Source organism: Achromobacter veterisilvae, from assembly GCF_900496975.1.
In the GTDB taxonomy this organism is placed as follows: Bacteria; Pseudomonadota; Gammaproteobacteria; order Burkholderiales; family Burkholderiaceae_B; genus Achromobacter; species Achromobacter veterisilvae.
In genome coordinates, this window is sequence record NZ_UFQC01000006.1 from 170,554 (window position 1) to 227,003 (window position 56,450).

Annotated in this window: 51 protein-coding genes and 1 tRNA gene (2 of these 52 only partly in view); 31 read left to right on the forward strand and 21 right to left on the reverse strand. The window is 65.9% G+C overall.

Going from position 1 to position 56,450, the window contains the following annotated elements:
- Positions 1-286 carry the start of a CaiB/BaiF CoA transferase family protein gene (locus tag AVE30378_RS07365; RefSeq protein WP_129240122.1) on the reverse strand. It extends 908 nt beyond the left edge of the window, so 286 of the gene's 1,194 nt are visible here — the first part of the coding sequence; the start codon lies at positions 284-286; the stop codon falls past the left edge of the window.
- Positions 287-306: 20 nt separating this feature from the next.
- Positions 307-1,302, reverse strand: coding sequence for a Bug family tripartite tricarboxylate transporter substrate binding protein (locus tag AVE30378_RS07370; protein WP_129240123.1), 996 nt, complete (start codon positions 1,300-1,302; stop codon positions 307-309).
- Positions 1,303-1,409: 107 nt separating this feature from the next.
- On the opposite strand from AVE30378_RS07370, the gene AVE30378_RS07375 reads away from it, so the two are divergent.
- Positions 1,410-2,192: an IclR family transcriptional regulator gene (locus AVE30378_RS07375; protein ID WP_129240124.1), complete on the forward strand. Its 783-nt coding sequence runs from the start codon at positions 1,410-1,412 to the stop codon at positions 2,190-2,192.
- A gap of 63 nt (positions 2,193-2,255) precedes the next feature.
- On the opposite strand, the gene AVE30378_RS07380 is transcribed toward AVE30378_RS07375, so the two are convergent.
- The 3 genes from AVE30378_RS07380 to AVE30378_RS07390 are packed head-to-tail and all read right to left on the reverse strand — an operon-like array spanning position 2,256 to position 5,208.
- On the reverse strand, positions 2,256-3,425 hold the full coding sequence (locus AVE30378_RS07380) for a CaiB/BaiF CoA transferase family protein (protein WP_165360114.1): 1,170 nt from the start codon (positions 3,423-3,425) through the stop codon (positions 2,256-2,258).
- A gap of 14 nt (positions 3,426-3,439) precedes the next feature.
- Complete coding sequence (locus AVE30378_RS07385) at positions 3,440-4,411, reverse strand: tripartite tricarboxylate transporter substrate binding protein (RefSeq protein WP_129240126.1); 972 nt, start codon at positions 4,409-4,411, stop codon at positions 3,440-3,442.
- Between the two features lie 26 nt (positions 4,412-4,437).
- Positions 4,438-5,208: an enoyl-CoA hydratase-related protein gene (locus AVE30378_RS07390; protein ID WP_129240127.1), complete on the reverse strand. Its 771-nt coding sequence runs from the start codon at positions 5,206-5,208 to the stop codon at positions 4,438-4,440.
- 91 nt (positions 5,209-5,299) lie between these two features.
- Here AVE30378_RS07390 and AVE30378_RS07395 point away from each other — a divergent pair, with 91 nt between their 5' ends.
- Positions 5,300-6,238 carry a LysR family transcriptional regulator gene (locus AVE30378_RS07395; protein WP_129240128.1) on the forward strand — a complete coding sequence of 313 codons (939 nt, stop codon included), beginning with the start codon at positions 5,300-5,302 and terminating at the stop codon, positions 6,236-6,238.
- A 241-nt stretch (positions 6,239-6,479) separates the two neighbouring features.
- Positions 6,480-8,630: a TonB-dependent siderophore receptor gene (locus AVE30378_RS07400; protein ID WP_129240129.1), complete on the forward strand. Its 2,151-nt coding sequence runs from the start codon at positions 6,480-6,482 to the stop codon at positions 8,628-8,630.
- On the opposite strand, the gene AVE30378_RS07405 is transcribed toward AVE30378_RS07400, so the two are convergent.
- From AVE30378_RS07405 to AVE30378_RS07440, 8 genes are all read right to left on the reverse strand, one after another.
- Positions 8,631-9,149 carry a sigma-70 family RNA polymerase sigma factor gene (locus AVE30378_RS07405; RefSeq protein ID WP_129240130.1) on the reverse strand — a complete coding sequence of 173 codons (519 nt, stop codon included), beginning with the start codon at positions 9,147-9,149 and terminating at the stop codon, positions 8,631-8,633. It abuts the gene before it with no gap.
- 36 nt (positions 9,150-9,185) lie between these two features.
- Positions 9,186-11,594, reverse strand: coding sequence for a TonB-dependent siderophore receptor (locus AVE30378_RS07410; RefSeq protein WP_129240131.1), 2,409 nt, complete (start codon positions 11,592-11,594; stop codon positions 9,186-9,188).
- Positions 11,595-11,717: 123 nt separating this feature from the next.
- The gene (locus AVE30378_RS07415) at positions 11,718-12,716 is read right to left on the reverse strand and encodes a FecR domain-containing protein (protein ID WP_129240132.1); all 999 of its coding nucleotides are present in this window, start codon (positions 12,714-12,716) and stop codon (positions 11,718-11,720) included.
- Complete coding sequence (locus AVE30378_RS07420) at positions 12,713-13,228, reverse strand: sigma-70 family RNA polymerase sigma factor (protein ID WP_129240133.1); 516 nt, start codon at positions 13,226-13,228, stop codon at positions 12,713-12,715. The genes AVE30378_RS07415 and AVE30378_RS07420 overlap by 4 nt, the downstream gene beginning before the upstream one ends.
- Before the next feature lie 216 nt (positions 13,229-13,444).
- Complete coding sequence (locus AVE30378_RS07425) at positions 13,445-14,671, reverse strand: type II toxin-antitoxin system HipA family toxin (RefSeq protein WP_129240134.1); 1,227 nt, start codon at positions 14,669-14,671, stop codon at positions 13,445-13,447.
- On the reverse strand, positions 14,671-15,084 hold the full coding sequence (locus AVE30378_RS07430) for a helix-turn-helix domain-containing protein (RefSeq protein ID WP_129240135.1): 414 nt from the start codon (positions 15,082-15,084) through the stop codon (positions 14,671-14,673). The genes AVE30378_RS07425 and AVE30378_RS07430 overlap by 1 nt, the downstream gene beginning before the upstream one ends.
- A gap of 252 nt (positions 15,085-15,336) precedes the next feature.
- A complete protein-coding gene (locus AVE30378_RS07435; protein ID WP_425265778.1) occupies positions 15,337-16,392 on the reverse strand; it encodes a DUF72 domain-containing protein in 1,056 nt (351 codons plus the stop codon).
- A gap of 146 nt (positions 16,393-16,538) precedes the next feature.
- Positions 16,539-17,324 carry an IclR family transcriptional regulator gene (locus AVE30378_RS07440; protein ID WP_129240137.1) on the reverse strand — a complete coding sequence of 262 codons (786 nt, stop codon included), beginning with the start codon at positions 17,322-17,324 and terminating at the stop codon, positions 16,539-16,541.
- A 202-nt stretch (positions 17,325-17,526) separates the two neighbouring features.
- Here AVE30378_RS07440 and AVE30378_RS07445 point away from each other — a divergent pair, with 202 nt between their 5' ends.
- The 10 genes from AVE30378_RS07445 to AVE30378_RS07490 all read left to right on the forward strand — a co-directional run bounded on the left by AVE30378_RS07445 (position 17,527) and on the right by AVE30378_RS07490 (position 32,473).
- Positions 17,527-18,669 carry an ABC transporter substrate-binding protein gene (locus AVE30378_RS07445; protein WP_165360115.1) on the forward strand — a complete coding sequence of 381 codons (1,143 nt, stop codon included), beginning with the start codon at positions 17,527-17,529 and terminating at the stop codon, positions 18,667-18,669.
- 28 nt (positions 18,670-18,697) lie between these two features.
- Positions 18,698-19,573: a branched-chain amino acid ABC transporter permease gene (locus tag AVE30378_RS07450; RefSeq protein ID WP_129240139.1), complete on the forward strand. Its 876-nt coding sequence runs from the start codon at positions 18,698-18,700 to the stop codon at positions 19,571-19,573.
- Between the two features lie 2 nt (positions 19,574-19,575).
- Positions 19,576-20,556, forward strand: coding sequence for a branched-chain amino acid ABC transporter permease (locus AVE30378_RS07455; protein ID WP_129240140.1), 981 nt, complete (start codon positions 19,576-19,578; stop codon positions 20,554-20,556).
- Positions 20,553-21,332, forward strand: coding sequence for an ABC transporter ATP-binding protein (locus tag AVE30378_RS07460; RefSeq protein WP_129240141.1), 780 nt, complete (start codon positions 20,553-20,555; stop codon positions 21,330-21,332). The genes AVE30378_RS07455 and AVE30378_RS07460 overlap by 4 nt, the downstream gene beginning before the upstream one ends.
- Positions 21,319-22,014, forward strand: coding sequence for an ABC transporter ATP-binding protein (locus AVE30378_RS07465; RefSeq protein WP_129240142.1), 696 nt, complete (start codon positions 21,319-21,321; stop codon positions 22,012-22,014). Before AVE30378_RS07460 ends, AVE30378_RS07465 begins: the two co-directional genes overlap by 14 nt.
- An 18-nt stretch (positions 22,015-22,032) precedes the next feature.
- On the forward strand, positions 22,033-23,361 hold the full coding sequence (locus tag AVE30378_RS07470) for an aspartate aminotransferase family protein (protein WP_129240143.1): 1,329 nt from the start codon (positions 22,033-22,035) through the stop codon (positions 23,359-23,361).
- Positions 23,358-25,376: a hydantoinase/oxoprolinase family protein gene (locus tag AVE30378_RS07475; RefSeq protein ID WP_129240144.1), complete on the forward strand. Its 2,019-nt coding sequence runs from the start codon at positions 23,358-23,360 to the stop codon at positions 25,374-25,376. Before AVE30378_RS07470 ends, AVE30378_RS07475 begins: the two co-directional genes overlap by 4 nt.
- 15 nt (positions 25,377-25,391) lie before the next feature.
- Positions 25,392-27,032 (forward strand): hydantoinase B/oxoprolinase family protein, encoded by a 1,641-nt coding sequence (locus tag AVE30378_RS07480; RefSeq protein WP_129240145.1) that lies wholly within the window; start codon positions 25,392-25,394, stop codon positions 27,030-27,032.
- A gap of 175 nt (positions 27,033-27,207) precedes the next feature.
- Positions 27,208-28,170: a bifunctional GNAT family N-acetyltransferase/nucleoside diphosphate kinase regulator gene (locus AVE30378_RS07485; protein WP_129240146.1), complete on the forward strand. Its 963-nt coding sequence runs from the start codon at positions 27,208-27,210 to the stop codon at positions 28,168-28,170.
- A gap of 1,216 nt (positions 28,171-29,386) precedes the next feature.
- Positions 29,387-32,473, forward strand: a complete 3,087-nt coding sequence (locus tag AVE30378_RS07490) for an autotransporter outer membrane beta-barrel domain-containing protein (protein ID WP_129240147.1) — start codon at positions 29,387-29,389, stop codon at positions 32,471-32,473.
- Positions 32,474-32,517: 44 nt separating this feature from the next.
- On the opposite strand, the gene AVE30378_RS07495 is transcribed toward AVE30378_RS07490, so the two are convergent.
- Positions 32,518-32,591: transfer RNA gene (locus AVE30378_RS07495), tRNA-Gly, on the reverse strand.
- Positions 32,592-32,763: 172 nt separating this feature from the next.
- On the opposite strand from AVE30378_RS07495, the gene trmB reads away from it, so the two are divergent.
- From trmB to lysM, 5 genes are all read left to right on the forward strand, one after another.
- Positions 32,764-33,552 carry a tRNA (guanosine(46)-N7)-methyltransferase TrmB gene (gene trmB / locus AVE30378_RS07500; protein ID WP_129240148.1) on the forward strand — a complete coding sequence of 263 codons (789 nt, stop codon included), beginning with the start codon at positions 32,764-32,766 and terminating at the stop codon, positions 33,550-33,552.
- Positions 33,552-34,490, forward strand: a complete 939-nt coding sequence (gene pip, locus AVE30378_RS07505; RefSeq protein ID WP_129240149.1) for a prolyl aminopeptidase — start codon at positions 33,552-33,554, stop codon at positions 34,488-34,490. The genes trmB and pip overlap by 1 nt, the downstream gene beginning before the upstream one ends.
- A 17-nt stretch (positions 34,491-34,507) precedes the next feature.
- A complete protein-coding gene (gene thiS / locus AVE30378_RS07510; protein WP_129240150.1) occupies positions 34,508-34,708 on the forward strand; it encodes a sulfur carrier protein ThiS in 201 nt (66 codons plus the stop codon).
- A gap of 291 nt (positions 34,709-34,999) precedes the next feature.
- Positions 35,000-35,317, forward strand: a complete 318-nt coding sequence (locus tag AVE30378_RS07515) for a hypothetical protein (protein WP_129240151.1) — start codon at positions 35,000-35,002, stop codon at positions 35,315-35,317.
- 43 nt (positions 35,318-35,360) lie between these two features.
- Positions 35,361-35,807, forward strand: coding sequence for a peptidoglycan-binding protein LysM (gene lysM, locus AVE30378_RS07520; protein WP_129240152.1), 447 nt, complete (start codon positions 35,361-35,363; stop codon positions 35,805-35,807).
- A 171-nt stretch (positions 35,808-35,978) separates the two neighbouring features.
- On the opposite strand, the gene ffh is transcribed toward lysM, so the two are convergent.
- A complete protein-coding gene (ffh, locus tag AVE30378_RS07525; protein ID WP_129240153.1) occupies positions 35,979-37,379 on the reverse strand; it encodes a signal recognition particle protein in 1,401 nt (466 codons plus the stop codon).
- A 106-nt stretch (positions 37,380-37,485) separates the two neighbouring features.
- Between ffh and AVE30378_RS07530 the strand changes: the two genes are divergently transcribed.
- The 4 genes from AVE30378_RS07530 to AVE30378_RS07545 all read left to right on the forward strand — a co-directional run bounded on the left by AVE30378_RS07530 (position 37,486) and on the right by AVE30378_RS07545 (position 40,006).
- Positions 37,486-38,328 (forward strand): cytochrome C assembly family protein, encoded by an 843-nt coding sequence (locus tag AVE30378_RS07530; protein ID WP_129240154.1) that lies wholly within the window; start codon positions 37,486-37,488, stop codon positions 38,326-38,328.
- 1 nt (position 38,329) lies between these two features.
- Positions 38,330-38,593 carry a PP0621 family protein gene (locus AVE30378_RS07535; RefSeq protein WP_129240155.1) on the forward strand — a complete coding sequence of 88 codons (264 nt, stop codon included), beginning with the start codon at positions 38,330-38,332 and terminating at the stop codon, positions 38,591-38,593.
- 196 nt (positions 38,594-38,789) lie between these two features.
- Positions 38,790-39,368: a 1,6-anhydro-N-acetylmuramyl-L-alanine amidase AmpD gene (gene ampD, locus AVE30378_RS07540; RefSeq protein WP_129240156.1), complete on the forward strand. Its 579-nt coding sequence runs from the start codon at positions 38,790-38,792 to the stop codon at positions 39,366-39,368.
- Between the two features lie 17 nt (positions 39,369-39,385).
- Positions 39,386-40,006, forward strand: coding sequence for a glutathione S-transferase family protein (locus AVE30378_RS07545; RefSeq protein WP_129240157.1), 621 nt, complete (start codon positions 39,386-39,388; stop codon positions 40,004-40,006).
- A gap of 22 nt (positions 40,007-40,028) precedes the next feature.
- Here AVE30378_RS07545 and AVE30378_RS07550 read toward each other — a convergent pair whose 3' ends face one another.
- On the reverse strand, positions 40,029-40,847 hold the full coding sequence (locus AVE30378_RS07550; RefSeq protein ID WP_129240158.1) for an IclR family transcriptional regulator: 819 nt from the start codon (positions 40,845-40,847) through the stop codon (positions 40,029-40,031).
- Positions 40,848-41,138: 291 nt separating this feature from the next.
- Here AVE30378_RS07550 and AVE30378_RS07555 point away from each other — a divergent pair, with 291 nt between their 5' ends.
- The 4 genes from AVE30378_RS07555 to AVE30378_RS07570 are packed head-to-tail and all read left to right on the forward strand — an operon-like array spanning position 41,139 to position 45,289.
- A complete protein-coding gene (locus tag AVE30378_RS07555; protein ID WP_129240159.1) occupies positions 41,139-42,143 on the forward strand; it encodes a 2-dehydro-3-deoxygalactonokinase in 1,005 nt (334 codons plus the stop codon).
- A 9-nt stretch (positions 42,144-42,152) separates the two neighbouring features.
- Positions 42,153-42,806 carry a 2-dehydro-3-deoxy-6-phosphogalactonate aldolase gene (locus tag AVE30378_RS07560; protein ID WP_129240160.1) on the forward strand — a complete coding sequence of 218 codons (654 nt, stop codon included), beginning with the start codon at positions 42,153-42,155 and terminating at the stop codon, positions 42,804-42,806.
- Positions 42,803-43,951: a galactonate dehydratase gene (dgoD, locus tag AVE30378_RS07565; protein ID WP_129240161.1), complete on the forward strand. Its 1,149-nt coding sequence runs from the start codon at positions 42,803-42,805 to the stop codon at positions 43,949-43,951. The genes AVE30378_RS07560 and dgoD overlap by 4 nt, the downstream gene beginning before the upstream one ends.
- A 27-nt stretch (positions 43,952-43,978) precedes the next feature.
- Positions 43,979-45,289 (forward strand): MFS transporter, encoded by a 1,311-nt coding sequence (locus AVE30378_RS07570; protein WP_129240162.1) that lies wholly within the window; start codon positions 43,979-43,981, stop codon positions 45,287-45,289.
- A 130-nt stretch (positions 45,290-45,419) separates the two neighbouring features.
- Here the strand turns inward: AVE30378_RS07570 and AVE30378_RS07575 are convergent, their stop codons facing one another.
- The 5 genes from AVE30378_RS07575 to AVE30378_RS07595 form a co-directional block, all read right to left on the reverse strand.
- Complete coding sequence (locus AVE30378_RS07575) at positions 45,420-46,595, reverse strand: amidohydrolase (RefSeq protein WP_129240163.1); 1,176 nt, start codon at positions 46,593-46,595, stop codon at positions 45,420-45,422.
- 55 nt (positions 46,596-46,650) lie between these two features.
- A complete protein-coding gene (locus tag AVE30378_RS07580) occupies positions 46,651-47,883 on the reverse strand; it encodes an MFS transporter (protein ID WP_129240164.1) in 1,233 nt (410 codons plus the stop codon).
- 318 nt (positions 47,884-48,201) lie between these two features.
- Positions 48,202-49,401 carry an MFS transporter gene (locus tag AVE30378_RS07585; protein WP_129240165.1) on the reverse strand — a complete coding sequence of 400 codons (1,200 nt, stop codon included), beginning with the start codon at positions 49,399-49,401 and terminating at the stop codon, positions 48,202-48,204.
- 161 nt (positions 49,402-49,562) lie between these two features.
- Complete coding sequence (locus tag AVE30378_RS07590; RefSeq protein WP_129240166.1) at positions 49,563-50,336, reverse strand: IclR family transcriptional regulator; 774 nt, start codon at positions 50,334-50,336, stop codon at positions 49,563-49,565.
- Positions 50,326-51,123, reverse strand: a complete 798-nt coding sequence (locus tag AVE30378_RS07595; protein ID WP_129240167.1) for an IclR family transcriptional regulator — start codon at positions 51,121-51,123, stop codon at positions 50,326-50,328. The genes AVE30378_RS07590 and AVE30378_RS07595 overlap by 11 nt, the downstream gene beginning before the upstream one ends.
- A gap of 202 nt (positions 51,124-51,325) precedes the next feature.
- Here AVE30378_RS07595 and AVE30378_RS07600 point away from each other — a divergent pair, with 202 nt between their 5' ends.
- The 5 genes from AVE30378_RS07600 to AVE30378_RS07620 all read left to right on the forward strand — a co-directional run.
- Complete coding sequence (locus AVE30378_RS07600) at positions 51,326-52,492, forward strand: acyl-CoA dehydrogenase family protein (protein ID WP_129240168.1); 1,167 nt, start codon at positions 51,326-51,328, stop codon at positions 52,490-52,492.
- 63 nt (positions 52,493-52,555) lie between these two features.
- Positions 52,556-53,539 carry a Bug family tripartite tricarboxylate transporter substrate binding protein gene (locus tag AVE30378_RS07605; protein WP_129240169.1) on the forward strand — a complete coding sequence of 328 codons (984 nt, stop codon included), beginning with the start codon at positions 52,556-52,558 and terminating at the stop codon, positions 53,537-53,539.
- Between the two features lie 20 nt (positions 53,540-53,559).
- Positions 53,560-54,528, forward strand: coding sequence for a Bug family tripartite tricarboxylate transporter substrate binding protein (locus tag AVE30378_RS07610; protein WP_129240170.1), 969 nt, complete (start codon positions 53,560-53,562; stop codon positions 54,526-54,528).
- Between the two features lie 3 nt (positions 54,529-54,531).
- Positions 54,532-55,695, forward strand: coding sequence for an acyl-CoA dehydrogenase family protein (locus tag AVE30378_RS07615; protein ID WP_129240171.1), 1,164 nt, complete (start codon positions 54,532-54,534; stop codon positions 55,693-55,695).
- Between the two features lie 17 nt (positions 55,696-55,712).
- On the forward strand, positions 55,713-56,450 hold the 5' portion of the coding sequence (locus tag AVE30378_RS07620) for an acrylyl-CoA reductase family protein (RefSeq protein WP_129240172.1). The gene runs 258 nt beyond the window's last position; 738 of the gene's 996 nt are visible here — the first part of the coding sequence; it begins with the start codon at positions 55,713-55,715; the stop codon falls past the right edge of the window.

The window sequence follows — 56,450 nt, forward strand, 5'->3', positions numbered from 1 at the left end:
CATCGACCCGCTCGAGCAGCTTGAACAGGACTTCGCGCCCGGCCGGCGCCGAGAGATCCACGGCCAGGTCCTGCTTGTTGCGGTTCAGGCCGACGTAGTAAGGCGCGTCGCCATCGACGAACGGCGGTCCGTATCCCCGCGTGTCATCGCCGTCGTAGGATTCCAGCTTGATGACTTCGGCGCCGTGATCGCCGAGCATCTGGGCGGCGAACGGGCCGGCCAGCACGCGCGACACATCCAGGACCACGACCCCGCTCAGGGCCGACTTGCTGATTGCGCAGGACATCTTCTTTGCAGCCTCGCCGTTCATTCGTTGCTGGCGCCGGAAGCCTTGACGATGGGCGCCCAACGCTCGACTTCCGACTTCATGAACGTGCCAAAGGATTCGGGCGTGCCCGGTTGCAGGATGACGCCCAGACCCTTCATGCGCTCCTGGAAGTCGGCGCGCGCCAGCACCTTCTGCAAGGCTTGGTCCAGCACGCGGATCACCTCCGGCGGCGTCTGGGCGGGCGCGATCAATCCGTACCAGGACGACACGTCGAAATCCGGGAAGCCCGACTCGGCCATGGTGGGCAACTGGGGCGCCGAGGCAATGCGTTCCTTGGTCGTCACCGCCAGCGCGCGCATGCGATCGGTCTGCACGAAGGGCCACACGGTCGGCACGTTGTCGAACATATAAGAGACCTGGCCCGCCATGACCGCCACGCCCGCCGGCGCGCTGCCGCGGTACGGCACGTGGGTGACGTCGATGCCGGCGGCGCGCTTGAACATCTCGCCGGCGATATGGATGGAGGTGCCGTTGCCCGACGAACCGAAAGTCAGCGTGTCGGGATGGGCTTTCGCATAGGCCACCAGTTCCTGCACGCTGTGCACGGGCAGTTTCGGGTTCACCACCAGCACGCTGGGGATTTTCCCGACCAGGCCCACGGGCGCGAAGTCGGTGGCGAGATTGAAGCCCGGCTTGTCGTAGAGGGTCTGGTTGATGGCGCTGGTGACGGCGACCATCAGCAGGGTGTAGCCGTCCGGCTTGGCGCGGGCGACCTGCGAGGCGGCGATATTGCTGCCCGCGCCCGGCTTGTTTTCCACCACGACCGATTGCTTCAGCTCCGCGCCGATCTCCGTGGCGATCATGCGCGCCATGGCGTCGGTGGGCCCGCCGGCGGCGAAGCCCACTTGCAGCGTCACGGCGCGCTCGGGATAGGCCGCGCGGGCATGGCCGGCGAATCCGCAAACGCCCAGCGCAATCGCCAGTCCGGTGTTCAATGCTGGCCGCCGCAGCCAGTGCTTCCACGATCCCTGCATGGTTGTCTCCGTTGTCCGATCAGGTGGAATCGGATAGTACGGAAAATGCACAACATTCATATAGAATGTGTGCATATATCGCACACTAATGCCTACCACCCCCAGACATGCAGACCGACCCGCCCTCTTCCACTCCCCGCACTTTGCTCAAGGGACTTAACGTGCTCAGCCTGCTGAGGGCCTCGGCGCCGGCCGGGCTGGGCGCGACCGAGGTCGCGGCCCGCACGGGCCTGGACCGGGTCAATGTGCAGCGCCTGTTTCTCGCGCTCGAGGCCAGCGGCTGGGTGCGCCGGAACAAGGCGGGCAAGCGCTTCTTCGCCGGCGACGACGCCGACCGAATGCAAGCCAGCCTGTGGACGCCGCCCGACGTAAGCCAGGACCTGATCGTCGCCGCCATCGAAGGCATGCGCAGGCTGGCCCGGCAACTGGGCGACGCGGTGTTCCTCATCGGCCGCGACGGCACCGAATCCGTCGGCATACACCGCGAGATCGGCGACTATCCGATGCAGATCCTGGCCAGCCATGCGGGCAAGCGGCATCCGCTGGGCGTAGGGTCGGCGGGGATGGCGCTGCTATCCGCCCTGCCCGATGCCGAGGCCCGGGCGGTCGTGAAGGCCAATTCGCCGCGGCTGGAAGAGTACGGCGGCATCAGCGCCGAAATGATCGACCGCCTGCGCCTCAATACCCGCCAGCGCGGCTACGCGGTCATGCAGAACTACGCTGTGAGCGGCGCCCTGGGAGTCGGCTGCGCGCTGACGCGCGCCGACGGCACGCCGGTGCTGGCCATGAGCGTGAGCGCCATCACGGATCGCATGCCCATCGCGCGGCAGGCCGAAACCGCGCGCCTGCTGCGGCGCGAACTGGACGGCCTGAAGAGCTTTCTGGATTGAGGGCAGCAATCGCGCCGGGCCGAAACGAGACAGGCCGTATTCCGCTAGAGGCCCCGAGTCCGGCTATCGCATCTGTCCGGCCCGTTGGGCCAATTCGCGCAGGATCTCTTCGGTATGCTGGCCCAGCCGCGGCGCGGCCGCGCCTGCCTGTGGCGGTGTCTTGGACCAGCGCGCGGCCGGCGCCAGGCCACGGTACTCGTTGCCGTCCTGGTCCCGGTAGCGGCGCACCACGCCCTGCCCGGACGCCTCCAGCCGCGAGATCAGCGTGTCCAGGTCCGGCGACTGCGCCGCGGGAATGTCCGCATCCTTGAGCAACGCCAGCCAGGCATCGGTGGTCCGCAAGGCCATCTGCTCGTCGACGAAGGCATATACCTCGTCGATATGGCGCGTGCGGCTGGCCATGCTGCGAAAGCGCGGGTCCTCTTCCCACAGGCGGCCCGCCCCCGCCAGCCTCAGAAAGGCCTCCCAATGCCTGTCGGTGTAGACGATGGTGCTGATCCAGCCATCCAGCGTCTTGTACGGCCGGCGGTAGCGCGACAGCAGGCGCGGATTGCCCGCCGGCCCGAGCGGCGGCTCGAACGAGGCCGCGCCCAGATGGTCAGCAAGCACGAACGACGCCATGGTCTCGTACATGGGAATTTCGACGTACTGCCCCGTCCCGCCGCGTTCGCGTTGCAGCATCGCGGCCAGCACGGCCTGCGCGGCGAACAGGCCCATGGTCTTGTCGGCCAGATTCAGCGGCAGGTAACTGGGCGGGCCGCCGCCGGCGCGCGCCACCAGATCGGGCAGCGCCACCATGCCCTGGATCAAATCGTCGTAGGCCGGCCGCCCCGCATCCGGCCCGTCCTCGGCGAAGCCGGACAGGAATACGTACACCAGCCCAGGGTTGCAGCCACTGAGCGCGGCCCAGTCCAGGCCCAGCTTTTTCAGCGCCCTGGCCCGCATATTGGTGATGAACACATCCGCCGATTCCACCGCCTGGCGCAGAATGGCGGCCGAGTCCGGCGCCTTCAGGTCCAGGCACAGGCTGCGCTTGCCCCGGTTCAGGTTCAGGAACACCGGCCCCATGCCCGGCTCGCGCGCCGGTCCCATTTCGCGCATGATGTCGCCCTCGGGCGACTCCAGCTTGATCACGTCGGCGCCGTACTCGGCCAGCATCTGCGTGGCGTAAGGCCCCATGATGACGCTGGTCAGGTCCAGCACCCGCACGCCAGCCAACGGAAGCTTGCCCATGCTCGCGTCTCCGCTCACTGCACCACGATATGCGCGTCGCGCACGATATCGCCCCATTTGCGGATCTCGGCGCTCACGTACTCGCGGAACGCGGCCGCGTCCATGTCGCCCGGCGTGGTGCCCTGCTCCGCCAACAGCTTGATGAAGGCCGGCTCGCTCATGGATTCGCGCGCCAGCGCGTTCAGCCGCTCGACCAGCGCCGGCGGCGTGCCGGCGGGCGCATAGAAGCCGATCCAGATTTCGGTCTCGTAACCGGGCACGCCCTGCTCGGCGATGGTGGGCACGTCAGGCAGCATCGGGTTGCGCTCTCGCGTGGACACGGCAATGGCGCGCAGCTTGCCGCTCTGCACATATTTGATGGCGGTCAGCGCATCGACGAAGGAGGCCTGGATCTGCCCGCCCAGCAGATCGTTCAGCGCCAGCGCGGTGCCCTGGTAGGGCACGTGCAGCAACGGAGCGCCGCTGCGGCTGGCCAGCAGTTCACCGGACAAGTGGGTCGTGCCGCCCACTCCCGCCGAACCGTAGCTCAGGCTGCCGGAACGCTTGGCGTAGGCCAGCAGTTCCGGCAAAGTCTTCGCGGGCACGGCGGGGTTCACCACCAGCACGTTGGGGGTGCGCGCCAGCATCGCGATCGGCGCGAAGTCCTTCTCGGTATCGTAGGGCAACTGTTTGGTGATCGCGGGATTGACCACATGCGCGGTGGTCGTGACCAGCAGGGTGTAGCCGTCGGCGGACGCGCGCGCCACTTTTTCTCCGCCGATGACGCCGCCCGCGCCCGTGCGGTTGTCCACCACCACCGGTTGCTTGAGCTGGCCTTGCATCGTCTTGGCCAACTGCCGCGCCAGCACGTCGGTCATGCCGCCCGCCGCGAACGGCACCACCAGCGTGACCGGCTGGCTCGGATAGGGCGCGGCCGACGCCGCCGCCGCGGCCAACAGCGCGCACGCGCCCGTCAGCCAATTCTTGATGCGTGATTTCCGTTTCATTGTCTGTCTCCTCGAGGGCGGCGCTCTCAGGCGCGTTTGCGATGCTGCAGGAAGGCTTCCATATACCGCTTGGGTTCATCGGTGTCGTAGGCCGACACCAGCGCGTCGATCCCGATCGAGATGGCCTCGGCCAGCGGCATGCGCTCCCAATCGCGGATCAGTTTCTTCTGGATCCGCATGGCCTGCGGCCCGCCTTCCAGCAATTCCTTCTGCCAGGCCGCCGCGCGCAGCGCCAGTTCGCCCTCGGCCGCAACGTCCGTGATCAGGCCCCAGTCGCAGGCCTGCCGGGCGGGTATCATCCGCCCGCTGAGCAGCAGATCGCGGGTGCGGGTCCAGCCGATCATGCCTGGCAGCATCGCGCCATGGATCACGGACGGCACGCCCAGCTTGACCTCCGGCATGCCGAACTTCGCATCCGCGCCGGCGACCTTGATGTCGCATACCGCCGCCACCTCCATGCCCGCGCCCAGGCAATAACCGGAGATCACCGACATCGTCGGGAACGGCAGGTCTCGCAGTTGCTCGCACAACGCGTGCACGCCGCGAATGTACGCGTCGATGTCGGCCTTGCCCGCGTCCTTCAGGAACTTGATGTCCGCGCCGCCGAGGAACGCGGCCGCCCCGCCCTGCACGATCAGCAGGCGGATGCTTTCGTCCCGCGCCAGGGCGCGCAGCGTCTCGGTGTAGACCACCGCGGCTTCGGAGGTCAGCAAATTGAGCCGGCCGTTGTCAAAGGTGATGGCGACCACGCCGTCGGCGCGGCGGTCGATATGGCACTGGGGAGTCTGGGTCTGCATGCATGCCTCGCTGGGTAGATGCGAGGCATCATAGGTTTGGCCGCATTAATGAGACAATGGAATTCTTAGACTTTACTAAGTCCATCGTGGAATGAATATCACCTTCCGCCAACTCCGCATCTTCCTGGAACTGTTCGAGACCGGCAGCTTCACGGCGGCCGCGGCAAGGCTGCACGTCACCCAGTCGGCCGCCAGCAAGATGATCGCCGAGCTGGAATCGCAGTTGAATCTGGTGCTGTTCGACCGCAGCACCCGCCGCGTTACGCCGAACGACGCGGCTCGGGAGTTTCACGCCTTCGCGGTGGACGTCGTGGCGACCATGCAGACGGCCACGCGCAGCGTCGAAGAGCTGATCTCGCTTGAGCGCGGCAAGGTCAGCATCGCGGCGTCGCCGCTGATGATCTATGGCCTGCTCGCCGACGTGATCGCCGATTACCGGACCCGCTACCCCGGCATCCAATTCGAGCTGCACGAGCTTTCCACGGACCAGACGGTCGAAAGCGTCCGGGCGGGCACCGTCGATTTCGGCCTGGGCGCGATCGACATGCGCATCCCGGGCATCCAGTCGGAAGTGGTGTTGGAAGACGGCATGCGCGTGGTGATCGACGCCGCCCATCCCCTGAACCGCCGCGCCTCGGTGGCGCTGAAGGAACTGGCGGCGTGGAACCATATCTCGCTGCGCAATTTCTATAGCGTGCGCCGCAGCCTGGACCTCATTCTGGCCAGCCAGGGCGTCACGCTGCCCAGCGCGATCGAGGCCGGCACGCTGACCGCGGCGCTGGGCCTGGTGCGCCGCGGCGCCGGCGTGCTGATCGTGCCGGGCTACGCGGCAACCATCGCCGAGCAATGGGGCATGCGCACACTTTCCCTCCGCGGCGTCTCGCCCACGGTGCACCAGATCTCGCTGATCCAGCGCAGCCAGGCCCGTCCGTCGGTGTCCACGCGGCATTTCCTGGACGTGCTCCTGACGCGGCTGGCGCAGCGGGGCGCCGCCAAAACAGCGCTTTCGCGCGCGACGAGACCTGGCTGACCAGCCCTGAACGGTTCGACATATCGGCCGGCCTGCGACTGATGCCTGGCCGGCAGGCAGCCACCCCCGCGGAACACAGGCATTCGCGGCGCGGGATTAAACGGCGCCGACGCTCGTTCGTCTAGAAATAAGAGCATGAATCGCAAGGCAAGCGCCTTGCGTCCAATCATTGCCGTCGCGGCGTGGCGTCGTCACGCCAATAACAAGGGGCTCCTTCCAGTCCCGTCTACGCGCACAAACCATGAAGACTCCTCGCAATACTCCGCGCGCGCTCGCGCGCCGCCCTCTTTGCTATCCGCTGATCGTAGGCCTGGCCATCGCCGCGCCCGTCCACGCCCAACAATCGGCCGGTGGCGCCGCCGTGCCCACGCTGCCGTCCATCAACGTCCTGGGCGACCAAACGGACGCCGCCACCGGGCCGGTCAACGGCTACGTGGCCCGCGAGACCCTGACGGGCAGCAAGACCCCGACCAACCTGCTGGAGATTCCGCAATCGGTCTCGGTGGTCGGCGCGCAGGAAATGCAGGACCGCGGCGTGCAGACGGTGTCGCAGGCCATCCAGTACGTGCCTGGCGTGCAGATCAGCAACTTCGGCGGCGCCGAAGTCCGCAACGACTGGATCGTATTGCGCGGCTTCGACGCCAAGATCACCGGAGATTACCGCGATGGCCTGAGCCAACTGCCTTACGACCAGATCCGCGCCCGCACCGATCCCTACGCGCTGGAACGCGTGGAGGTCATCCGCGGGCCGTCGTCGGTGCTGTATGGCCAGGTGGCGCCGGGCGGGCTGGTCAATCGCGTGACCAAGCGCCCCACCGCCGACGCCTTCGGCGAAATCGTGCTGCAAGGCGGAAATTTCGACCGCCGCCAGGCAGCCTTCGACGTGGGCGGCCCCATCGACAATGACGGCAAGTACCTGTACCGCCTGACGGGCATCTTGCGCGACGCAGGCACGCAGGTCAAATACGACAGCGACCATCGTTACCCGGACGATCTGGGCTACATCGCGCCCGCCTTCACGTGGCGGCCCAACGCCGACACCTCGTTCACGCTGCTGACGAGCTACCAACACGACCAGACCGACGGAGAATCCCGCCCCGTGTTCCCCACCCACGTGCCGGTGGGCGACTACGGTTTCAACAAATACGACCGCAAGCAATACGCCATCGGCTACCTGCTCGAGCACCGCGTCAACAATGCGTTTACGCTGCGCCAGAACGCCCGCTACCAGCATGGCAAGCTGGATCAACGCGACCTGTACAACCTGCGCCTGCTGGCCGACGGCCACACCATCAGCCGGTACGCCCTGGTGTCCAAGGAAAGCATGGACGGCGTGGCGATCGACAATCAGGCCGAATACCGGTTCAACCTGGGCCGCGTGTCGCACACGCTGCTGGCGGGGCTGGATTACCGGTTCCAGGACGGCCAGCAGTGGTATCGCCAGGGCCTGGCGCCCAACCTGGACCTGGAAAATCCCGTCTACGACCAGGACATTCCGTATCCGCCCGCGGCCAATACCATCATCGACCAGAAGGACGTGAGCCGCCAGTTGGGCGTCTATCTGCAGGACCAGATCAAGGTGGACAAAGTCGTCGTGACGCTAGGCGCGCGCCAGGACTGGGCGCGCAGCAACAGCGACAACCGCTTGACCAACGTCACGACCCGGCAACAGGACACGGCGTTCACGGGCCGGCTGGGCCTGGCCTATCTGTTCGACTCGGGCATCACGCCGTATGTCAGCTATTCCACGTCGTTCCTGCCGCAAATCGGGGCCGGCCTGGACAGCACGCCGTTCAAGCCCACCAAGGGCGAACAGTACGAGTTCGGCATCAAGTACCAGCCGCCCGGCTCCAACAGCATGGTGGCGCTGTCGGTGTTCGACCTTACACAGCGCAATGCGCTGACGCCCGACCCGCGCAACACCAATTTCAGCGTGCAGACCGGCGAGATCGGTTCGCGCGGGATCGAACTGGAAGGCAAGGCAAACGTCATGCGCGGCCTGGACCTGATCGCGTCCTATACGCTGAACGACGTCAAGGTGAACAAGAGCAACAACCCAGCCGAAGAAGGCAACACGCCCATCGTCACGCCGCGCCACATGGCGTCCGCGTGGGTGAACTACACGCTGCCCGACACCGTGCTGCAAGGCATGGGCATGGGGGTGGGCGTGCGCTACGTGGGCAAGACCTACGCGGACGTTTCCAACACCATTGAAAACGGCTCGTCGTTCATGGTGGATGCCGGTCTGCACTACCAACTGCGTAACTGGCGCTTTGCGGTCGACGCGACGAACCTGTTCAACAAGGAAACCATCGTGTGCCGCAACAACACCGTGAACTGCCGCTACGGCCTGGAACGGACCGTCATGGCCACGGTGGCCTACCGCTGGTAACTAGGGCAGCAGATACTCGCGGCATGAACTCAGCGCCACGTCGGCATCGCGGATCATGAAATTGACGAGCGTGGCCGACACCCCGAGCTCGCGCGCCACGTCGCGCTGCGTGCACCCTTCTAGACGGTGCAATTCGAAGGCCCGGCGCGTGCGCGCCGACATGTTCTGCAGCGCGTCCGCGGCCAGGGCCATCGCCTGATGGCTGACGGCAGCCTCTTCGGCCAGCGACGCGGAGACGGCATGCTGGCCGTCCTCTTGTCCCGCGAACAGTCGGGACTCCAGCGCGCGGCGACGGTGGTAGTCGATCGAAAGATGGCGCACCGTCTGGAACAGGTACGCCACCGGTTCGCGCACGTCCCGCGGCGGCGGGCCTTCCAGCAGCTTCAGATATGTGTCCTGCACCACGTCGTCAGCCAGGTCGCGGCACCCGAGTATGCGCGTCGCCGTGTGCAGCAACTTGCGCCGGTGGGCCAGGTACAGGGCCGCCAGCTCGTCCCTGATGGCAGGGGGGCTCGACATGATGTGACTCCTCTCGCACGCCGCCGCCCGGCGGGATCAATAGCGGTACGCGACGGCGGCGAGCACCGTGCGTTCGACGCCATATCGGCAATTGACGCGGTCGTTGCGGCAGACCACGGTTTCTTTATTCAGCAGGTTCATGGCGTCGACGGAAAAGCGCCACGCGCCGGTCTCGTAGGCCAGGGAGGCATCCGCCACGGCGGCGCCGCGATTCTTCATCGTGTTGGCCACGTCGACATACGTCGGACCGATATAGCGCACGCCCACGCCGGCGTTCCAGCCGGACAGCGGGCCTGCCGAGAAACGATGGCCAAGCCAGATGGCCGCCATGTGCCGCGGCGTGACGATCGGCATCTTGCGCGCCCCGCCGTCATTGCTGGACACGTTGGTCACCGCGTTGTACGTGTAGGCGGCCACGAGGTCCCAGCCATCGCCCTGGCTGAGCTTGGCCTCGATCTCCAGCCCGCGCGAACGCAGGCGGCCCGACTGCACGCTAAAGCCGGCGTGCGCGGGGTCCGGGTCCGCCGTCAGCGCATTGCGCTGGTTCAGGTTGAATAGCGCAATGGTGTAGAGGCTGTTGGAATCCGGCGGCTGATACTTGACGCCCACCTCGACCTGGTCGGACTCGGCCGGCGTGAACGGCGACCCGTCGAAGGCCGTGCCGGCTTGCGGCACGAATGCGGTGGCATAGCTGGCATACGGCGCCACGCCCGAGGCGAACGCATACGACAGGCCGGCGCGCCAGGTCGTGGCCTGGTCCTGTCCGCGGCTGTCGGCGCCCGCGAGGCGGTCTTCGGTCCGATCGGTGTAGCGGTCATGACGAGCGCCCAACGTCAGCGTCCACGGCCCCGCCTGGATCTGGTCCTGCGCATACAGTCCCCACTGCGTGCTGACCTGCCGGACGTCCAACATCGTCTTGTCCGGACCCAGCGCCGCGATGGGCTGGCCGTACACGGGATCGTAGATATCCAGCGAAGGCGCCATCGCCTGCCGATAGTCCTGCGTGCCCGACAGCCGCCGGAAATCCAGGCCGGCCAGCACCGTGTGTTTCAGGCCTGCGCCCTCCAGCACGCCTTCCATCTGTGTGTCTACGGCCGCGCCGTGGGCGCGTTCGCTGGCCTGCAATTGCAGGCGCGACAAGCTGCGGCCGTCGGCGGCCAGCGCCAGCGGATACAGATTGCGCAGCGTCATGCGGCCCTGCTGATAGCGCGCGTTCTGCCGCAACGACCACGCGTCGCTCAGCCGATGCTCCAGCAGATACCCGACGCTGTAGAAGTCGCGGTCATTGCGGTCGTAGGAATAGTCGCCCACCAGCGTGCGCGTGGGATAGTACGCGCGCGATTCGCCATCGTTGCGATCGCGCTGGTAGTGCGTCAGCAGCGTCAGCGACGTGTCGGCGTTGCGCCACCGGAAGGCCGGCGCCACATAGGCCAGGTCGTCGCGGTAGCGGTGGTCGTCGTCGTATCGATCCTGCGTACCGGCTTCGCGAGCCGTCGCGGTCAGGCGGTAGCTGACGCTGGCGACCTCGTTGACCGGGCCGCCCAGGTCCACGAACGCCTGCCGGCTGTCGAAGGATCCGGCTTGAACGGCCACCTCGCGCAGCACGGTCGCGGTGGGACGCTTGGTCACGCGGTTGACGATGCCGCCCGGCGCCACCTGCCCGTACAGCGCCGACGATGGGCCGCGCACGGCCTCGATGCTTTCCAGCGCATAGGCCGGCATGTGCGCGCGGATCTGGTCGTACGGCATCTGGCTCAGGCCGTCGCGATAGTCCCCCGTCAGCTTGGCATCGAAGCCGCGCAGCACCAGCCAGTCGTTGCGGATTTCGTTGCTGCCGAAATTATTGATCTGCACGCCTGGCGTGTACTGCAACGCCTGCGGAACGGTGCGCGCATAGCGTGCCTGCATTTCCTGGCCGGTCACGACCGACACGGATTGCGGCACGCGCACAAGGGGCGTGCTGGTCTTGGTCCCGGCCGAAGCGGACAGCGCCACGAAACCATCCCCGCCCGCGGCCGCCCCCCACACCAGCGTCGGCGGCATCCATAAGGCCGCTGGCGTCGCGCCCATGCTTCTGACCCGGAAGCTGGCCGGAGAATCCTGATAGGCCTCCAGCCCATAGCCCCCCAGCACCTGCGCGAACGCCTGCTCGACCGTGTAGCGGCCATTCAGGCCGTCGCTTTCCAGGCCGCGCGTCAGCGTGGGCTCGAACACCAGCATGACGCCCGCCTGGCTGGCAATCCGCTGCAAGACCGTCACCAGCGGCCCCGCGGGCACGTCATAGCGCAGGCTCGCGCTGTCGCGCGGCGCCGGGCCGTCCTGCGCGCGGGCCGCCTGGCCGATCAGCGCGGCGAACGCCAACAGCAGTATGGCGGCGAGCGCCCGCCCGCCTGCCCCGGTACGGGACAGGGCGATGCGCGTGTCGCCGCCTGTATGCCTGGCCATGATGCCGTTTCGTCGCCTTGGATTTCGGTCCTGTTCAATAAAGAGGACACGCGAAAAACCAGAACCGGAAAGGTTTGCTCGAAATATTTCTGGGCGCATCGCGGCGGCAGCCGCGGCCAGCGATCAGCCCGGCGCCGAAACCACGACCCAGTACGGCGTCCGCTGGACGATCCGGACGTCGAGCAGCCGGCCCACGGCGGCCAACACGCGGTCGGTGTCGGCCAGAGGAAACAAGCCAGATATCCGCAGCCGGCCCGCGCGCTCGTCGCACGAGATGACACCCGGCCGATAACGGCTGAGTTCGGCCAGGAATTCCGCCAGCGGCATGTTGTCTGCCGCCAGTTCGCCCCGCAGCCATGCCATGTCGGCCTCGCCGACCGGCCCGGCAGCCTGGGCCCGCCCAGCGGAAACCTGCGCGGTCTGCCCCTTGGCCAGCACCAGCCCGGCGCCGCCTTGGCCCACGGGCTTGATTTCCACGGCCCCGTCGAACAGCGCGACATGCGTGGCGTCCGTCCCCTGGCGCACCGAAAAACGCGTGCCCAGCGCATGCACGCGCCCGAACTCGGTCTCGACCCGCAACGGCATGGAGGCGTACTGCGCCGCGTGGCCCGTCGCAACCAGGATTTCACCTCGCCGCAGCCGGATCAGCCGTTCGCCGCCCTCGAATCGCACGTCGATGCCGGTATCCGTGTTCAGCGTGATGCGCGTGCCGTCCGGCAGGTCGACGTCGCGCCGCTCGCCGACAGCCGTCGTGAAATCCGGCGAAAGGCGCAACCAGCGGTTTCGATCGGCAGCCCAGATCGCGGGCCCGATACAGGCGGCCAGGAATCCGGCCGAGAGCAGCACGCGGCGCCTGCCCTGCTGCCGGCGTTCGAGGGACAAGGCCTCGTAGGCCGGTTTGCCGGCCAGCTCGCGCATCCGGGCGTCGGCGCGCGCCAGATGGGCCCAGGCCCGCTCGTGGTCCGGGTCCGCCACGCACCAATCGCGCCACGCGCGCCTGTCTTCGTCGGTGGCGGCGCCCGACATGAACAGCACGTACCAGCGCGACGCCTCTTCCGCCACGCGCGGCGCCAGCGGCAAGCCGCCCGCGTACATGGCCGTGCCGTCCGCCTTCCGAGTCAAGCGGAATGCTCCTGGGCAAAGAAGCACGCCTGCACCGCGCGCACCATGTAGTTGCCCACGGTTCGCGTGGTCACGCCCAGGCGGGCGGCGATGTCCTCGTACTTCATGCCCTCCAACTGGGCCAGCAGAAAGGCCTCGCGCGCCTTGGCCGGCAAGGTGTCCAGCGCTCGGTCGATCGCGCACAGCGCTTCCAGCACCAGCTTGCGGTCTTCGGGACTGGGCATCCGCGCCTCGGGCAAGGCCGCCAGCATTTCCAGGTAGGCGCGTTCGATCGCCTCGCGCCGATAATGGTTGGCCATCAGGCGCCGGGCGATGGTGGCCAGGAACGCCCGCGGCTCCAGCAACAACGGCACCTCCCGGGACGCCAGCACCCGCAGGAACGTATCCTGCGCCAGATCGGCGGCAACGTCCTCGCCGCCCATCCGATGGCGCAGCCATCCCGCCAGCCACGAATGATGCTCAGCGTAGAGCGTCTCTGCTCGACGGTGCAAGACCGCGTCGCTGCTGGACATGGGATGGATCTCCAAAATTGCTGCTGCCGGACTTTGCCCTCAATAACGGCAATGATAACTATTATCTATTGAGTTTAGTAGTCGCTTCTTTTTGCCGGCCTGAAGCCCAGGCCCGTCCATGCGGAGGCGGATTTCAACGGCCGCCGGCAGGAACCAGCAGGGAAATCTCGTGAAATTCCAGGGTATTGAGGTGCCGCGGAATCACATGTACGAGTCTTATGCGAATGCAGGCTCAAAATCCACCAGGTCAGTGCCTTGCATGCCGAGCCCTTTGGCCACGACACGCCAGCTAGCCACTGCCTGAGCTACCTCCGTCCAGATTGCAGCCGCTTCCTCAGCATTCAATCTGAAGTATGGCGCTCTTTCCATCAGCATGTCCCGGCTATCGATCGGTCCGGAATCCTCCGTCAACCATGTCTTACTCTCACGGCGATCACCTGGCATCGGATTGAGGTCGAATGCTGGCGACAAACGCCAGCCATGGTTGCGCGCGTCATAGAGGAACCCGGTATTCCGCAAATGGTCATCGGTGTTGCAGATCAGAAAATTGAAGACCAGGCGGCGCCACAACTGGTGGATGTCGGCAATCGGATCGGCACCTTCCTGCAACAGGGCATCTACCAGTTCCGTATAGGCATGCACTGTGTCTCGGCCATCAGACTGCAGCATCGTCGCGGCCGATACATAGGGAATACGGCCGCCGTCATCAGTACGGTCGAACCGCCGGATGATGGCGACTGCCGTCCCACTGATCAACTCCACACGCACCGCTGCCGCCTTGATGCCTGCCTTGGCGGCAAGATGCATGGCCAGCACTTCGCCTCGGATGACGTCGCGCTTGTCCGCCTGGCTGGGAAACTTGCCCAATGCCAGGCGGCCATCCGTATCTCGGACGGTCGACTTCGGCCGAGCACCGCCCAGCGAGGTGCCTTGCCCGAGCAGATATTGCAGGTCCCGCGCGGTCTCCGTGCCAGCCTCCAACGCTCGGGCCGCTTGCACGACCTTATCCAGCTCCACCAACGGCGGCACATGCCTACGCGTTCCGCCTGAGCGTAAATAGACTTTGGCCTGGGGATCGAAAAGTCGCAGCGCGCCAACACGAGCCTCGTCATCCACCCACATCAAGAAGTCGACAGGCTCCAGCGCGGGCGTCTCGCGGTCTTGCTGCCGCAACCTCGCATGCGCACGCCGAATCACGCGTTCGCCCCACGAGTCTGGCGCAGTGTCCTCCAGCGCGCGAAAAAATACCTCTTGAGGGTGCTGCACACTCAAGACAGGCAGCAGATCAGGCGACAGCGTGAAAAACCTCGAATCCCGCAACCAACGCTCTTCGTAGCTGAACGCGCTGCGCTTGCCGCTGCCCAGATACAGCCGCCCGACAACCTGGCCAGCCGAACCCAGATGCACTTCCAGGTCCTGACGCTTTGAGGGCTTGGGCGCCATCAGAAGCCCTCCAATTCATCGGCATCATCAGACGTACCTTCTTGGGCAGCAGGGGAACGACCGACTCGCGGCTTGCTGCCGCGAACCGTACGTACTCGTTGTGGCAGTTGTTCCCGCACCAGCTCCATCCCCAGCACATCATTCTCTGTGGCCATCACCTGTAGCACGTCGTCAAGACGGCCAAGCACGTGCAAGGCGCGCAGGAAGGTATGCAAGGCGGTGCCGGGATAACCATCTTCCATGCGCCTGACTGTACTCAGCGACGTGCCGACACGCTGTGCCAGGTCTTCCTGGCTTAAGCGGCGCACACGGCGCGCGGTGGAGATGTCCTGACCAAGGCGTTGTAACGCGCGTTCCACAGGCCGCGGCATGGCAACCCGTAGGCTGGAATTTCTCTGCTCGGAAGTCGGCATGTTCGCATCTGCTCAGATATGGTGAAAAATCGCCATTAGGCGGTCATATTTGACCACATCGGTGCGACACGATCAATTGGCAGATTCTCGAATAAATAATCATATATGAGCGATTAATTTGTATTAATGCTCATATTTGAATTTATAAGATGAACTTCGAACGCCCGAGGCGTTTTTCCAGTATCGGGGAGCACTCAGCGAATCGATTCCGCATCAGCCGGGCGCCCATAGGTGCTTCGACCACCCTTTCATCTACGCCGCAATGGCCTGGGCCAGCTTCTGGATGGACAGCGGCGCGCAGCCCTCGGCATCGTTGCTGATCGTCACGTAGGCCGGCTGGCCCGCGCCCGTGATCCCGCGGATCGTACGCGCCAGCACCGTGCGGGTAGGGAGATCCTCGCTGAGGATGGCATTGAACGGATCGTGCTTTTTCTGCGCGTCGGCATAACCATACGCGCCGAAAACGCGGTTCAGGTTCCACCGGCAGACCAGCGGCCCCGGCCATAGCGCGCGCAGCATCGGCAGTTGCTCTTCGATCGGCGGCATCTTGCCATGCAGGCCCAGGCAGAAAGTGGCCCCATGCGCCTTGAGCGTGTCGACCAGCGCCTGGCCCAGGAGTTCAGGGTCCCGCACTTCCACCGCGACGATCACGGCGCCATGCGCGGACAACGCCTCCCGGACAGCCGCCAGCATGCGGCCCAGCTTCTCGAACAGCGATGCGGGGCGGCTCAGCCACCCCCAAGGCAGAGGACTCAACTGGAACACCAGAACGCCGAGCTTGACGCCCAGGCCTTCGAGAGCCGGCCGCACGAATTCCTGGATGGCCAGCGACGGATCGAGGAAAACCGGATTGACCGCGCGCGCCCTGCCTTCTTCGCCACGCGCCTGGGCGTCGGTAATGCTGGCGGGACATTTGACGACGAAACGGAAGTCGTCATCGACCTGCCCCGCATAGGCGGCATACTGGCTTGCCGTCAACGGCCGCCAGAAAGTGCGGTCCACACAGACCGTGCGCAAAAGCGGATGCTGATGGTAGGCGCCGAGACCATGCTTGGACAGCGTGCTCGAATCGTATTCGCCATCCCAGACCAGCCCTTCCCAGCCCGGATATGACCAGGTAGAGACGCCAAAGCGCAACTGCGCCGGAAGCTGCTGCGCGAGCGCGCGCCACTCCTGCGCCGCAGGCGCGGGAAGCACCTTGGCCATGCTCCGGAGGAGAGAAAAATCCGGATTCGCACGAGAGGCCGCCTGGTTCGGGGAATTGGCCGGAGGCTGGGGAAGCGCCTCTCCGAAAAGATCGTCTTGCATACTTGTCATACTGGCACGGAGGTAGGCTAAAGGGTACTTGAATAACGCCGGCCTTGATTGCCGGCGCAATGCGTGCCGCACCCTGGCCGACGGACGCCCCCGCCATTGAGCAAGCCCTGCTCAAAGCCGGCCGGGATTCTCCAGCCTCAGCCTTGGTCCGTTGGCCGCCGCGTATACCCCGCAGCCAAGGCATGCGCGACCCGCTCGGCGTATCGCTGCATGACGGCCGCCAGCGTCTCGAGATTCTTGGACTTCAATCGCTGCAACGGCCCGGTCACGCCGAGGCTGTAGATCACGCCAAGGTGCTGCAGATGTACCGGAACCCCGAGCGCCGCCAGGCCCTCATCGATTTCCCCTATGCAAGTCGCATAACCCTGCCGGCGGACCTCCGCGTACTCCTCCCTGATGCGGTCGCTATCTATGCACGTATGCGCGGTAAGGCGCGGTAGCGGTTCGGCCAGCGCAGCATCTATGACATGGGGCTCTTGAAACGCAAGTATGGCTTTGGCCGACGCAGCAGCATGCGGCGCCATGCCCTTGCCCGGCAGCACGAACCCGCGCCAAGGCGTATCGGGCGCTTCCATCAGCACAGAAGACACCCGGTGGCCGCCATGCAGCTTAGCCAGATAGCAGGTTTCGTCGGTTTCGGCCGCCAGATCCGCCAAGTGCGGCCGCACGAGGGCGCCGATCCACTCCGTGTCCGCGCTGGCATAGGCCAGCCGCTTCACCCGCGCTCCCAGCACGTAGGTGCTTGCGGCCAGATCCACCAGTTGCGAGTCCTGCATGGTGCCGAGCAGCCGATGCGCGCTGGTCTTGGGCAGCGCCAGCATGCGCGCAATCTCCGTCAGCGCCAGTCCGTCGGGAAAGGACGCAAGCAGCTCAAGGATGCGGGTGTAGCGCTCTAGCGGGGGAAGTTTGGAATCTTGGCTCATAGGCGTTCCTTGAAGGCCGCATTGTAGGGGTGGCAGAACGCTCATGTCGGGAAAACCCGGTCTTGCTGTCCATGCCGGCTATTTTTTATTATACCGAAAAAAGGAACGTTGTACCGATTTTCGGAACGACGATAAGCCATCGAAAACAACCTGGGGAAAGCCGCCCCGCCTTCAACGTCGATCGTTACAGGAGCGCAGCACCATGTCCGTCAAGCACATCCTCAACCTCGCCCGCCGTGTTTTTCCGGCAATCGCCCTGACAAGCCTGGCCTGCGCGGCCAATGCGCAAAACGTGGTCGTGGGCGCCACAGTGCCCCTCACCGGCCCTTTGTCGCTGACCGGCAAGCAGTACTTCAACTCGCTCAAGCTGGCCGAGGACGACATCAACAAGGCTGGCGGCCTGCAGGGCAAGCCAGTCAAGTTTGTATTTGAAGATGCCCAGGCATCCAACGGCACCGCCGTCAACGCCTATGTGAAGCTGGCGCAGGAGAACAAGCCCGCGTTCACTTTCCTCACCAGCTACAGCACCCAGAACATGGCAGTCGCGCCGGAAGTGGCAAAAGCCGGCATCCCGGCGATGTATGCCGGCGGCGCCGACGCCGTCGCGGATCTGCGCAATCCCTGGCTGTTCCGCATCCGCCCGCAGGACAGCACGGCGGCCGTCGCCATGGCGCGATTCGTCAAGGACGAGCTCAAGCTGTCCAAGCCCGGCATCCTGTACATCCAGAATGATTTCGGTCAGGGCGGCGCCAACGCGGCGGCCGCCTTCCTGAAGGACCAGGGTATCGTCCCGGTCGGCACGGAAGCCTATGGCCAGAACGACAAGGACATGTCGGCGCAACTCCTGAGTCTGAAGAACAAGGGCGCCGACGTCATCCTGGCTTTCGTCTATCCGCAGGACGGCGCAATGGTGCTGCGCCAGATCAAGATGCTGGGCCTCAAGCAACCCGTGGTGGCTTCCTCGGCCGCGTTTGTCCCGGCCGCGATGCAACTGCTATCGCCGCCCGACCTGGAGAACGTCTGGGGCGTGATCGACACCTACCTGCCCGCTACCGACAAAGGAAAGAACTACGCGGAACGCTTCAAGCAGCGCTTCTCCATGGACGCCGATCCCTACGGCGCCGCTTACTACGATGGCGCCATGCTGATGGCCCAGGCCATCAACGCCGTCGGCGCCGACCCGCAAAAGCTCCAGGCTTATCTCAAGGATCTCAAGGGCTACCAGGGCGTTTCCCACGTCTACAGCTTCGATGCCAAAGGCAATGGCGTGCACGATGTCGCCATCGTGAACTTCGCCAAGGGAAGCAAGGACATGCAGTTCATCAGCACCATCAAGGTCGACTGAGCATGGCCGGCGCCACAAGGGGAACTCCATGCAGGAAATGATCCAACTGCTGGTCAACGGCGTCGCGCTTGGCAGCGTCTACGCCCTGGCCGCGCTGGGCTTCGTCATCGTGTACTCGGCCACCAGCGTGGTGAACTTCGCCGCCGGCCAGTTCGTCATGCTGGGCACCTTCTTCGGGGTGAGCACCATCATCCAGGCGCAGTGGCCCGCGGCCCTGGCCTATCCGGCGGCCATTGCGATGATGGCGGTCTTCGGCCTGCTGTTCTATGCGTTGGTGCACCTGCCGTTGCAGAATCGTCCCGTGGTGACGGTCATCATCGGCACGGTCGCCGCCGGCATCGCCATGCAGAACGGCGCGCTGCTGGTTTGGGACGCCTGGCCCTTCCGCGTGCCCTCGCCTTTCGGCGACGGCACGATCAGCCTGGCCGGCGGCGTCATCACGGTGCATGCCCTGGCCACCATCGTCATCACGCTGCTGTTGATCGCCGGACTCTACGCGCTCCTGCACCGCACCGCCCTCGGACGTTCGATGCGGGCGGTGGCGCAGGACGTCGAAACCGCAAGGCTGATGGGCTTGCCGGTGCGCCTGCTGCTGGGCTTCGCCTGGCTGCTGGCCGCCGTCTTCGCGGGCTTCGCCGGCCTGTTGGTAGGGCCCATGTGGTTCGCCGACGTCAACATGGGCGATGCCGTCGCGCTCAAGGCCTTCGCCGCCACCATCATCGGCGGATTCGGCAGCGTGCCCGGCGCGATCGCGGGCGGGCTGGTCGTGGGCCTGATCGAAATCCTCGGCGCGGCATACCTGTCTTCCACCTACAAGGACCTGCTGGCCTTTGGAATCATGATTCTCTTCCTGCTGCTGCGGCCGCAGGGCATCTTCGGCGAACGCATCGCCGATCGGGGCTGACCATGAAACGATCCCATCTGCTCTGCGGTCTGGCTGTCGTGGCGCTGGCCGCCGCCCTGCCTCTCTTCACGCAGGGCTACGGCAACCGTCTTGCCAATACCGCCGTCATATCGGCCATTGCCGTCATCGGTTTGAACTTCGTGTTCGGCTATGCCGGACTCATCTCGCTCGCGCACGCCGCCTTCATGGGCGTGGCTGCGTATCTGGTGGCCGTCCTGACCACATCCCACGGCTGGAACCCCTGGCTGGCGGCGCTGCTCGCCATTGCGGCCACCTGCCTGATCTCCTATGTCACCGGCCGCATCCTGCTGCGCTTGAAGGGGCACTACCTGGCGCTGGCGACCTTGGGATTGAACGTGAGCTTCACCATCGTCGTTTCCAACTGGATCGACATCACGGGGGGCACGAATGGCATATCCGGCATTCCATCGCTCACGCTGGGCGCCATCAAACTCGACGATGAACCCAGCTTCTACCTGTTCTCGCTGGCGGTCCTGACCTTGCTCGCGCTGCTGGCCGTCCGCATCCGACATTCCCATGCGGGCCGCACGCTGATGGCGGTGCGCGACGACGAACTGGCCTCGGCCATGACCGGCCTTCCGGTCACCGAGGTCAAGGTCGCCGCCTTCACGCTGGGCGCCGCCTACGCCGCGGTGGCCGGCTGCCTGTTCGCCTTCCACATCCGCTTCGTTTCTCCCGAGGACTTCAACTTCTCCCACTCCATCATTTACCTGGCCATGCTGGTCGTGGGCGGAGAAGGCAGCATCGTCGGAGCGATTCTGGGCGCGGTGAGCGTGACCCTGCTGCCCGAATTGCTGCGCGGCGTCGGCAACGCCTACCTGCTGGTGTTCGGCATTCTGGTTCTGGTCATCCTGATCGTGCTGCCCCGCGGCCTGATCAGCCTGATCGATCCAGCCACCTACCGCCGTCGCGCCAAACGCGGCAGCCGCCGCGGCATTGTCCATGGAGGCAGCCTGTCATGAGCCTCATGCAAGTACAGAACATCAGCAAGCATTATGGCGGCGTGCAGGCGCTTTCGAACGTCAGCCTGGACATCGGCGCCAATCAGTTCTACGCCATCATCGGCCCGAACGGCGCGGGCAAGAGCACCTTGCTCAATGTGATGACGGGCCTGGTTCCTCCCACGTCCGGTCAGGTCAGATTCGACGGCAACGTGCTGACGGGATTGCCCACGCACGCGATCATCCACGCGGGCATAGGCCGGATATTTCAAAGCGGCCGCCTGTTCACGCGCCTCAGCGTCCTGGAAAACGTCATGCTAGGCGCTGCAATGCGTGACCCGCGCTCGCTGAGCGCGCTGCTGCTACGGCCCAGGTCCACCCGCGAACGCGAGCGCGCCGCCCGTGAAGCCGCCTACGAAACCCTGCGTCAGTTCGACTTGCACACGCTTGCCGACCGCAGCATAGGTTCGCTTTCTTACGGCAACCGCCGGCTCGTTGAAATGGCCAGGGTCATGGTGGCGCGGCCGCGGCTATTGCTGCTGGACGAACCCGCCGCCGGCCTGAATTCCGGCGAGGTCGAACAACTAATGGACCTATTGCGGCGCCTGCGCGAACAGCACCGGCTCTCCGTCGTGCTAATCGAGCACAACATGGGCATGGTGATGCGGCTGGCCGAAAACGTGGCGGTGCTCAACTTCGGCGCCAAGCTGGCCGAAGGCACTCCCGCCGAGGTGCAGTCCGATCCCGCGGTGCTCGAGGCCTATCTTGGAGGAGGCTACCAGCATGTTGCAGTGTAGAAACCTGGGCGCCGCCTACGGCGACATCGTGGCATTGCGCGGCATAGACCTGGAAGTACACACCGGCGAGGCCGTGGCGCTGATAGGCGTCAATGGCGCGGGCAAGACCACGCTGCTGCGCGCGATCTCGGGGCTGCTTCCCACCACGGGAGAACTGGCCTATGACGGCCGCCCCCTGGACACCCTGCCGATCCAGCGCCGCGTAAAGGCCGGCATTGCCCATGTGCCGGAGGGCCGTCGGATCTTTCCGGGTCTTACCGTGAAGGAAAACCTGGAAGTCGGAAGTTCGGTGCGCGGTCGCGGAACGAGCGACGATTTCGAGCGTGTCTATGACCTTTTCCCACGCCTGAAGGAGCGGATCGGCCAACTGGGCTGGTCCCTGTCCGGCGGCGAACAGCAAATGCTGGCGATAGGCCGCGCCTTGATGGCGCGGCCCCGCCTGCTCCTGCTGGATGAGCCTTCGCTCGGCTTGGCGCCGCGCCTGGCCGAGGAAGTCTACGCCCGCATCGCCTGCATCAACGAAGGCGGCATGACCGTACTGCTGGTCGAGCAAAACACCGTGCTCGCGCTGGGCGTGGCCAATCGCGGCTATGTCATCGAGAACGGCAGCATCGTACTGACCGACACCGCCGAGGCATTGCGTCTTCACCCGCGGGTCCGGGACGCCTACCTGGGCCGCTAATTCCTGCTTGAGAGAACCATGTATCCCGATCCTTCCTCCCGTTCACAGGCGCTGCACACGCGCGCCAAGCGCACCCTTCCCGGCGGCAATACCCGCACGACCGTCTATTTGTCGCCCTACCCCGTCTACGCCGCGCACGGCGCCGGCTGCCGCGTCCATGACGTAGACGGCAATGAATTGATCGACTGCATCAACAACTTCACGGCGCTTATCCACGGACACGCGCATCCTGTACTGGCCGCGGCCGCGCACCGCCAAATCGACCTGGGAACCGCGTTCGGCATGCCGACCGAAAGCGAGATCGCGCTGGCCGAGCTGCTGGCCGAACGCGTGCCGGGTATCGAACACATCCGCTTCACCAACTCGGGAACCGAAGCCGTGATGATGGCGTTGAAAGCCGCCCGCGCCTATACCGGACGGCCCAGGATCGCGAAGGTCGAGGGGGCCTATCACGGTTCTTACGACTATGCTGAAACCAGTCTGGATGCGAGCCCCGCGAATTGGGGCGACGCAGCCGCGCCCGCGTCGGTGGCGCACTCCCAGGGAACGCCGCAAGGCGTGACGTCCGATGTCGTGGTGCTGCCCTTCAACAACTGCCAGGCCACCGAGGCCCTGCTGCGCGCACACGGAGCCAGCCTGGCCGGCGTGCTGATCGACCTCCTGCCCAACCGGGTCGGATTGATTCCCGCCAGCGCCGAATACCTGCTCATGCTGCGCCGGGTAACGGCGGAACTCGGCATTCTGCTGATCATCGACGAAGTCATCACACTGCGCCTGGCTCCCGGCGGCGCGCAATCGCGGCTGGGCGTCACCCCCGACCTCACGACCGTCGGAAAAATCATGGGCGGCGGCTTTCCCGTGGGCGGTGTGGCGGGACGCGCCGACGTAATGGCAGTCTTCGACCCAAGCGGAGGCCGCCCGGCCGTGCCCCACGGCGGTACCTTCTCGGCCAATCCCGTAAGCATGGTGAGCGGGCTTGCAGCCATGCAACTGCTGGATGACGCCGCCTATGCCAAGCTCGACCGCCACGGCGACATGCTGCGGTTGGGGCTGAACCAGGCTTTCGCCGATGCCGGCATCGCGGGCCAGGCCACCGGCCTGGGTTCGCTGGTCAAGCTGCATCTGAAGACAGGCAGACTGAGCAACTACCGGGATGCCTACCCCAGTCCGGAACAAGCCCGGGCCATGGCGCGCTTCAACCGCGAAATGCTGAACCGCGGCGTGCTGATGGCCAGCTATGGCCTGATCGCCCTGTCCACGCCCATGCGGGACCAGGACATCGCCCAGATCATCGAGACCGCGCATGAAGCGCTCAATGTCCTGCGCCGCGAAGAGGTGCTGGCATGACCGTTACCGTTGGCATAGATGTAGGCGGCACCTTCACCGATCTCATCCTGGTGGATGACGAGTCCGGCGCGGTGCGCATCTCCAAGGTTCCCAGCACGCTGGAGAACCAGGCTTTTGGCGTGCTCGAGGCGCTGCGCCGCACCGAGGTTCCGCTGGAACGCGTGGACACCATCGTCCATGGCACCACCACCACGACCAATGCCGTGCTTGAACGCAAGCTCGCCAAGGTCGGATTGATCACTACCGACGGATTCCGCGACGTGCTCGAACTGGGCCGGCGCACGCGGCCGCAAGCCTACGGCCTGACAGGCAGTTTCGTGCCGCTCATTCCCCGCGAATTGCGGCGCGAAGTTCCCGAACGCATGGACGCCCAGGGCAAGGTGCTGACGCCGCTGGACGAGGACGCATTCGTGGCCCGGGTGCGGGAACTCGCGGAGACCGGCGCGGAAGCGCTGGTCATCCACTTCCTGCACAGCTACGCGAATCCCGCGCACGAACTGCGCGCCCTGGAACTGGCGCGCCAGCATTGGCCCAATGACTACATCACCGCGGGCCACACCATCATTTCCGAGTTCCGCGAGTTCGAACGCGGCACCGCCGCCGCCGTCAACGCCTCGGTTCAGCCGATTCTCGACCGCTACATCGACCGCCTGCAGAACAGCCTCACGGCAGCGGGCTTTCGCAACGACTTGCTGGTGATGCAAGGCAATGGCGGGACCGTCTCGGCGCGCACCATCTCGCGCGCGGCCATCAACACCGTGATGTCCGGGCCCGCGTCGGGAGTCATGGCCGCCGCCTATTCCGGCAGGATGTCGGGTTACCCGAATCTGATCACCTACGACATGGGCGGGACATCTTCCGATGTCGCGCTCATCGAAAACAGCGTGCCCAAGGTATCCAGCGAGCTGGAGCTCGAGTACGGCATGCCCCTGCACGTGCCGATGGTCGATGTCCATACCGTCGGCGCGGGCGGCGGATCCATCGCCCGCGTGCAGGCCGGCGGCCTGCTGCGCGTCGGGCCCGACAGCGCGGGCGCCCGCCCCGGCCCCATCTGCTATGGGCACGGCGGCGAACTCCCCACCCTGACCGACGCCAATCTGGTGCTCGGACGCCTAGACCCTGACCGGCTGCTCGCTGTCGACCGCGCGGTCAGCGTGGATGAGGTTGCCGCGCGCATCGAAGCAAGCATCGGCCGCCCCCTGGGGCTGGACGCGGTGCAGGCCGCGGCGGCCATTCTGCAGATCGGCAACAACAACATGGCCGGCGCCGTGCGTCTGGTCAGCCTTGCGCGCGGCTACGATCCTCGCGATTTCGCGCTCTTCGCCTTCGGCGGCGCCGGGCCGCTGCATGCCGTGGCGCTGGGACGCGAGCTTGCCATACCGACCGTGCTCATTCCCGTGCGTCCCGGGCTGACCAACGCGCTGGGCTGCCTGGTGGCGGACGTGAGGCACGACTTCGTCAAGTCATTCAACAGATCGCTCAAGGACCTGACGGACGCCGATCTGCAAGCCTGCCTGCAAGACCAGATCGCCCTTGGACATGCCGCCATCGAACGCGACGGCATCGCCGTTTCCGACATCGAGATCTTCCACCACGCGCAGATGCAGTTCCAGGGCCAAAGCCATCTGCTGACGGTGGCCATCGAAGCAGGCGCCGCCACTATCACCCAACTACAGGAGGCCTTCGCCCGCGCCTACTGGCAACGCTTCCAGGTCGAACTTTCCGAACTGCGTCCCGTGTTGGTGACGCTGGACACCAGCCTCGTCGGCAAACGCCATGCCATATCGCTGGACTCGCTGCGCAGCACGGGCGCCGCAGCCATCGCGCCACGGCGCCGCCAGGTGTGGTTTTCAGAAACCGGCTGGATCGACACGCCCATCTATGCGCGCGAGCACATTCCCGCCGAAGGCCTGCGCGGTCCCGCGATCATTGAGCAACTGGACGCGACCACCGTTATCGATCCCGGCGCGCATGCCCGCGGCGACGCCTACGGCAATCTCATCATCACTCTCTAGGGCAGATGCACTCCCATGACTCACATCGATCCCGTGACGCTGACCGTCATCCAGAGCGGACTGCACCAGGTATGCAATGAAATGGACCTCGCGCATTGCCGCGCGGCCTTCTCGCCCATCATTTCCGAATCGCAGGACCGTTCCAACGGCATCTACCACCGCGACAGCGGCGAACTCATTGCCCAAGGAGAGCTGGGCCTGCCCATCTTCGTGGGCACCATGCAGTTCTCCACCCAGGCCGTGATCGCCCTGGCCAAGGACATCGCCCCCGGCGATATCTTCATGGTCAACGATCCCTATCTGGGCGGGACGCATCTGATGGACGTACGCTTCGTCAAGCCCTACTTCTATCGCGGCAAGCTCTACGCCTGGCTGGCCAACACCGGCCATTGGCCCGACATGGGCGGCATGGTTCCCGGCGGATTCTCCGCCCACGCCACCGAAATCGAGCAAGAAGGGCTGCGTCTGCCGCCGGTCAAGCTGTACAAGAAGGGGGAGCTGGATCCGGAAATCCTGTCCATCCTGATGTCCAATATCCGCATCTCCGAGCAGCGCATCGGCGATATCAAGGCCCAGGCTGCCGCGCTGGCCATCGGCGAGCGCCGGCTGACCCAGTTGCTGGACCGGTACGGCCTGGACACCGTCGACGCCGCCGTTGAAGAGCTCAAGCGTCAGGCCTCCGTCCAGACGCGCGCCGTGATCGCTGCCATTCCCGACGGCGAGTACCACGGCCAGGCCTTCCTGGATTCAGACGGCGTCCAGGACCAACCGCTGAAAGTGTCCGTTCGCATCCGCAAGGAAGGCGAACTGATGCACTTCGATCTGAGCGACTCCAGCCCGCCGTGCGCCGGCCCCATGAACAGCGTCATCGCCACGACCCGCTCGTCCGTCTACCTGGCGATCAAGCACGTTTTCCCGGAGTTGCCCATCAACGCGGGCCTGTTCGAACCGCTACGCATCGAGGATCCCGAAGGCACCTTCCTCTATGCGAAGTATCCTCGGCCGGTATCCGGCTGCGCCGCGGAGGTCAGCCAGCGCATCGCCGAGGCGGTCTTCGACGCCTTGCAGAAGGCGATTCCGCACCGACTGTTCGCCGCGCCCGCGGGCACGACCGCCAATCTCGCCATCGGTGGCGATGACCCCATGCACGGACGATCCTACGTCATGTACGTCATCTCCGGCGGCGGCTATGGCGGCCATCCCGGAGGCGATGGGCTGACCAATGGCTGCTCCACCATCGGGATTTCCAAGGCGGCTCCTGTCGAAGTGCAGGAACAACTCTATCCCGTTCTCTTCGAGCGCTACGCTATCCACGAAGGCTCTGGCGGGCTCGGCGAGTTTCGTGGCGGCATGGGCATCCACTATCGCATCCGCCTGCGAGCAGGCTCGGCGCGGGCCTCCATGGTCATGGATCACGGAAAATTCGGCCCGCCTGGCGCGGCAGGCGGCAAGGACGGCGGACGCACGCGAGTCACGGTCTATCGCGATGGCACGGCCTATGTCCCCGCGCATGTCTCCAAGGACCAGGGAATCGTCATGCAGGCAGGCGACGTGATCGAGGTCTACACGCCCGGCGGGGGAGGTTATGGAGACCCCGAGCTGCGCTCACCGCTCGCCCGCGAAAACGATATCCGCCAGGGCTACTACCCTGATTGACGCGCATTCGCGAACGGGATGCGACAAACGCCGTCCACACGGCGTCCGCGGGAATCGCGGGGAACCGAGAGCCCCGCGGCTGCCCGCGGCAGGTCGCATGCCCGCTCTTCCCGGGGGCTGTTCGACGCCCACTCGCGTTCCGCCTTAAAATGAGCGCGTTATCGAAAGAACCGTCATGGCCATAGCCATGAAGGGCTTTCATCCTTTACAAATAAGTGTGGTGAAGATGAACAAGCCTTTCATTTCGCTGTGCCCGGAAATCACTCGAGCACACGCGCTGACGCTGATGGATTGGTTGGAAGATGAGCGCGTTACCTGCTATCTGAGCGATTCGCGCCATGTCTCCCGCTTCATCGAGCAAGCCATCGATCGGACTCAATTGCCGATCCTGACCCATCTATTCAACCAGGGCGGCCGATTCTTCATGGCCTATGACCGGCATGACGCCCCGGTGGGCTTTGTCCGTCTCATCAAGACCGGCCCGGACTGCGAGATCGTCCTGGTCATCGGAGAATGCGACAAATGGGGCCGAAACCTTGGCGCCAGCACGATCCGCGAAGGCATGAAACTGGCCTTCCTCGACATGCGGGCCGAGAAGCTCATCGCCAAGATCCACCCGGACAACGCGCGCTCGCTGAAAGCCTTTGTGCGCAGCGGCTTTCTGCTTGAGAGCGAAACGCCGACCTTGAAGTCCTTTTCCATGACGGCGGGGCGCTACCTCCGGTTCCTGCGGGAAGGTGCCGTTGGCGATTCCACCGAGATCTACATCACTGAAATCGACAAGGCCCGGCTCAAGAATCTGATCGAGTTCGAGCAAGGCCCGGCCGTTGTCGAACTCGAACACGAACTTGAGCGGGCCATTGTCGTCAAGCCGCAGCAGGTGGCGGGCAATGTCGTCACGATGAACTCCAGGGCCTTGCTGCAACTGGACGACGAAGAAATCGAAGTGGCCCTGGTCTACCCTGAAGACGCGGACAGCAGCGCCGGGAAGTATTCCGTGTGTTCCGATATTGGCGCCGCCATCCTGGGCTATCAGGAGGGGGACGCCATCGATTGGCGAATTTCGGACCGGACCCGCCGGATTGGGATCCGGAAAGTGCTTTACCAGCCGGAAGCCGCGGGCGATTTCCACCTGTAGTTCCTTCTTTAGCCCAGCGTTCGCCCGTCAAGCGCGAATACCCCCGAAAGGACGCGGTATCCGGCGGCCGAGACTCCAGGACGCGGCGAACTGGAGAACCGAGCCTAGCAGGGGCATGCGCCGCGAGTTGACTAGTACCGCGCGCGGCATGGCGTGCTGGGGTAGCCAGTTTTCGACATTGGCGATGGTCCAGACGGCCACCCCGGGCATCCTATGATCGCGACCGCGCTGGCCGCCGCTGCTACGGCTTAGTGTTCCGGTCCTTCCGCACCAGACGGTTGCTCCTGAAAGGCCGGTAATACGGTTCTGTTCCTGCCACCCTGGAGCTCCGCTGCGTAAGCCACACTGCGCGAGCTGTTGGACATGCGCGCACTTCGCATTTTTCGATCGACCGAAAGTGCCCGGGCAGGTTCAGGTGGACTACATCATGGGCTTGGGCTTCATCCCCAGGCCTGCGGACTATGTGGGACCTAACGGCGTCTACGAGCGCCTGAGCGGCGCCAGGCCGTTGGGCGAACACGGAGGGATGTTCCGCTACGACAACGGCTGCACGGATATCTTCTCGACGGCCCCACCAGCCTGTTCGCGAAGCAACCGCTCAACAATCTCTGCCTGGAACCGGTGGGCGCGGAACCATAGGCAACGGTCCGCGTTCAAGCGCCAGACTGGCGCCGAAGACCGAGGGAGCGGCAGCCAGCGGCAAACGTCACGCCCAACACGAACAGGGTCAGCATCCGATGTGTGATGCCGGTGGGATGACGTTCGACAGGAAAGCCCGATAGCAGCGCACGATCTCCGGTAGGTGAATTTCGAGTGTCACCTTGGATGAACGTTTGCAGTGCTGAGGCAGGCGCCTCTTGCTGCTGGAAGGCGTCAGGTCGAGGTGTCAATGATCCAGACCTCGGCCTGATTCGACACATTTCCTTGCATCAACTTTTGTTCAGAAGCCATCTCGGGCTGCGCATGCGTATTGGCGTTTTTCTCGCAATTTTTGAGAAATGTCTTATTTCCCGGGTGCATGAACTTCTCCAGAATTTTCCCCTTGCGGTAGGCACCAAGCCTCCCGAAACGCGTCACTACGCTGCTAGCGCCCTCTCACCCTTGAAGTGCCCTCCGTCGTTTCCACGACATCCGTGACCTGTCCCTATAGGCACGGCCTTCGCCTTTCCCGCTCGACCTGTTGCCAAGTCGCGGGGGGCCAAATCCAAGACCCTTGATGAAATCGAAATCTACTTCACCTCTTTCCCTTGCTTTGCTTTCCGCATTGTTTCCCGCCACGTCGATGGGTGCCTCGACTGAAGTTGTCGACAGACGCAATGAGTATTCCAGAGTGTGGCAGACCGGTATAGCGGTTCCATCCGGACCGAGGACACTCAGCAATGCGCCAGCGTGGATCTTCGCCACTGGCGAACAGCCTATCCTTGCTGATGGAGAGGAAAAGACAGTCGTCGATTCGACGGTGAAGACCTCCGGTCATGAGGAGCACGGCGTGACGGTGCGCAACGGCGGGAGTGCCACGGTCGTCAACAGTCAGATCGTCACGCACGGCCGTAACGCCAATGCCGTCAACGTCTCCACCGGGGGGAAAGCTGACCTGGTCGGTAGTGCCGCGATGACGCATGACGACTTTACCCATGCGCTGAGTGCCAACGGTGCGGATAGCTGGATTTCCGTACGCGGCGGCGAGGTCGGCACTTCGGGGTTTGAAGCTACGGCTGTGTGCGCGACCGACGGTGCGCACATAGAACTGGATAAGGTCTCGATAAACACGCTCGGGCAGAACAGCACCGGCGTCTCTCTGCACGAAAGCACAATGGCGGCGTCGGGCACGGACATCGTTTCCGCGCAAGGTATCGGGATGGCCGTCTTTGGCGGAAGTGTGACGTTCAGCGATGGCAGTATTGTTGCCTATAGCGATGCGATACAGCTCGGCTCTCCCTGGGCAGGTTCCCACTCGCCGATAGCCGCTGACATTCGCGACTCCTCAATACGGTCGGAATCCGGCATGGGGATCAAAGTCCTGGGGCAGAATACCCAAGCCACCCTGGATCGAGTGCACATCAGTGTGGGTTCGCCGGGTAGCCAACTGTTGAACACCGGTGTCTGGATGCAGGGCCGGGATAGCCAGATGACGCTCAGGGACTCGCGCATCGACGCCTATGGGAACGGGAACGCCGGTGTGTTCAGCGTGGCCGGAGACATGACGCTGGAAAACAGTGACATCAAGGTGCACGGGGATCTGAGCGGCGGAGTCATAGCGGACGGCTACGGCGAGGCCATGGCCATCACCATGCGCAATGTCGCTATCGAAACGCTGGGGGCCGGCAGTCTGGGAGCATTGGTCTCGAGAGCGGACTTCGTGATGGAAGGCGGTTCTGTCGTGACCCTGGGCAAAGAGGCTCATGGCGTGAAGTCCGATTCCGGGAGTTTGTCGATATCCGGCAGCAAGGTGTACACCTATGGGGACGTCGCGCACGGAGTCATCACGGGTGATCAGCATGCCCGGATGGAGTCGGTCGATGTGAAAACGCATGGCGCAGGTGCCGACGCGCTGTGGCATTACGCCCTTGCTCCTGGCAATTCCCCTGCCACCTTGAATATCGGCGGAGGAAGCCACATCGAGGCGAAAGACGGCGCAGCCATTCAAGCGATCGGCGGTGATCTGAGCATCTCCTTAAGCGACTCGACGTTGATCGGAGGATCTCTCGGCGGCCAAGGAGTACTTTTGCGCACCGTCGACTGGAATGAGTCGGGGCAGTCAGTTCCCGCAGGGCGTGTGGTTCTCGACGCCGAGCGCAGTCGTCTGAAAGGCGACATCGTGCCGGAGCGCGGCTCGGTCAGTCTCTCGTTGCGCGACCATTCGAGTTTGCATGGTGCGCTTCGCGACGTGGCCGGTTCTTCGGTCGAAAAAATGACGATCGACTCAAGCAGCGTTTGGTATGTGGGCAATAGCTCGGTGGTGCAAGATCTCGAGGCGTCCGGGACGGTTTCGCTCAACACTTCCGGCAAGGCCTTCAAAGTGCTCGACGTGACTGGCGATCTTACCGGTGACGCATTGTTCGAGATGGCCAGCGACGTGGGCTCAGGGCAAAGCGACAAACTGCGCATCGGCGGCACGGTTGAAGGAAATCATCGTGTTCTCGTCGCCAACAGCGGCGCAGAGCCGGCAACGTCTGGCGGCAGCCTTCAGCTTATCCAGACCGAAGGAGGATCCGGGTCCTTTGCGCTGGCCAATCGCGGTCAGGCCGTGGATGTGGGGACCTACCGCTATACGCTCGTTAGTGACAACGCAGTGGGCGGCCGCTCTTCCGACTGGAGCCTGGTTCACTCCGGTACGGTGCCGCAGGAGCCTTCGCCGCCGGTCGCTCCGCCCGGCGCGAATGCGCTTTCCACTGCTGCAAATGCAGCAGTGAACACGTCAGCGGCCGGAACCGCCCAGGCTATCTGGCATGCGGAAAGTGCCACGCTGATGCAACGCCTGGGACAACTGCGTCAGGATAAGGGAGTTGGCGGACTCTGGACCCGGGGCTTCGGGCAGCGACAAAAGATCGACAATCGCGGCGGCAGGGATTTCGATCAAACCGTCGGTGGCGTGATGATCGGCGCCGATGTCACGCTACCCACGGCAACGGGGCGCTGGCATCTGGGGGGAATGGTTGGCTACAGCGATGTCGACCGTCGCTTTCCAGACGATGGGAAAGGCGGAGCAGATAGCTACCAGGTCGGTAGTTACGCCACGTGGGTAGGTGATGGAGGCTGGTATCTCGATGGCGTCTTCAAGGCCAATCGAATCCTGCAGGATTTTGACGTGACGGCGACCGATGGGAAGGCGGTTACCGCCTCGTCCTCTCGCGGCGCTGTCGGGGTCTCCCTGGAGACCGGGCGGCAATTTCAACTGGCGGATGACTGGTATGTCGAACCGTTGCTGGGCGCATCGACTGTGCGCGTTGGCAGCGATCGGTATCGAGCGAGCAACGGGCTGCTTGTCGAAGGCGATGGCGGCAATTCGTTGCAATTGCGAGGCGGTGTCCTGATTGGTCGACGCTTCTTGCTGAACGATGGGAAGGTTCTGCAACCTTACGTCAAAGTGGCGCGTGCGCACGAGTTTAAGGGCAAAGGCGTTGTGCGTACCAATGGGATTGCGACGAACACCGACTATTCGGGCGGGCGCACCGACATCGGTCTGGGCCTGGCTGCCATGCTTGGCACTAACCACCGGCTGTACACCGATTACGAGTACAGCAGTGGGAAGCAAATGGACCGGCCCTGGGCCTTCAACCTCGGCTATCGCTACTCGTGGTGAATCGAACAGGAACCAGCGGCGCTTGAGCCGCTGGAAAGTTGACGTGGAGCGGGTGATGGGAATCGAACCCACGCTTGAGGCTTGGGAAGCCGCCGTTCTACCATTGAACTACACCCGCTCGGGTGTCGTACCCGCGGCGCAAAGCCCGGGCAGAGGCCGCGATTATAGCGCGGGTTTTTCGTTGCCGGTTTCGATGCCGGATCCGCCTTGCGCCGCCATTCCAAATACGTCCCCAATTTAGTGCATCCGGGCGACACCGGCCCGCCGGGCCAGCCACTACAATTCGGGCTATGAATACGAATACCCCTGAAAATTCCCCCGCGGCGCCCGGCGGCGATGAGCCGTCCGCCGCCGTTTCCCCGCAGACGCAGGCCGCGCTGGCCAGTACCGCGCATGCGCCCAACAGCCCGGGCGCGACGCATATCCGCAGCTTCGTGCATCGCCGCGGCCACATTACGCAAGGCCAGCAGGCGGCGCTGGAGCGCCTGATGGGCCAGTGGTCCATCCCCTACGCGGCCCGCCGCCTGGACCCGGCCGCGGCCTTCGGCCGCCAGGCGCCGACGGTGCTGGAGATCGGCTTCGGGATGGGCGAAACCACCGAGAAGATCGCGCTGGCCCGTCCCGGCGACAATTTCCTGGGCGTGGAGGTATTCAATGCGGGCGTGGGTTCGCTGCTGCGCCGCATTGAAGATTCCCATATCCAGAACCTGCGCATCATCCAGCACGACGCGGTGGAAGTGGTGCGCGACATGATCGCGCCCGATTCCCTGGCGGGCGTGCACGTCTATTTCCCCGATCCGTGGCCGAAGAAGCGGCACCACAAGCGCCGGCTGTTGCAGCCGCCCTTCGTGTCGCTGTTGGCCAGCCGCATCGCGCCGGGCGGCTACATCCACTGCGCGACGGACTGGGAAGATTACGCGGTGCAGATGCTGGAAGTGCTGAGCAACGAACCGCTGCTTGCGAATTCCGTGGACGGCTACGCGCCGCGCCCCGATTACCGCCCCCTGACCAAATTCGAGACGCGCGGCCTGCGCCTGGGCCATGGCGTCTGGGACCTGATCTTCAAGCGAGTCGCCTGATGCTCTATCCGCCTATCGAACCCTACCGCCAAGGCACGCTGGATACCGGCGACGGCCACCAGATCTATTGGGAGCTCTGCGGCAATCCGCAGGGCAAGCCGGCCGTGTTCCTGCACGGGGGCCCGGGCAGCGGTTGTTCGCCCGTGCATCGCCAGTTGTTCGACCCGCAGCGCTATAACGTGCTGCTGTTCGATCAGCGCGGCTGCGGCCGTTCGCTGCCGCATGCCAGCCTGGAGAACAACACGACCTGGCACCTGGTGTCGGACATCGAGCGCCTGCGCACCGAGGTGATGAGCGCGGACAAGTGGCTGGTGTTCGGCGGATCGTGGGGGTCAACGCTGGCGCTGGCCTATGCGGAGACGCACGTGTCCCACGTGAGCGAACTCGTGTTGCGGGGCATTTTCGGGTTGCGCCGCGCAGAGATCCAGTGGTTCTACCAGGAGGGCGCGTCGTGGCTCTTCCCGGACCGCTGGGAGGAATACCTGGCGCCCATTCCGGAAAGCGAGCGCGGCGACCTGGTGGCGGCCTATCACAAGCGTCTGACGGGCGACGATCCGGCCGAACAGTTGCGCGCCGCGAAGGCCTGGAGCAAGTGGGAGGACAGCACCATCACGCTGCTGCCCAGCCCGCGCCACCAGCAAAGCCATGCCGCCGACCGCGCGGCGCTGGCGTTTGCCCGCATCGAGAACCACTATTTCGTGAACGCCGGTTTCATGGAAGAAGGCCAGTTGATCCGCGACGCCCACAAGCTGCGCAGCGTCCCGGGCACCATTGTCCAGGGCCGCTACGACGTCTGCACGCCGGCGCGCACGGCCTGGGACCTGCACCGCGCCTGGCCCGAGGCCGACTTCCACCTGGTCCCGGACGCGGGCCACGCCTTCGATGAACCCGGCACGCTGGCGCGCCTGATCGCCGCCACCGACGCCTACGCGCGATAACTGGCAAGGAGACCTGCATGCACATCACCCTGAACGGAGACGCACGGGAGTTCCCCCTGGACACGACCGTGAACGAACTGCTCGATACCCTGGGCTATGCCGGCAAGCGCGTGGCGGTGGAACGCAACGGCGAGATCGTTCCCAAGAGCCAGCACGCGCAGACCGCGCTGTCCGACGGCGACCAGATCGAGATCGTGGTGGCCGTCGGCGGGGGCTGAGCGCCCGCGCCGCGCGCGTTGCCGCGCTGTCGCTTCAAACGAGGGCCGCCGACACAGCGGCCCTCGGCGCATGTAGCCGCCCGTCCGATGCGGTTTAGGTCCGCGCGCGAGCCTTCCCTGCAAAGAGGCCAGCATTCTTGCGTAGTCTGACGACGAGCTAGCAACCTGTTACACGTTAACCCCTCGTCGCATGGGGAATGTGCGAGTCATAATCGTTCCTGCTGGTTTCGCACTGTTGTCTTGCTGTTGTTCTAGCGTTGCACATCGCCCCACGGGGGCAGAGGAGGCATCATGAACACCGCAGTCATCATCAACCTGATCATCCAGCTTGTCGCCGGCGCGGCCGGGGGCAATGGCCTGGCGAAAATGCTTCAGCAGTTCAATCTGGGGCCATTGGGCAACACCATCGCGGGCGCCATCGGCGGCCTGGCGGGCGGTTCCTGGCTGGCCCCGATGATCACCGCGGGAGCCGGAGCGGTTGCGGCGGGCAATGCAGGACTGGATCTTTCTTCGATCGCCGGCAGCGTGGTCGGCGGCGGCGTCGGCGGTGCCGTGCTTACCTTGATCGCCGGCATCGTGCGCAAGATGTTCGTGGGCCACAAGCCCTGATGGCACTTTGTTTTCTCACCGCAACATAGATAAAGGAAACACTATGGGTCTGCTCAATTTCATCAAGGACGTTGGGGAAAAGCTCTTCGGCGCCAGCGAGGCCAAGGCCGCGACGCCGGACGAATTGAAGAAAGAGCTGGATAAGCATGGCCTGAATGCCGACGGCCTGCAGATCTCGGTCGACGGCGACAAGGTCACGGTCGCGGGCGAGGCCCTCAGCACGGAAGCCGCCGAGAAAATCACCCTGGCCCTGGGCAACACCGTGGGCGTCGCGCAGGTGGACAACCAACTGAAGGTGAAGCAGGCCGCGCCCGAAGCCAAGATGTACACGGTGCAAAAGGGCGACAACCTGTGGAAGATCGCGGAAGCGCAGTACGGCAAGGGCCAGGGCGCGAAAAACACGCTGATCTTCGAAGCCAACAAGCCGATGCTGACCAGCCCCGACAAAATCTACCCGGGCCAGGTGCTGCGCATTCCGCCCCTGGCTTGACGCACGGAAACGAACAAGCCGGAGGGCACCCATGCGCTTTCCGGCTTGCATCGCGGCAGCGCCCCCTGCTCGCCGCGATTACTTGGCCAGACGCAATGTCTGGCCATTTTTTTTGGGCAGCAGGCCTGAGGCTTTCCGGTGTCGGACACCCGAGGTGTCAGACACGCGGAATCACCGGAAGCGGCCCAGGCCCTTCATGCCGCCCATGGCGCGCATCATCTTGGCCATGCCGCCCTTCTTCATCTGCTTCATCATGCCCTGCATCTGGTCGAACTGCGCCAGCAGGCGGTTGACCTCTTGCACGGGCACGCCGGAGCCGGCCGCGATGCGGCGCTTGCGCGACGCCTTGATGAGTTCGGGCTTGGCGCGTTCGGCCGCCGTCATGGAGTTCAGGATGCCTTCGGTGCGGCGCAACTGCTTTTCGGCCTGGCCGCCCTGCAACTGGCCGGCGGCCTGCTGGAACTGAGCGGGCAGTTTTTCCAGCAGGGAGCCCATGTCACCCAGTTTCTTGACCTGGCCGAGCTGGTCGCGGAAGTCGTTCAGGTCGAACTTGTTGCCCGACTTGATCTTGGCGGCCAGCTTCTGGGCTTCGGCGATGTCGATGTTCTTCTGCGCCTGCTCGACGAGCGACACGATGTCGCCCATGCCCAGCACGCGCTGCGCCATGCGCTCGGGGTAGAACGGCTCCAGGCCGTCCAGCTTTTCCGATACGCCGACGAACTTCAGCGGCTTGCCCGTGACGTGGCGCACCGAGAGGGCGGCGCCGCCGCGGGCATCGCCGTCCAGCTTGGTCAGGACCACGCCGGTCAGCGGCAGCGCGTCAGCGAAGGCGCGCGCGGTGTTGACCGCGTCCTGGCCCTGCATGGCATCCACCACGAACAGCGTTTCGACCGGTTTGACCAGGTCATGGAGGGCGCGGATTTCGCGCATCATGGCCTCGTCGATACCCAGGCGGCCGGCCGTGTCCAGGATCAGCACGTCATAGTGGTGGCGGCGCGCGTGGTCCACCGCGTTGCGGGCGATGTCCTCGGGCTTCTGGCTGGGGTCGGACGGCAGGAAGTCCACGCCCACCTGCGCCGCCACGCTTTTCAACTGGTCGATAGCGGCCGGGCGGTACACGTCGGCGGACACCACCAGCACTTTCTTCTTGCCGGTCTTGCGGCCGTGCTGGGTGTGCTGGCCTTCGGTGAGCCAGCGCGCCAGCTTGCCGGTGGTGGTGGTCTTGCCGGCGCCTTGCAGGCCGGCCATCAGGATGACGGCGGGGGGCTGCACGGCCAGCGAGAGTTCGCCGGAGTCGGCGCCCAGGTCGCCGCCCATCAGGGCCGTCAGTTCCTTGTGGACGACGCCCACCAGGGCCTGGCCGGGGCTGAGGCTGCCGGCGACTTCTTCGCCCAGCGCCTTTTCCTTCACCCGCGCGACGAACTCGCGCACGACGGGCAGCGCCACGTCGGCTTCCAGCAGCGCCATGCGCACTTCGCGCAGCATCTCCTGGGTGTTGGCCTCTGTCAGGCGGGCTTCCCCACGCAGCGTCTTGACGACGCGCGAAAGGCGTTGAGTTAGGTTATCGAGCATGAGAGGCGTTTCCGCTTAAACTAGTTGATTGAACGGTGGCCGCGGGCGCGGATTTCGCGCTTTCGGGTGGCACGCACCCCCAGGCCCCATCCAGACAACGGTTTCTATGTCACTAGGCATTGTATTTCACACGGCGGCTGCCTTGGCGTACGCAGTGCTCGGGGGGTCGCTTTGGATCCGCCTGGCCGGCGCCGGGGAAGTCGAACAGACGGGCAAGATCGCCCGTCTGTGCCTGCTGGGAGCCCTGGTCCTCCATGGAGTCGGGCTGCAGCAATCCATGCTGGGCGCCCAGCACCTGTTCATCGGGTGGGCGCTGGCCCTGTCCGCCGCCATCTGGCTCGGCATGGTGGTGTTCTGGCTGGAAAGCCTGCTGGTGCGCATAGACGGCCTGCAACTGCTGCTGCTGCCGGCCGCCACCATCGCCAGCGGCCTGGCCGCGCTCTTCCCCCAGGGGCAATACGTGCCCCACGCCAACGACGCCTGGCTGCGCGTGCACCTGCTGATCGCGCTGGCGGCCTACGGCCTGATCACCATCGCCGCCCTGCACGCCATGATGATGGCGCTGCTGGACCGCCACCTGCACCGCCCGCTGGACGCTCCCGCCGAACGCAGCATCGTGGGCCGCGTCCTGGATTCCCAGCCGCCGCTGCTGGTGCAGGAACAACTGCTGTTCCGCATCATCTGGATCGGCTTCGTCGTGCTGACCCTGGCGGTGGGCACGGGGTCGGTAGCGTCCATGAAGCTGACGGGCAAGATCCTGCCGTTCGACCACAAGACCGTCTTCACGCTGCTGTCCTGGCTGACGTTCGGCGTGCTTCTGGCGGGCCGCCACGTCTGGGGCTGGCGCGGCCGCGTGGCCCTGCGCTGGACGCTGACGGGTTTTGGTTTCCTGATTCTGGCCTACACCGGCAGCCGGTTCGTGCTGGAAATGATTCTGCACCGAGGTTGACGTGGGCAAGTTGCTGTTCTGGATTTTTCTGGTCATCGCGGTGCTGTTCGTCGCCCGCATCGCCGGCCGCATGGCGGCGGCGAAGCAGGCCGGCGCGCAGGGCGGAAAATCGGCGCGCGGCCGGGCGCCGCAGCCCAAGCCGCTGGAATCCATGGTCCGCTGCGCCCACTGCGGCATCCATTTGCCGCGCTCCGAGGCCCTGCTGCAGAACGGCCAGACCTGGTGCACCGCGGAACATGCGCGGCTGGGGCCGGGTAAGCACTGACGTGCTTCATGGGGGTGTCAGACACCCGTGAGATGGCGGAGGCTGGGGGGAGGACATCTCCTCGGGTGTCTGACACCTGGACTTCTTCCCGGGTGTCTGGCTCGTGGACTTCGGAGACTACCGCTGGGGTCAGATAGAAGCCTGCCTTTCCACACGGCATAATGCATGTTGGATTCCACGTACATGCTTTCTTCCCATGGCCTTGCTTCTGGATCGTCATGGCTGGCTGGCGCCGGCCCCGGGTGTTTCGCTCCTGCCCTCCCCCAACCGCGACGCGCGGCCCGCGGGCGAGCAGGTTTCGCTGCTCGTGCTGCACAACATCAGTCTGCCGCCCGGACGGTTCGGCGGGCCTGAAGTCGCCGGGCTGTTCCTGAACACGCTGGACTACGGTTCGCACCCCTGGCTGGAACGCCTGCGCGGGCTGCGGGTGTCGGCCCATTTCTTCATCCGCCGCGACGGCCGCATCATCCAGTTCGTGTCCACCGACGAACGCGCCTGGCACGCCGGCGTTTCGCGCTACGCGGGCCGGGAGCGCTGCAATGACTTTTCCATCGGCATCGAACTCGAGGGCACCGACACCCTGCCCTACGCCGACGAGCAATACCTGGCGCTGCGCAAGCTGACGCCGGCTCTGCGCGCGCGCCATACCCTGGCGGCCGTCCGGGGCCACGAACACATCGCCCCGGGACGCAAGACCGACCCCGGGCCCGCTTTCAACTGGACGCGCTTTTCGCGCGACAGCGGTTTTGCGCGGCGGCAGTTGCCGCCCGCCTGACACCTAAAGGACTGGTTATGTTGAAAATCTGGGGACGCCTGACTTCCGTCAACGTTCAGAAAGTCATGCTGACCGTGCGCGAGCTGGCCCTGCCGCATACCTTCACGCAGGCGGGCGGGCCGTTCGGCGTGGTCGACACGCCGGAGTTCGCCAAGCTGAATCCCAACCGCACCGTGCCCGTCATCGACGACGGCGGCTTCGTGCTGTGGGAATCCAACGCCATCGTGCGCTACCTGGCCTCGCGCTACGGCGTGGGCACGCTGTGGCCCGAGGACGCCTGCCTGCGCGCGGACGCCGACCGCTGGATGGACTGGCAGACCACGGAATGGCAAGGCGCCATGGGCCCGGCCTTCCTGGGCCTGGTCCGCACGCCTGAAGACAAGCGCGACAAGGCCGCCATCGAGAAATCGGTGAAGCGTTCGAACGCGCGCGCCCTGATCCTGGACCAGGCACTGCAAGGCCGCGAGTTCATCGCCGGCCGGCACCTGACGATGGGCGACATCGCGCTGGTCTGCTCGGCGCACCGCTGGCTGGCCCTGCCGATCGACCGCCCGGACACGCCGGCGCTGGCCGCCTGGTACCGCCGCGTCATGATGCGCCCCGCGCCGCAGGGCGTGCTGACGCTGCCGCTGGAGTAAGGCGCCAGGGGCGCGCGGCGGATCAGGCGCGCTCCACCTTCCACCCCAATTCGGCCGAAATCCCCGCCGCCGCGCCCTGCACCACGGCGACCATTTCGCGCATGCGTTCCAGCGACATGTACGGCACCGTGCTGGACACGCTGATCGCCGCCACGATGCCGCTGGACGCGTCCCTCACCGGCGCCGCCACGCAGCGGATCGACGGTTCGTTGTCTTCGAGATCGAAGGCGTACCCCTTCGCCGCGTATTCGCGCATGCGGTCGCGGAAGGCCTCCCAGGTCTGGCGGCCGCCAGGCGCGCGCGACGATACCGGCGCGCCGATGCGGTGCAACGCCTTCCACTGCGGTTCTTCGGCATCCAGCAGCAGCGCCTTGCCCACGCCGGTGGCGGCCAGCGGCATGCGGTGCCCTACCCGCGACCGCATTTCCAGCCCCTTCTTGCCGGGGATCTTCTCCAGGTACAGCACTTCGTCGTTGTCGCGCACGGCCAGGTGGATGGTGTCGCCCGTCAGTTCGGCCAGCCCATCCAGGTACGGACGCGCCAGCGTCGCCATCGGAAACGCCTCGCGCGCCTGGAATCCCAGTTCGATCAGCTTCGGCCCCAGCACGTAGCCCACGCCGGGCAAGGACCGCAGATAGCGCTCCTGCACCAGGCAACTGGCCAGCCGGTGCGTGGTGCTGCGCGCCACGCCGATGCGCGCGCAGATTTCCTTCAGGTCGCGCGCGCCGTCGGACACGGCCTGCACGACGGCCAGGCCGCGCATCAGCGTCTGCGTGCCCGCGGGCGCGGCGGCGTCGGGATCCAGGGCGGAGGAATGATCGGGGGTCTGCGTGGCGGTCATGAAAATCGAGGCTGTGCGACAGGCGGGGAAGAAGCATACCCGGCGCGGCTGGGCCGGCATGCGGGGAAAAGAGAAGTTTCCAGGCGACGGGCGCAAGGCGTGTTCGTCTTGATTTCGTTCCCTGTATGTGGGATTTAATTCTATATTTTGAGATTTTTCAAGCGCTGATCTAGAATTTTTCCCATCGCCCGCCCGCTCGCCTCAACGCCGGCCGGGCATCAGACAACAAGGCCCGCGGAACCCCGCCCAAGCGGCAGCCGGATCCGCGGCCAGAGCCGAGACAGATTTCTGATGACTACCGGATCGCCCGCTCGCGCGGCGCTTATCGCGCTGGACTGGGGCACCTCGTCGTTGCGCGCCTACCGCCTGGACGCCGACGGCCGCACGCTCGACACCCGCCATTTGCCCTGGGGCATCATGCGCCTGCCGCAGCCGCTGCAGGACGGCGCGGCCACCGCGGCGCTGTCGGGTTTCGAGCTGGCGTTCGAACAGGCCTGCGGCGACTGGCTGCGGGCCGAGCCTTCGCTGCCGGTGATCGCCTGCGGCATGGTCGGCAGCGCCCAGGGCTGGAAGGAAGCCGCCTACCTGGACGTGCCGGTGGACCTGAAACGGATCGGCACGCTGCTCACGGTGGTGGAACGCAAGGGCACACCGGTGCATATCGTGCCCGGCCTGATCCAGCGCCATGGCCTGCCCAACGTGATGCGCGGCGAAGAGACCCAGGTTTTCGGGGTGTTGTTCGACCGCGCGGTCGCCGGCGCGGACAGCGTGCTGATCGGCCTGCCGGGCACCCATTCGAAGTGGGTGAACGCCCGCCGCGGCCGCGTCACGCACTTCGACACCTTCATGACCGGCGAGGTCTACGCCGCGCTGCGCGGCCACACCATCCTGGGCCGCACGATGGCCGATGCCGCCAGCGCCGACATGGCCGCTTTCGAACGCGGCCTGAAGGTGGCCGGCGCCCCCGCCGGCCGCGCCGGCGTCCTGTCCACCATTTTCAGCACCCGCGCGCTGGGCCTGACCGGCGAACTGGCGCCCGAGTCGCAGGCCGACTATCTGTCGGGCCTGCTCATCGGCCATGAAGTCGCGTCGCTGGCCGACATGCTGCGCCAGCAAGGCGAACAGCCCCGCATCGTGCTTTGCGGCGAACCCGCCCTGTGCCAGCGCTACATCCAGGCCCTGCGGCACTACGGCCTGGGCACGCCCGAGCAGGCGCAGGACGCCACCGAGCGCGGCCTGTGGCACCTGGCCGTCAGCGCCGGGCTCGTCGCCTCTCCTTCAACGGCTATCGCCTAGGAATCGAACATGAACCATCCCGGTCTGCAAACCGCCATGGCCCATTGCGGCCTGATCGCCATCCTGCGCGGCATTACCCCCGCCGAGGCCGAATCCGTCGGCCAGGCGCTCTACGCCGCGGGCTTCCGCCTGATCGAAGTGCCGCTGAATTCGCCCGACCCGCTGGACAGCATCCGCGCCATGCGCGCCGCCCTGCCCACCGACTGCCTGATCGGCGCCGGCACCGTCCTGAACCCCGGCGACTGCGCCCGCATCCAGCAGGCGGGCGGCGAACTCATCGTCATGCCGCACAGCGACCCCGCCGTGATCCGCGCCGCCAAGAAGCTGGGCATGGCGTCCTGCCCCGGCGTCGCCACGCCCACCGAAGCCTACGCGGCCCTGGCCGCCGGCGCGGACGTGCTGAAGATGTTCCCGGCCGAGCAACTGGGCCCCGCCGTGCTGAAGGCCTGGCGCGCCGTGATGCGTCCGCCGATCGCGCTGGTGCCCGTGGGCGGCATCACGCCGGACAACCTTTCCACTTATGCCCAGGCGGGCGCCAGCGGCTTCGGCCTGGGCTCCGCCTTGTACAAACCCGGCCTGTCGGCCAACGAAGTCGGCCAGAACGCGCGCGCTTTCATCGCGGCCTGGCAACGCGCCTATCCCGCCCAGGAGACCCAAGCATGAAGATCACCAAGCTCACCACCTACATCGTGCCGCCCCGGTGGTGCTTCCTGAAAATCGAAACGGACGCGGGCATCGTCGGCTGGGGCGAACCCGTCGTCGAAGGCCGCGCGCATTCGGTGGCCGCCGCCGTCGAGGAGCTGTCCGACTACCTGATCGGCAAGGATCCCCGCAACATCGAAGACCACTGGACGGTGCTGTACCGCGGTGGCTTCTACCGCGGCGGCGCCATCCACATGAGCGCGCTGGCCGGGATCGACCAGGCGCTGTGGGACATCAAGGGCAAGCACCTGGGCGTGCCGGTGTCGCAGCTTCTGGGCGGCAACGTGCGCGACCGCATCCGCGTGTATTCGTGGATCGGCGGCGACCGGCCGGCCGACACCGCGGCGGCCGCCAAGAGCGCCGTGGAGCGCGGCTTCACGGCCGTGAAGATGAACGGCACCGAAGAATTGCAGTACATCGACTCCTTCGACAAGGTCGAGAAATGCCTGGAGAACGTGGCCGCGGTGCGCGACGCAGTCGGCCCCAACGTGGGCATCGGCGTGGACTTCCACGGCCGCGTGCACAAGCCCATGGCCAAGGTGCTGATGAAGGAGCTGGACCCGTTCAAGCTCATGTTCATCGAAGAGCCCGTGCTGAGCGAACACTACGAGGCGCTGAAGGAACTGGCGCCGCTGACCTCCACGCCCATCGCGCTGGGCGAACGGCTGTTCTCGCGCTGGGACTTCAAGCGCGTGCTGGCCGAGGGCTACGTGGACATCATCCAGCCCGATCCGTCGCACGCGGGCGGCATCACCGAAACCCGCAAGATCGCGGCCATGGCCGAAGCGTACGACGTGGCGCTGGCGCTGCATTGCCCGCTGGGTCCCATCGCGCTGGCGACCTGCCTGCAGATCGACGCCGGCTGCTACAACGCCTTCATCCAGGAACAGAGCCTGGGCATCCACTACAACGCCGCCAACGATCTGCTGGACTACGTCAGCAACCGCGAAGTCTTCGCCTATGAAGACGGGATGGTCGCGATCCCCCAGGGCCCGGGCCTGGGCATCGAGGTGAACGAGGAATACGTGAAAGAACGCGCCGCGGTGGGCCACCGCTGGCGCAACCCCATCTGGCGCCACGCCGACGGCAGCTTCGCCGAGTGGTAAGCCGATAAAGAGAAAGAGGAGACTCCCTTGTCCACCGCTACCCACGCCGCCCTGCAAGGCGCCCAGCGCCCCACGCGCAGCCGGTATCTCATCATGGTGATGCTGTTCATCACCGTCGTCATCAACTACCTGGACCGCAGCAACCTGTCCATCGCCGCCCCCGCCCTCAAGGACGAGTTCGGCCTGGACACGGTGCACGAAGGCCTGATCCTGTCCGCCTTCGGCTGGACCTATGCCGCCATGCAGATCCCCGGCGGCTGGCTGGTGGACCGCGTGTCCCCGCGCCTGCTGTACGCGGCCGCCCTGATCCTGTGGTCCGCGGCCACGTTCTTCATGGGCTTCGCCGGCAGCTTCGTCATCCTGTTCGTGCTGCGCCTGGCGGTGGGCGCGCTCGAGGCGCCCGCCTATCCGATCAACAACCGCGTGGTCACCACCTGGTTCCCGGAACGCGAGCGGGCGACCGCCATCGGCTTCTACACCTCCGGCCAGTTCGTCGGCCTGGCGTTCCTGACGCCGGTGCTGGCCTGGCTGCAGCACCATTACGGCTGGCACATGGTGTTCGTCAGCACCGGCCTGCTGGGCATCGTCTGGGGCGTGCTGTGGTTCATGATCTACCGCGAGCCGCGCCAGTTCAAGGGCGCGAACGCGGCCGAGATCGAGCTGATCCAGCAAGGCGGCGGCGTGGTCGACCTGGATCGCCGCACGCGGGAAAAGAAGGCGCCGTTCAGTTGGAACGACCTGGGCCTGGTGATGAGCAGGCGCAAGCTCTGGGGCGTGTACCTGGGCCAGTTCTGCCTGACTTCCACGCTGTGGTTCTTCCTGACCTGGTTTCCCACTTATCTGGTGAAGTACCGCGGCATGGACTTCATCAAGTCCGGCTTCCTGGCGTCGGTGCCGTTCCTGGCGGCGTTCATCGGCGTCCTGTGCTCGGGCGTGCTGTCCGACTTCCTGATCCGCCGCGGCGCCACCGTGGGCCTGGCGCGCAAGCTGCCCATCATCCTGGGCCTGTTGATCTCCACTTCCATGATCGGCGCCAACTTCACCGATTCCACGCCCTGGGTCATATTCTTCCTGGCCCTGGCGTTCTTCGGCAACGGACTGGCGTCGATCACCTGGTCGCTCGTGTCCACCCTGGCGCCGGTGCGGCTGCTGGGGCTGACGGGCGGCGTGTTCAACTTCGTCGGCAACCTGTCCTCGATCTGCACGCCGATCGTGATCGGCTTCCTGGTGACGAAGGACAGCTTCGCGCCGGCGATCGTCTACGTGTCGTCGCTGGCCCTGCTGGGCGCGCTGTCCTACATACTGCTGGTGGGCAAGGTGGAACGGATCGAGGCTTGACGCTGCCTCCGTTTTTGCCGTGATCCTGGGCGCCCCTTGCGGGCGCCCATTCTTTTTCCCTGCGGGGAACGGCTGCCGACCGCCTGCTTGCCAAGCGCGCCAGGCCGGCCTTGCTCCGGCCCCGGCCCGCTTAGCGCAAGAGCGTCTGCGCCAAATGCACCCAGAAACTGCCGCCCACCAGGATCAGATCGTCGTTGAAATCGTAGCGCGCGTTGTGCAGCGCGGCCCCTTCGCCCGCCCCGATGTTGATGTAGCACCCCGGCACCCGCTGCGCCATGAACGCGAAATCGTCGGCCGCCATGATCGGCGGATGATCCACGACGCTGTTTTCGCCAAAGTGCCGCAGCGCGACCTCGCGGGCCTCCCGCGCGGGCTCCTCGGCGTTCACCAGCACGGGATAATGGGCCCCGGCTTCCTTTATCTGCGCGTTTGCCCCGAAGCAGGCGGCCTGCGACTGCACGATATCCCGGATGCGGGACAGGATCAGGCTGCGCTGCGCCTCGTCGTAGGTCCTGACCGACAGCTTCATTTCGAGTTCGCCCGGGATCACGTTGAACGCCCCTTCCGCATGGATGCTGGTCACGCTGACGACGGCGCAGTCGTAGGGGCTGAGGTTGCGCGAGACGATCGTCTGCAGCGCCTGGATGATCGATGCCGAAATGACGATGGGGTCGCGCGTGAAATGCGGCGACGCGGCGTGTCCGCCCCTGCCGCTGACAACCACGATAAAGCTGTCGACCGAGGCCATGATCGCGCCGGCGCCGATGGCCATCTGCCCGAATTTCAAGGTCGGCGTCGGGTAGTTGTGCAAGGCATAGACCGAATCGCACGGCGCTTGATCGAACAGGCCGTCATTCAGCATGGCCAGCGCGCCCGCGCCGCCTTCCTCGGCGGGCTGGAAGATCAGGTTCAAGGTGCCGGAGAATGCCCGGTCCGCCGCCAGTTGCTTGGCCGCGGCCAGCAGTATCGCGGTGTGCCCGTCGTGGCCGCAGGCGTGCATGACGCCTTCGTTCACGCTGGAATAGGACTGCCCGCTGGCTTCGCCGATGGGCAGCGCATCCATGTCCGCCCGCAGGCCGATGGATCGCTTGCCCTTTCCTGCCCGCAGCGTTCCCACGACGCCCGTGCCGCCCACTCCCCGCCGAACCCGGTAGCCCCAGCGCTCCAGGCAATCCGCGACGATCGCGCCGGTGCGCCGCTCCTGGTAGCCCAGTTCCGGATGCTGGTGGATATCGTGGCGGATGCGCTTCATTTCATCAAACGAATCAAGCAATCCGGGAACGATGCTTCGATGCGGATTTTTCATGCTCCCGGCTCCCTGTCCTGGAAAGTAACGGTTATTCCCGCAGGCCTTTTCTTGGTCATCGGCCATGGCGTTCCTTGAACATGCACGTCGCGGCAAGACTGACGGCCAGCATGCCGATCACGTACCATGCGGGCGCCATAGGATTGCCTGTGGTCTTCAGCAGCCACGTGACTACGACTTGCGCCGAACCTCCGAATATCGTGACGCCGAACGAATAAATCATCGACATCCCCGTCGCCCGCACGGCGCGCGGCAGCGCCTCCACGATCAGCATGGTGCTGGTCAGCATGTTGATGCCCAGCGCCACGATGAGCAGCATGCGGAAGACGACCGCGAGCCAGAGATAGTCAGGCAACTCCAGCATCCGGAATGTCGGATAAGCCATCGCCATGCCCATCAGGATCGAGACAATCATGGCTTTCTTGCTGTTCCTGAACCGGTCCACGTACCTTCCGGTGAAATAGACCGCTATCACCTGCACGATGGAGGCAAGACAACTGAACAGATAGGCGGTGGGCGCCGCGATGCGGTGGGTCTGCATCATGTACGTCGGCATGTAGAACAGTACGATGTACACCATCACGGTGCCGGACATGATCATCAGGATACCCAGCACCAGATCGCGGGTATGGCCGGACAGCACCGCCCAGACCGGGGTTTCCTTCGGGGCGGCGTCCGGAGCCACGGTGTAGGTTTCCTCGATATGGCGCCGGATGTAGACGCCGACCGGGACGATCAGCAGACCCAGGACGAAAGGCACGCGCCAGCCCCAGGAATAGAGCGCCTCCTCGGACAGAATCGAAGTCAGCAACAATCCCAGCGAAGCGCCCAGCAAGGCGGCGATCCCCTGGCTGATCGACTGCCAACTGACGAAGAACGCGCGCTGATTGGCGCCGGCGGATTCCAGCAGCAGCGTCGTTGCGGCACCGACCTCCCCTCCGGCCGCGAACCCCTGCAACAAGCGTCCCGCGACGATCAGGCCCGGAGCCAGGACACCGATCTGCGCATGCGTGGGCGCGAATGCGATCAAGGCGGTGCCCGCCCCCATCAGCATGATGGTCGCCAGCATGGCGGCCTTTCTTCCCTTGCGGTCCGCATAGGCGCCCAGCACCATGCTGCCCAGCGGCCGCATGATGAAACCGACGCCGAACACGGCCACCGCCATCAATAGCGAGCCGTAGGCCGACTCGCTGGGAAAGTAGAGTCTTCCGATCACCCCGGCGAAAAAGCTGTACACCGTGAAATCGAAAATCTCCAGCCCGTTTCCCAGGCTGGCGCCCAGTATCACGCGCCGATTTCCGACCTTCCGGGACGGGGTCGCCTCGAAGCCGTCGATTGCCGTTGCCGCCGTTCTTTCCACGGATTTCCCTTCATTCTGGTTGATCACGCAACACACGTCCGGATGACGGCCGCCCTAGGGCGGCCATAGACGACGGTGTTGTGCGCCGCCTCTCCATCATCTTGTATATACAAGAATAGACATTTGAGAAACGGCGGCAACCTGGGGAAACCCTGGCCTACGTGGAGTGGGCCAAAAATCTCAGACTGACTTACAGAACCCGCCTGGCGGCAAAGGCGAGCAAGGACCGGCGCCGCGCCGGCAGGCTCAGCAACCCTGCACCGCCAGCCTGCGGCGGCGCAGATTGCCGGCGCGCTGCAACAGCACCAGCGCCAGGCCGGCCGTGGCGATGACGGCGCCGGCGATCGGCACGGCGGCGTAGCCCAGGCCGGCGGAGATCACGGCGCCGCCGGCGGCCGCGCCCACCGCGTTGCCCAGGTTGAAGGCGCCGACGTTCACCGAGGAGGCCAGGCCGGGCGCGTCCTTGGCGGCGCGCATCACGCCCATCTGCAGCGGCGGCACCACCGCGAAAGTGGCCACGCCGAAGATCAGCAGCGACACTGCCGCGCCGGCCTGCGTGGATGCGATCCAGGGAAACGCCAGCAGGTCGGCGATGACCAGCACCAGGAACGCGATCAGCGTGCCGTCCAGCGAACGGTCCGCCATGCGGCCGCCCACCCCGTTGCCCAGCGTGAAGCCCAGGCCGACCAACACCAGCATGCCGGTGATGAAGGCCGGAGACGCGCCGGTGATGTCGGCCAGGGTCGGGGCGATGTAGGTGTAGAGCGTGAACATCGCGCCCGCGCCCAGCACCGTCGTCAGCAAGGCCGTCAGCACGACCGGGCTCTTCAGCACGGCCAATTCGTGGCGCACGTTGGGCCGGCGGCCGGCTTCGCCCGCGGGCAGCGCCCGCCACAGCGCCAGCATGGCGATCAGGCCCAGCACCGCGGTGGCGACGAACGACATGCGCCAGCCGATCGCCTGCCCCAGCCAGGTGGCGGCCGGCACCCCGCCCACATTGGCGATAGTCAGGCCCATGAACATCGTCGCCACGGCGCTCGCCTGCTTGTGGCGCGGCACCACGCTGGCGGCGACCAGCGACCCCAGCCCGAAGAACGCGCCATGGTTCAGGCTGGTCACCAGCCGGGCCAGCAGCAGCGTCGTGTAGTTGGGCGACAGCGCGGACAGCAGGTTGCCGATGGTGAAAATGGCCATCAGCAGGATCAGCGCCTTGCGCTTGGACCAGCGCGAGAAGGCCAGCGTCATCAAGGGCGCGCCGACCATCACGCCGATCGCGTAGGCGCTGATCAGCATCCCGGCGCTGGGAATGGACACGTTTACGCCCTCGGCGATGACGGGCAAAAGGCCCATGGGCGAAAATTCGGTCACGCCGATGCCGAACGCGCCGACGGCCAGCGCCAGCAATGGCAGGCCGGCCTTGGCCGGCTGAGTGTCTTGGGGGTTCATGCGGATTTCCTCGGTTCGTAAGCGCCGACCGGGGGTTCAAGGGTGCGCCGGAAGAAGGGGATGGCGCATCGGAAGGAGCCGATCGGAAGACAGGCCGCCAGTATGCCGGGTCCATCCTTGCGGAAATAGGGGTAAACCAGCGAAACACTTTTGACTTGGAATCACGAATATCCCAACAGCCGCTCCGTCTCCCGCGCCAAGGCGACCAGCCTCGGGCCGATGTCGGCCGCGCGCTCGCGATAAGGGCCGTCGTTGGCGGGCACGCCGCAATTGAAGACGTACAGCAACGATTGGTGAGGCCGGCCCAGCGGCGCGGCAAAGCCGTAGGCGTCGGGCCGCCATTGCTGGTTGTTGCCGCAATAGCCCTTGCGCTCCAGGTCGCGGCGAGCCGCCGCCAGGGTGGGAAAATGCGCCTCGTAATGCGCGGGGTCGGCGATGCGCAACTGGTTCAGCACCGCCGCGCGCTCCTCGTCCGGGGCGCGCGCCAGCCAGGCTTTGCCGGCCGCGCTGGACAACAGCGGCAGCGACGCGCCGATGTCGGGGCGGGTCTGCAAGGCTTCGTTCGACCTGGCCGTTTCCACGTACACCATCTGCAGGCGGTCGCGCACCACCAGCGACACCGCCCCGCGCGCATGGTCGGCCAGTTGCTTCATCAGCGGACGCGCCATCTGGCGGATCTGCATGCTTGCCAACAAGGGGTAGCTCAGCGCCAGCACCGACGCCCCCAGACGATAGCGCGCCGGCTCGCCTTCGCGCTGCAGGAAACCCAGTTCGACCAGCGTGTGGGTCAGGCGCGCAACGGCGCTGCGCGACAGGCCGGTCTGCTGGGCGAAATCCTTGTTGGCCAGCACGGGGCGGTCCGCCCGGAAGCAGGCCAGGATATCGATGCCGCGCGCCAGGGTGGTGGTGAACTCGCGGTCCCGTTCATGCCCCATGTTCGCGCTCCAGCATTTTCTCGACGCGTCCTACCAGGGTCAAAAGGCGCGGCGCGATGCGGCCGCGGAGGTCGCCGGGACGCAGCCGGGCCACGGGCACGCCGCAATTGAACACCAGGGCCTGGCCGTCGACACGGGACCGCATGGGCACCGCGACCGCGTGCACGTCCGAGTGCCAGTCGCCCTGCCCGACGCAATATCCGTGCTGGGCATAGTCGCGCCGCGCCTGCTCCCAGTCGGGTGCGTAGCGGCGCCAGGCCGCCGGGTCCTGCCGCCGCAGCGTCTCCAGCACGGATTCGGCCTCGCCGCTTGCGCCCTGCGCCAGCCAGGCCCGGCCCATGGCGGACGGCAGCAGCGGCAGCAAGGCGCCGATATCGGGACGGAAGGACACGGCATCATGGCCGCGGCAGGTTTCCAGGTAGACCATGTTCAGCCCGTGATGCATTCCCAGCGACGCGGACCCGCCCGCCGCATCGGCCAGGCGCTTCATCAGCGGGCGCGCCATCTGGCGCACTTTGATGCTGGCCAGCAGCGGATAGCTCAGCGACAGCACGGCGGGCCCCAGGCGATAGCGGCGCAGGCCCGCGTCGTAGCGCAGCAGGCCGCGCTGCATCAGCGTGGTGGTAAGCCGGGAGATGGTGGCCTTGGACAGGCCGGTGCGGTCCGCGAGTTCCCGGTTGCTGAGCGCGGGTTCGCCATGACGGAAGGCCTGCAGCACGGACAGCCCATGCGCCAGCGTGGTGGCGAAGGCGGGGTCGGCATGGCGCTCGCCCGGGCTGGGATTCATGGTCGCGGTCCTGAAGGCGGGGCCGCCCGGAAGCGCAGCCCGTTCCGCCGATGATAGAGCAGCGGCGGACGCCTGGGCGCACGAGGCGTTCAAGATAGCGAAACACTTGTCTCATATCCGCCGGCCTTTTGCTAGCCTGGATTCAACACGGCGCCGAGGCGGACAGGAAAAGCGCGGCGCCCCGCCAACACGGAGACTAGCCATGATCAGGGACCCCGACGGTTTCCCTCAATTCCTCGAATCGCTGCGCCGCTACGTGCGCCAGCGGCTGGCGCCGCGCGAAGCCGAGGTCGCCCGCCTGGACGAGGTGCCGCAGGACCTGGTCGCCGACATGGCGGCCCAGGGCCTGTTCGGCTACTCGATCCCCGAGCAGTACGGCGGCGCGGGCATGACGACCGAAGAACTGGTCCTGGCCGCCATGGAACTGTCGCAGTGCTCGGTGGCGTTCCGGGCCCGGGTCGGCACCAATACCGGCATCGGTTCGGAAGCGTTGGTGGCCGACGGCACCGATGAACAGAAAGCGCGCTACCTGCCCCGCCTGGCATCCGGCGAACTGACCGGCTGCTTCGCGCTGACCGAACCGCAGGCCGGCTCCGACGCCACCGCGCTGCGCACGACCGCCGTGCGTGACGGCGACCGCTACGTGCTGAACGGCGAAAAGTGCTTCATCACCAACGCGCCGCTGGCGGGCCTGTTCACCGTCATGGCGCGCACCGATCCGCAGGCCCCGGGCGCCAAGGGCATCACCGCGTTCATCGTGGAACGCGGCACCCCGGGCCTGTCCACCGGGCAGCCCTACGACAAAATGGGCCAGGCGGGATCGCCCGTGTCGTCCGTGCACTTCCAGGACTGCCGCGTGCCAGCCGCGAACATCATCGGCGGCCGCGAAGGCATGGGCTTCAAGACCGCCATGAAAGTCCTGAACAAGCAGCGCATCCACCTGGCCGCCCTGTGCATCGGCCCGGCTATCCGCATGCTGGACGACACGCTGCGCTTCGTGGCCGAGCGCCAACAATTCGGCAAACCGCTGATGGATTTCCAGCTTATCCAGGCCATGCTGGCCGACTGCCAGACCGAGATCCAGGCGGCGCGCGCGCTGGTGCTGCAAACCGCCCGCGAACGCGACGAAGGCCGCGACGTGACGCTGAACGCCTCCATCTGCAAGTACTTCGCCTCGGAAATGTGCGGCCGCGTGGCGGACCGCTGCGTGCAGATGCACGGCGGCTACGGCTACATCGCCGACCACGGCATCGAACGCTTCTACCGCGACGTGCGCCTGTTCCGCCTGTACGAGGGCACCAGCCAGATCCACCAGTTGACCATCGCCCGCCACACGCTGACCCAGGCGGGCTACACGCCCGGCCGCTAGGCGGGGCATACCGGGACCGCAGCCGCGAGAAGCCGGCGGCCCGACAAACCAAAGGAGACTTCCATGCTGCACAAGCACCTGCCGAAATGGATCGCGGCCGCGGCCGCCGCGTTCGCCTGCGCGGCGCTGCCGCCCCAGGCCGCGGCCGCCTATCCCGACAAGCCCGTGAGGCTGATCATTCCGTTCGCCCCGGGCGGTTCCACCGACATCCTCGGACGGCTGCTGGCCGAAGCGCTGCATCCCATCCTGGGCCAGCCCGTCATCGTGGAGAACAAGCCCGGCGCCGGCGGCAACATCGGCGGGGATTTCGTCGCCCGGGCCGCGCCGGACGGCTATACGCTGCTGCTGGCGGCGGCGGGCCCCACCGTCATCAACCCCAGCCTGTACGCCAACATGCCGTTCAACCCGGCCAAGGACCTAACGCCCATCAGTTGCCTGGAACGCGAACACAACCTGATGGTGGTGACGAAGTCCATGCCGGTGAAGACGCTGCAGGAGTTCCTGCAATATGCGCGCAGCCATCCCGGCAAGCTGTCGTTCGGCTCCCCGGGCAACGGTTCGCCCGCGCAACTGGCGGGCGAATTGCTCAAGCAGCAGGCCGGATTGCAGGCGGAGCACGTGCCCTACAAGGGCACCGGCCCCGCCGTCACCGACCTGGTGGCCGGCCATATCGATTTCATGATCGACAACATGCCGGCGCTGCTGCCGCAGGTCAAGGCGGGCAGCCTGCGCGCGCTGGCCGTGCCCAGCGACCAGCGCGCCACCGCCGCCCCCGATATTCCCACTTTCGACGAAGCCGGCCAGAAGGGTTTCGTGGTGATGGCCTGGAAGGGGCTGATGGCGCCCGCCGGCACCGATCCCGCGGTGATCGAGCAGTTGCACGCGGCGGTGGCCAAGGCGCTGCAAGACCCGACGCTGCGCGCGCGCTTCCAGGAACTCGGCGCCGAACCGCTGGGCAGCACGCCAGCCGAATTCGCCAAGCAGATCGCGGACGAAACCGCCTGGTGGGGCAAGCTGGTGCAGTCCACCGGCACCCGCATCCAATAGGCCCTTGCGGAGAGACAGCCATGCATTCCTTCATCCGGACGGCGCGCGCCCTGTGCGCGGTCGCCCTCATCGGGACGGCCGGCGCGGCGGCGGCCGCGTACCCCGACAAACCCATCCGCCTGATCGTGCCCTATGCGGCCGGCGGCGGCACCGACACCGCGGCGCGCATGATCGCCCGCAAGCTGGCGCCGCTATTGGGCCAGCCCATGGTGGTGGAGAACAAGCCAGGCGGCGCCACCCAGATCGGCACCGCCTATGTCGCGGCGGCCGCCCCCGACGGCTACACCCTGCTGATGGGCACCGCCAACCTGGCGACCAACAGCGTGCTGTACGCCAAGCTGCCCTACGACGTGAGCCGCGACCTGGCGCCGGTCGTGTGGGCCACGGACGTGCCGGTCTATCTGCTGTTGCCCGCCGCCAGCCCCTGGCGCAGCCTGGACGACCTGAAGCGCGCGGCCGCGCAGCAGCAGGGCCTGACGTTCGCCACGGCGGGCACGGGCAGCATTCCGCACCTGGCGGGCGAACAGTTCTCGCACCAGACCGGCATCGCGCTGCGGCACATTCCCTACAAGGGCAGCAGCGAAGCCGCCACCGCGCTGGTGGGCGGCCAGGTGCAGATGAGCTTCGACAACCTGCCGCCGGTGTATGCGCAGGTCAAGGCCGGCCGCCTCAGGCCCGTGGCCATCGCGGCGGACAAGCGCAACCCCGATCTGCCCGACGTTCCCACGCTGGCCGAACTGGGCGTGCCGCTGGCGGCGTCGTCCTGGTGGGGCGTGATGGCGCCGGCCGGCACGCCCAAGGACGTCATCGCGCAGTTGAACCGCCAGATCAACGCCGTGCTGGCCGATCCCGAGGTGCGCGGCTATTTCGCCGGCCTGGGCATGCAGCCCACGGGCGACACGCCCGAGGCTTTCGGCCGGCACATCGCCGACGAAACCGGCCGCTGGCGCGCCGTGGTGCGGCAGGCCGGCGTGAAGATCGAGGAATAGCCCATGCATCCCGAGCAAGAAAACACCGGCGGCGTGCGGGAACTCTGCGAACGCGTGCGCCGCTTCGTGGACGAGATCGCGATACCCGCCGAATCGTCCGCCATCGCGCGCGACGTGGCCGCGCTGGACCGCTGCGTGGCGGACCTGCGCGCACAGGCCCGCGAAGCCGGCCTGTACGCGCCGCAGTTGCCTCCGCAATGGGGCGGGCTGGGCCTGGGCTGGCGCGCCCTGGCCCAGGTGCTGGAAGAGGCCGGGCGCGGCTTCCTGGGCCCGGCCGCGCTGAACTGCGCCGCGCCCGACCAGCCCAACATGCTGACGCTGCTGCGCCTGGCCAGTCCCGCCCAGCAGGAACGCTTCCTGGCGCCGTTGACGCGCGGCGAACGGCGCGCCTGCTTCGCCATGACCGAGCCCGCGCCCGGCGCCGGCTCCGATCCGTCCATGCTGCAAACGCGCGCCGAGCGCCGCGACGGCCGCTGGGTGCTGAACGGGCACAAGCAGTTCATCAGCGGCGGCGTGGGCGCGGATTTCGCGCTGGTGCTGGCGCGGGCGGAGGAAGGCGCCACCCTGTTCCTGGTGCCGGCGGACACGCCGGGCTATCGCGTCGTGCGCGATATCGGCATGGTCACGGGCTACCAGATCGGCGGCCACGCCGAGATCCTGCTGTCCGGCTGCGAGGTCGGAGACGACGCCGTGCTGGGCGAGCCCGGCCGGGGCCTGGAATATGCACAGTTGCGGCTGGAGCCCGCCCGGCTGTCCCATTGCATGCGCTACATCGGCCGCGCCCGGCGCGCGCTGGAAACGGCGCAGGCCTATGTCGTCGGGCGCGACTCCTTCGGCTCGCGGCTGGCCGACCTGCAGCAGATTCAGGCGATGGTGGCCGATTCCCACATCGACCTGCACGCCAGCCGCCTCATGACGCTGGACTGCGCCGGCCGCATGGACGACGGGCTGCCGGTGAAGCGGCACAGCGCCATGACCAAGGTCTTCGTTTCCGAGGCCGTGAACCGCGTCGCGGACCGGGCGGTGCAGATGATGGGCGCGTCGGGGCTGTCCGACGATACGCCCGTGGCCATGGTCTGGCAGGAAATGCGCCCCTTCCGCATCTACGACGGCGCCAACGAACTGCACCGCGCCACGCTGGCCCGGCGGCTGCTGGCCCGCGCCTGAGTCCCAAGGAGACCACGATGGAAAACCCGACTTTCCAGGCCTATCGCCTGCATGCCGGCGCGGCGGACGCGCCCCCGCAAGGCCGGTTCGAGAGCCTGTCCGCAGACCAGCTTTCCGCCGGCGACACCCTCATCAAGGTGGCCTACGCCGGCCTCAATTACAAGGATGCGCTGGCCCAGGCTGGGCGCGGCGGCATCGTCCGCGACTACCCGCGCATCGGCGGCATCGACCTCTCGGGCACCGTGGTGCATTCGGCCGATCCGGCGCTGGCGCCCGGCCGGGAAGTCGTCGTGCACGGCTTCGGCATCGGCGTGGACTGCGATGGCGGCTACGCGGAATATGCGCGAGTCCGCCACGACTGGGTGCTGCCCCTGCCCGCCGGCATCGGCCTGCGCGATGCGGCGGTATTGGGCGCGGCCGGCTATACCGCCGCGCTGTCGCTGCATTGGATGGAACATTGCGGCCTGGCGCCGGAACAGGGCGAGGTGCTGGTTACCGGCGCGACCGGCGGCGTCGCGGGCATCGCCATCGACATCCTGAGCCAGCGCGGCTATCGCGTATGCGCCATGACCGGCAAGCCGGACGCCGAAGGCTATCTGCGGTCGCTGGGCGCGCAGGACGTGATCGCCCCGCCCGACCTGTCGGCCGGTATCAAGCCGCTGATGAGCGCGCGTTGGGCCGGCGTCGTCGATTCGGTGGGCGGCAAGCTGCTGGCCCATGCGCTGGCCAGCCTGCGTCCGGATGGCGTCGCCGCC

Excerpts from the sequence above, each read along its gene's own strand:
- AVE30378_RS07515 (WP_129240151.1), top strand. The coding sequence starts at position 35,000 with ATGAACACCGCAGTCATCATCAACCTGATCATCCAGCTTGTCGCCGGC.
- AVE30378_RS07400 (WP_129240129.1), top strand. The coding sequence starts at position 6,480 with ATGAAGACTCCTCGCAATACTCCGCGCGCGCTCGCGCGCCGCCCTCTT.
- AVE30378_RS07385 (WP_129240126.1), bottom strand. The coding sequence starts at position 4,411 with ATGAAACGGAAATCACGCATCAAGAATTGGCTGACGGGCGCGTGCGCG.
- AVE30378_RS07430 (WP_129240135.1), bottom strand. The coding sequence starts at position 15,084 with ATGCCGACTTCCGAGCAGAGAAATTCCAGCCTACGGGTTGCCATGCCG.
- AVE30378_RS07600 (WP_129240168.1), top strand. The coding sequence starts at position 51,326 with ATGATCAGGGACCCCGACGGTTTCCCTCAATTCCTCGAATCGCTGCGC.
- AVE30378_RS07375 (WP_129240124.1), top strand. The coding sequence starts at position 1,410 with ATGCAGACCGACCCGCCCTCTTCCACTCCCCGCACTTTGCTCAAGGGA.
- AVE30378_RS07435 (WP_425265778.1), bottom strand. The coding sequence starts at position 16,392 with ATGCAAGACGATCTTTTCGGAGAGGCGCTTCCCCAGCCTCCGGCCAAT.
- pip (WP_129240149.1), top strand. The coding sequence starts at position 33,552 with ATGCTCTATCCGCCTATCGAACCCTACCGCCAAGGCACGCTGGATACC.
- ffh (WP_129240153.1), bottom strand. The coding sequence starts at position 37,379 with ATGCTCGATAACCTAACTCAACGCCTTTCGCGCGTCGTCAAGACGCTG.
- AVE30378_RS07545 (WP_129240157.1), top strand. The coding sequence starts at position 39,386 with ATGTTGAAAATCTGGGGACGCCTGACTTCCGTCAACGTTCAGAAAGTC.
- trmB (WP_129240148.1), top strand. The coding sequence starts at position 32,764 with ATGAATACGAATACCCCTGAAAATTCCCCCGCGGCGCCCGGCGGCGAT.
- AVE30378_RS07530 (WP_129240154.1), top strand. The coding sequence starts at position 37,486 with ATGTCACTAGGCATTGTATTTCACACGGCGGCTGCCTTGGCGTACGCA.
- AVE30378_RS07595 (WP_129240167.1), bottom strand. The coding sequence starts at position 51,123 with ATGAATCCCAGCCCGGGCGAGCGCCATGCCGACCCCGCCTTCGCCACC.
- AVE30378_RS07560 (WP_129240160.1), top strand. The coding sequence starts at position 42,153 with ATGAACCATCCCGGTCTGCAAACCGCCATGGCCCATTGCGGCCTGATC.
- AVE30378_RS07420 (WP_129240133.1), bottom strand. The coding sequence starts at position 13,228 with ATGTCCAGCAGCGACGCGGTCTTGCACCGTCGAGCAGAGACGCTCTAC.
- AVE30378_RS07485 (WP_129240146.1), top strand. The coding sequence starts at position 27,208 with ATGGCCATAGCCATGAAGGGCTTTCATCCTTTACAAATAAGTGTGGTG.
- AVE30378_RS07480 (WP_129240145.1), top strand. The coding sequence starts at position 25,392 with ATGACTCACATCGATCCCGTGACGCTGACCGTCATCCAGAGCGGACTG.
- dgoD (WP_129240161.1), top strand. The coding sequence starts at position 42,803 with ATGAAGATCACCAAGCTCACCACCTACATCGTGCCGCCCCGGTGGTGC.
- AVE30378_RS07610 (WP_129240170.1), top strand. The coding sequence starts at position 53,560 with ATGCATTCCTTCATCCGGACGGCGCGCGCCCTGTGCGCGGTCGCCCTC.
- AVE30378_RS07575 (WP_129240163.1), bottom strand. The coding sequence starts at position 46,595 with ATGAAAAATCCGCATCGAAGCATCGTTCCCGGATTGCTTGATTCGTTT.
- lysM (WP_129240152.1), top strand. The coding sequence starts at position 35,361 with ATGGGTCTGCTCAATTTCATCAAGGACGTTGGGGAAAAGCTCTTCGGC.
- AVE30378_RS07550 (WP_129240158.1), bottom strand. The coding sequence starts at position 40,847 with ATGACCGCCACGCAGACCCCCGATCATTCCTCCGCCCTGGATCCCGAC.
- AVE30378_RS07410 (WP_129240131.1), bottom strand. The coding sequence starts at position 11,594 with ATGGCCAGGCATACAGGCGGCGACACGCGCATCGCCCTGTCCCGTACC.
- AVE30378_RS07445 (WP_165360115.1), top strand. The coding sequence starts at position 17,527 with ATGTCCGTCAAGCACATCCTCAACCTCGCCCGCCGTGTTTTTCCGGCA.
- AVE30378_RS07440 (WP_129240137.1), bottom strand. The coding sequence starts at position 17,324 with ATGAGCCAAGATTCCAAACTTCCCCCGCTAGAGCGCTACACCCGCATC.
- AVE30378_RS07490 (WP_129240147.1), top strand. The coding sequence starts at position 29,387 with ATGAAATCGAAATCTACTTCACCTCTTTCCCTTGCTTTGCTTTCCGCA.
- AVE30378_RS07555 (WP_129240159.1), top strand. The coding sequence starts at position 41,139 with ATGACTACCGGATCGCCCGCTCGCGCGGCGCTTATCGCGCTGGACTGG.
- AVE30378_RS07455 (WP_129240140.1), top strand. The coding sequence starts at position 19,576 with ATGAAACGATCCCATCTGCTCTGCGGTCTGGCTGTCGTGGCGCTGGCC.
- AVE30378_RS07395 (WP_129240128.1), top strand. The coding sequence starts at position 5,300 with ATGAATATCACCTTCCGCCAACTCCGCATCTTCCTGGAACTGTTCGAG.
- AVE30378_RS07460 (WP_129240141.1), top strand. The coding sequence starts at position 20,553 with ATGAGCCTCATGCAAGTACAGAACATCAGCAAGCATTATGGCGGCGTG.
- AVE30378_RS07585 (WP_129240165.1), bottom strand. The coding sequence starts at position 49,401 with ATGAACCCCCAAGACACTCAGCCGGCCAAGGCCGGCCTGCCATTGCTG.
- AVE30378_RS07475 (WP_129240144.1), top strand. The coding sequence starts at position 23,358 with ATGACCGTTACCGTTGGCATAGATGTAGGCGGCACCTTCACCGATCTC.
- AVE30378_RS07380 (WP_165360114.1), bottom strand. The coding sequence starts at position 3,425 with ATGGGCAAGCTTCCGTTGGCTGGCGTGCGGGTGCTGGACCTGACCAGC.
- AVE30378_RS07615 (WP_129240171.1), top strand. The coding sequence starts at position 54,532 with ATGCATCCCGAGCAAGAAAACACCGGCGGCGTGCGGGAACTCTGCGAA.
- AVE30378_RS07450 (WP_129240139.1), top strand. The coding sequence starts at position 18,698 with ATGCAGGAAATGATCCAACTGCTGGTCAACGGCGTCGCGCTTGGCAGC.
- ampD (WP_129240156.1), top strand. The coding sequence starts at position 38,790 with ATGGCCTTGCTTCTGGATCGTCATGGCTGGCTGGCGCCGGCCCCGGGT.
- AVE30378_RS07390 (WP_129240127.1), bottom strand. The coding sequence starts at position 5,208 with ATGCAGACCCAGACTCCCCAGTGCCATATCGACCGCCGCGCCGACGGC.
- AVE30378_RS07370 (WP_129240123.1), bottom strand. The coding sequence starts at position 1,302 with ATGCAGGGATCGTGGAAGCACTGGCTGCGGCGGCCAGCATTGAACACC.
- AVE30378_RS07605 (WP_129240169.1), top strand. The coding sequence starts at position 52,556 with ATGCTGCACAAGCACCTGCCGAAATGGATCGCGGCCGCGGCCGCCGCG.
- AVE30378_RS07590 (WP_129240166.1), bottom strand. The coding sequence starts at position 50,336 with ATGGGGCATGAACGGGACCGCGAGTTCACCACCACCCTGGCGCGCGGC.
- AVE30378_RS07405 (WP_129240130.1), bottom strand. The coding sequence starts at position 9,149 with ATGTCGAGCCCCCCTGCCATCAGGGACGAGCTGGCGGCCCTGTACCTG.
- AVE30378_RS07470 (WP_129240143.1), top strand. The coding sequence starts at position 22,033 with ATGTATCCCGATCCTTCCTCCCGTTCACAGGCGCTGCACACGCGCGCC.
- thiS (WP_129240150.1), top strand. The coding sequence starts at position 34,508 with ATGCACATCACCCTGAACGGAGACGCACGGGAGTTCCCCCTGGACACG.
- AVE30378_RS07465 (WP_129240142.1), top strand. The coding sequence starts at position 21,319 with ATGTTGCAGTGTAGAAACCTGGGCGCCGCCTACGGCGACATCGTGGCA.
- AVE30378_RS07425 (WP_129240134.1), bottom strand. The coding sequence starts at position 14,671 with ATGGCGCCCAAGCCCTCAAAGCGTCAGGACCTGGAAGTGCATCTGGGT.